A 41,117-nucleotide genomic window follows, 5' to 3' on the forward strand; every position below is an offset into this window, starting at 1 on the left:
GGCGAAATTGGTAGACGCACTGGATTTAGGTTCCAGCGCCGCGAGGTGTGAGAGTTCGAGTCTCTCCGTCCCCACCAATCGATATTCGGGTATCTGAATATTTGATTGAAGTAGAGGATTGGTGTAATGGTAGCATGACGGTCTCCAAAACCGTTCGTCAAGGTTCGAATCCTTGATCCTCTGCCAAAGTTTGAAAGAAATCCAACACTAAGTTGGTACCCTGATGGGGACGTGGCGAAATTGGTAGACGCACTGGATTTAGGTTCCAGCGCCGCGAGGTGTGAGAGTTCGAGTCTCTCCGTCCCCACCATCATATTAAAGCAAGGCTAATGCCTTGCTTTTTTATTGCTCAAGATTTCTCAAAAAAGAAAAGCCCATCGAAATGGGCTGAATAAATGGAGAATAGTGCTACTGAATCAGTGGAGAAATTAATTTATTTTTCTACTCCTAAATAGAAGCAATCAGGCTTTCAAGTGGTCTTCAAATTCCTCACCTAGTTGTAATGCCAAGGCATTGCCTGCCAGATCACAGGTGACCAAGCCATATTCTTTCTTAAAGCTGAAACTGAAACCACGATCATCTGCCAGCGTACGTACCGAATATCCCAATTTTTCTAACCATAGTCGAAATGCAATCAAATTTTTAGCTTTAACCACTTTTTTCACGAGATCACTCCTTCATCATTGTTAAATGTTAAATAAGGGTGAAAAATAATGTTTTAAAGGGCATTTAACCTTATTTAAATTAATTTAAATGAATTTGTATATATAGTGAACATTGTGTGAGTAAGAAAAAATCAATTTAAGCTTTAAGTAAATGATTTTTATAATATTGAAGATGTTGTAACTAAATATTAAGTTTTTAAATAAGATAGAAATATATAATTAATTTTATAATTCAATGGTTTATATCTTAGATGATCTGTTTTTTAAATTTTTCCTATAAGGTCAAAATAAAAAATTAGCCATAAAATGAAAATATTTCTTCTCATTAATTCAATCCATTCAAAAATACTGGTTGATGATTTTCTGCCCTTTAGTCCGGTTTTACATGTTTTATACTGGCATAAATATAATTCTTAGGCTGAGTTCCCGCACCATGACTGAAGTAACCATTGAACAGTATGTAAAACAGCAAATTGAATTGATGCAGCAGCAAGGAATTGATCCGGTTGCTGTAATGTTGGGACATGAAGACTGGTTGAATTTTAGTGTTCAGTCGAAAGTGGCCTATACGCCTTTTGGGAGTGCCCGTCGTTATCAACCTGCTTTAGGTGGTTTGCTGCTGGTACGTATTGATGAAATGCAGGCGGTGCGTGTGGTTAATCAAGAGGAACTGGATACCTATGCACAAAGCAACCAGATTCTTTAATTTTACTTATTGGTACATAAGCTCTCAGTTCCGGTAAATAGAACTCAAGCACTAAGTTTCTGCTCTCGCATAGCATCATTAGGGGCGACATAACCAATGTTACTCTTAAAATTTGGCGACTTTATTGGTATGTCATTATGTAAAGGGGGATATTTTTATTTTGGAGCAACCATATATTTCTACTAGTGGCTTATAAATTTAATTTAAGAGAATCACCAGTACATTGAATGAAATAATTTATTTTCATTTTTAACAAGTCGCCAACAGCATAGAGGATTTTAATAACTTAAATTTAGTAAACGATGTAATTAACTACATCCTTTGCAAGATTGTGAGAACTCATATGGAAATTTCACATTTAGATCATTTGGTTTTGACTGTTGCCGATATAGGTAAAGCGTGTAATTTTTATAGTCAGGTTCTTAATTTTGAGGTTGTTTCTTTCGGAAATGATCGCAAAGCATTAAAGTTTGGACAGCAAAAAATAAACTTACATCAGGCTGGAAATGAATTTGAGCCTAAAGCGAGGCATCCCACAAAAGGATCTGCTGACTTATGCTTTATCGCGAAAACCCCATTAGCTATGGTTATTGTGCATTTAAATGATCTTAATATTCATATTGAAGAGGGGCCGGTTCAACGTACAGGTGCTATTGGAAATATCATGTCTATATATATTAGAGATCCTGATGATAATTTAATAGAAATAGCTAACTACCTTGACTAGTTTTTATTTAAGAATACTAAAATGAATATAATACACCTGATATAAATCCAAACATTTGAAGCTATGATTTGAATGTTCATTCATTTTTAAATTTTTATCCGCTTATTGATATTACTGCAATATTTTTAAGTGACTTGCTGATATATTTGAGGTTTGTTGATCTCTAAAAAATCTTCGGGTTTACCCAAGTCTTTGAAATCAAATTTACGATACAAGCCATGAGCATCAGCCGTTGCTAAAAGAATGCGTCTTAAATTCTCTGAGCCACTTTTATCTAAAAGAGTCTTTATGATTACTTTAGAGTAGCCTTTACCACGAAATTCAGGTTTAACATAAATATCCGCAAGATAAGCAAATGTTGCATAGTCTGTAATGGAACGACCAAAGCCGATGAGCTGATCTTCCGCTAATAATCCAACCACTAAAGAGTTTTTAATTGCTTTTTGAACGACTTCTTTTGGAATATCTTTAGACCAATAGGTGGTTTTTAAGAAATGATGAACTTTATCTAGATCAATCTCATTTTTATTATCTGTTATTCTAATATTTTCCATAACCGGACATTCCATTTCGCTACCTTCCTTTGATTTTATAAATATAGTTAAACTTATTATTTCTATAGGATTATTTCTAGGACAAGTATTTTATATCCCCGGGGTAATCATAAGAAAGAAAATGGCTCAGTAATCTCTTTTTAGGTAAATGTCCAATAGATTCCACCTTATATAAAAGTGATACGAGCCCTTCAAGCACACATTATGCAGTGCCAATGATTAAATAGTATTGATCTAAAGATTAATTTTTAACTTTGGATTGAATTTAAAATTCATCCTTTAAGGTTCTTAAATGCTGAAATTCCTTCACGCTCTCTGCACGAAGAAAAGGATTGGTTTGCAATTCAATTTCAATACTGCTTGGTAGCGTACACTGGCCTAGCATACGTAAACGCTCGATCTGCTCGAAGCGTTCCAGAATTTCAGGATTATCTGGTTCGACGTGTTTGGCAAACTGTGCATTCGACAAGGTGTATTCATGAGTGCAATACACCTGCGTGCGCGGCGGCAAGGCAGCCAGACGAGACAGTGAATGATACATCTGTTCAAACGTTCCTTCAAAAACCCGGCCACAACCCATAGCAAATAAAGTATCGCCGCAGAACAGTACATCAATTGCATCAATAAAATAGACAATATGGCCGAGTGTATGCCCAGGTACAGCAATCACCTGAATATCTATTCCATGAAAATTAAACTGTTCTTCATGCTCAAGTGGATGGGTGATAAACGGAATTTTGCTTAGTTCTGCCCGTGGGCCATACACAGGCAGATTTTTCCCCTGGATTAACCCCGGCACACCGCCAATATGGTCTTTATGCCAGTGCGTCAGCCAGATTTGACTTATGATCAAATCGTGCTCGGCACAATAGGCGTGTACCAAGTCTGCTTCAGTTGGGTCAATCACGGCCACCTGATGTGACACGGTATGTTCAAGTAACCAGATATAATTTTGCAGTGAATTCTGGACATCAATACAGTGAATTTTAAAAGGCATCATAGCGCATCACATCAAATCAAAATTAGGAATAAAGTAGCATAATTTCAGGTATTCTGGAGTTGCTAGATAGTATCTGTTAAACCAGAATGACTTCCATGTATGCTGAATAGAAAGATATAGAAAAATCAAGATTCAGGAGCATCAATGCTCACCGCATTACCAATAGTATAAAAATGCCCACCGGCTACATGATGAATACTTTTCCATTCTTCATCCACTTCATGATAATGCCAGTGGCCGTCGCGGAAGACCCGATCATCGGCATAGGCTGCAATCACCTTGCCAATAAACAGGTCATGCATTTGCTGGTTATGCGGCTCGGGAATCAGTTCGCAAAGTATCCAGGCCGCACAGCCTTGTACTACAGGAATATCTGCATCAGGAAAATGAAATAGTTCTACTCCGGATTGTGCCAGTTTGTCCGGCACATCATACAGGCTCTGTGTGCCCAGATAATAGACCATATTCAGCTGTTTCAGTGTCGGAATTTGCAGAGCAAAATAACCTGAATTTTCAATAATATTTCGGGTTTTGGTGCTTTTGTCCAGCACCACGGTCACTTTGGCAGGACTGAATTCCAGTGCACATGCCCAGGCCGCTGCCATGACATCTGTATCCTGCTGGTCTTGAGCAGATACCAGTACAGTAGGGCCATGGGTAATCAGACGATAAGCTTTTTCTAAGGGAACACTTTGAAGATGGGAGTTTGTCATGCAGCACCATTTGCTCTATTTATTTAATAGGCTAGATTAATGAGATCATTAACATATTCAAGTTTATTCTTGCAAAAAAGCTTTTAAACTAGAGATCGTGAATTCAGGAATTCAAAAAATGAAAATGTACCAAGTCGATGCGTTTACTACAGAATTGTTTAAAGGCAATCCAGCCGCCGTGATTGTACTGGAGGATTGGCTCGAAGATGAGCTGATGCAAAATATCGCACTGGAAAATAATCTGTCTGAAACAGCTTTTGTTAAAGTGATGGATAACGAGAATTATGCCATTCGCTGGTTTACCCCAACCAGGGAAGTGGATTTTTGTGGTCATGCGACATTGGCCAGCAGTTTTGTATTATTCAATCAGTTTGGTACAGGGAAAAAGATTCATTTTCATGTGAAAGATTTAGGCATTTTTGTGGTCAGTCAGGATGCAGATGGCAAGATCAGAATGAATTTTCCAATCCGTCGTGCAGAGCCAGTTGCTGAATATCCTGAAGCTTTAAGACATGCTTTGAGCAAACCGTTTAAACAGGTTTATCTGAATGCACAGGGCTATATTGTTGAATATGGATCGGTACAGGATGTGCTGGAGGAAACGCCTGATTTTGAACTGCTTAAACAGTTGAATGGTAAGCGTACAGCCATTACTGCTCAAAATACCTGTTTAGATGTCGCAATTACTTCACAAGATACGCAATACGACTGTATTTCACGTTATTTTGCACCGAGTAATGGCATCAATGAAGATCCGGTAACCGGTTCGATTCACACCGGAATTGCCCCGCTGTGGGCCGAAAAACTGGGTAAAAATGAACTGGTCGCCTATCAGGCATCAGCACGTGGTGGCGTACTGTATTGTGCCTTGCAAGATCAGGAGCGTATTGAAATTTCAGGTTATGGAAAATTATATATGCAGGCAGAAATTTATATTTAATGACATAGATATACATGTCGTCAGGTGAGGCGGCATGTTATTTTGATGGTTCGGCTTGGAATAGGCTATTTGGTAAAAGAATCATTTCCCAAGATGAGCATGAATAAAAATTTACCTTTATAATTTGGATGAATAATGTTGCTACGTTATAAAAATTTAAGTCTGGCTATCATATTGTCTGGCTGTAGTGTGCTGAGTTTTGCACAACCTGTGTTAGTGAAAAGTGAACAAAATGTTGAAGAATATCGACTAGATAACGGACTACGTATTATTCTGGCTCCGAATGATAAAGAAAATAAGATTTTTATGAATACGGTCTATCTGACCGGTTCCCTGAACGATCCTCAAGGTAAGGGCGGACTGGCCCATCTGCTGGAACATTTGGCCTTTAAAGGTACAGAAAATGTCAAAGGGGATGAGTTCCAGCGCCGACTGGATCAATACACCTTGATGACCAATGCCAGTACCGACTATTACTCGACCAAATATACCAATGTGATCCGTCCTGAAAAAACAGCATTAAGTGAAGTCATTTTTCTGGAAGCCGAACGCATGGACAAGCTGGTGCTTCAGGAAAAATATGTACCGACTGAAATTGATATTGTAAAACGTGAGCGTGAAATCCGGCTGGACCAGCCATTTTCGGTATTGATCGATCAGGTATTTAAATCGGCCTATGGTAATCAGTATTTAGGCCGTTTGCCGATTGGTGATCTGAATGAACTGCAATCTATCAATATGCAGGAATTAAACCGTTTTTACCGTCAATGGTATGCACCGAATAATGCCTTTATGGTGATTTCGGGCAAGTTTGACAAGGCAGAGGTATTAAAACAGCTGGATACGCATTTCAGTCCGATTCAGTCCCGAAATGTACCGGCGCAAGTGAAAGTGCCGGCGCTTAAACCCGAGCAGATCAAACAGCGTGAATTTACCGTGCGAAAAGGTAGTGATCTGGCAAGGTTTAATATTTATTTAAACCAATCAGAAGAAAACATTAAAACGGCTTTGGCTGTTTCGCCAACGCTCTATACTTTGCAGCCAAGTGGGCATCTCTATCAGAGTATGGTGGAAACTGGGAAGTCAACAGCGGTGCAATCCAGTACCTGGCTTGATAAAGACTTCAATCTGGTGTTTATGGGGGCAATCTATGCCCCGAATCATCAGCCACAGGATATTGAACAGGGGCTGATTCAGGGAGTAGAAAAGAACCAGCCTTTTACTCAGGCAGAACTGGATCGGGCTAAAAATCTGACCCGGAATCAGGCAGATAATATTAAAAGTAGTGCGACTGCTTTGGGTTCACGTTTAAGTGATTATGCTGTGACGTATTCGGGTGACTGGAGCAAGTATTTTAAAGATCTGAATGCAATTCAAAGCCTGAGTGTGAATCAGGTCAATCAGGACTTTAAGAACTTCTTTAAACCTGAATACCGTATTTCTGGCAATATCTTACCTACACCGGAAGATCAGAAGAAAGCACAAGAACTTGCACAAACAGAAGCACCGGCAAAAACCCTGGATCAGCAGGTGCAAGCAGAAGAGCCACTGAAAGATGTCAGTGTCTATCAGGCTGAAGTAAAAAAATATATACAGCAGTCCAAACAGTATTTGCATAGTAAAGACAAACAGATTCAGCGTGGCAAGTTAAAAAATGGCATTAAATATGCGCTGTTTCCGACCACTACACGCGATGATAAAGTCTATGCCACAATTTCTCTAGATTTTGGTACTGCACAAAGCCTGATGAATAAAGGCGAGATTCTGGATCTGACGGCTTACTTATTGTTACGCGCATCAAAAGACCAGAGTCTGCAGCAGATTGCCGATAAAATTATTGAGGTAGGTGGTTCTGCGACTGCCAGTGCATCCAGTAATGGCCTGACCTTGCAAATCAGCGCTAAAAAAGAAAAGTTTGAAGAGTTTTTCCAGTATGTGGTTGATGTGCTGAAAACCCCTACATTTGAGCAAAGCCAGTTTGACTTGATCAAGGGGCAAATTTTATCCAGCCTAGATCGTCCTTATACCGAACCAGATACGGTGTCGAGCTTGACGATGGCCCGAACGATCGAGATCTATCAGCCTGGCGATCTGCGTTTCCATTTCGAGCCGGAACTGGCCAAAAAACAGTATCAGAAAGCGACTCGCGAACAGGTTGTGGCACTGTATCAGCAGTTTTTAAAAACCCAGCATGCGCAAATTGCGGTTACAGGCGAATTTAATCCGAAATCGATGCAAAATGTACTGAAAAACAGTTTTTCAGACTGGAAAGCTACACAGCCTTATGAGCGTCTGAAATCGGAATATCGAAGCTATCCAGCCCAGAAAATTCATGCTTTGTCCGAGCAGCGTGAATTCGGGAGTTATGAGGCATTCATGAGCATGCCGGTCGGCGCAGATCATGCCGATGCACCTGCATTACAGGTACTTCGTTATATTCTGGGTGATTCACAGTTATCGTCACGACTGGCACAAGAGCTACGTGAGAAAAATGCACTAGTCTATGGTTTTAGTGCGGATGTGCAACTCGATGAATGGGCAGATGTGGGCGCCATGATGATTAGTGCCAATTATACGGCTGGAAAATCCGCACAGGTTTCCCAAGCAGTGCATAAGGTACTCAATGAACTGCTGACACGTGGCGTGACTGAACAGGAAGTCGAAGCGGCAAAAGCCAGTATCTTAAAACAGCGTTTAACTGCACTTGAAGATGATCGTCGTATTCATACTATGCTTATCCCACAGCTGGAAAAAGACCGTAATCTGGTTTACCGGGAAAAACGTGATCAGGCGATTGCTAAACTGAATAAAGCTGATATTGATGCCATGATTAAAAAATACATCAAGCCGGACCAGCTGGTTGAAGTGATGGCCGATCAATATGGGAAGGAAGTTAAAAAATCATAGTGTTAATCAAAAAATCCCCTCAAGTGAGGGGATTTTTTATTTATTTGAGCTTTATGTTCTAGATTGCTCTATGGCTAAAAACAATCCCTTCAGTTATGCTTGCAAGGATAGATAGGGGCAGACTCCAATCAGATGCAATAAGAAGAAAAATCAATATTCCACCACCAATCAAAGCTGAACAGAAAGCAATATCTCGATCAAAAGAATGATGGATCACCATTTGATAATAATAAGACGTTATCCAGCTTGAAATAATATTGAGTAAAATACAAAGTCCTTTGCCTGAAGGCGTATTTAGACTGGGATCTGTTATCCAACTTAACATGTCCTCATTCACTCAAAGTCGATAAAAACGTTTAGCATTTTCATAAAAGATCGGCTTTAACGCGTTTTCATCATAGTCCTGAACAATATCGCTAAAGGCATCAATAATGTTGGTGAGTGAGCTGCTGACACTGTCCATTGGGAAGTTGGATGCAAACATCACGCGCCCAGACCCAAAGCAGTATAAAGCATGCTGGATCAGGGGTGCGGCACATTCGACTAATTCCTGTTTAGTTGCCAGCCGTTTTTGCGTGTGAAAATCATGTCCCAAGACTGGCATAAACAGACCAGACATTTTGGTCGATACATTTTTGCATTCGGCCAGTTCTGCCAACTGATATTTCCAGTCTGCAAATATCTGGGTGTGATCTTGTTTGGTCTTACCTGTAGCTTTGCCCACCTTGCCAAATAAACCTGCGGGCGTACCAAGATGATCTAGCACGATGGGCGTTTCAGGAAAGGCTTTGGCTAGCGCAGTAACATCTGAAATCTGGGTAGAGTACACCCAGGCATCAAAGCTTAAATCTTGCGTGGCCAGTTCTTCAAAGCCCTTCAGGAAATCTGTGTTGCGATATAGATGCGGTTCATCGGTCCAGGCATGAATCCCTTTATCTGGATGTACCGCAGCCATTTTACGGATGCCGCGAAATTTGGGAGAAGTTTCGCGATGCAATTCAATTAACTGTTTGAAATTTTTCTGCCGTGGATCTGCCGTGGCGACGATTCCACCTAACCGGATATTATACTGATCAAAAGGAAGTCCAGCGATGAAACGGGTTTCATCCACCACGCCTGTGCCTTTATGGTCATGCCAGCTGGCTTCAACATGCACAACTTGCTCTACTTCATAATGTCCTGCATCTCTCTTGTAATTTGCAGGCAGGTAGGGTGCAGTCAGGTGCTGGGTCAGGCCAATGGTCTCAATGACATCTTTGGGTTTTAACAGTCGAACCATCTTGTCCAGCAATCTAGGATGTTTGTCAAACAGCTTGACCGCGAGTGCTGCTGCATGTGGGGTGTTGTACGGATCCCATTGGTGAATATGTGGGTCAATGATCGGGAAGGGAAGTTGCTGCATGCTATACCTTGTTTTAGTTTATTTATTATTCAACTTATATAGGACAAAAATCATTTCAAAGTCAATATGATAAATTACAGTAAATAAAAAAAGCCCCGCAGGGCTTTTCATATTTTAATCAATGATCGTGCTTGTGATCATGGTTATGCTTGTTGGCATGAAACTCTTCATTGTGACGGAAACGCAAATAGTTTTCGAACTGTTCACAGTATTCATCATAGTTATCTTCCAGCATCATTTGAAATTGCTGCAAGATATAAGACATGACCTGATCTTTGGCATCACGCATCTCGTTGCCATCTTTAAAATTATTTGCTGCCACCCAGGTATTGAAACGGGCAGTACCAAATAACATCGCTGCACTGACTTGACCGCGCTTATCGCTTGGTTTTTCCTGTGAGCCTTTTTCTACGCGACAAAACTCGTTGGCTTGTTGAATAAATTCATCAGCACGTTCAAAGAATGCCGCATTTAACGCTTCTTCTTCGGTTACATCGGTTGCTTCAATCTTTTGAACCATGAATTTGTTCCTAACACTAAAATCTCAATCGCTAATTATAGGCAAAGCCTTGCAGAAACTAAACCTTTGCCTTAATCTAAAAAATAGCCTAAGCATATAAAAGTGAATGCCATGCAGGATGCGATTGCGGTACAAAGTTTAAAAAGTGATATTGCCTTATTGCGCCAGAATATCTGGCCACCGGCAAATCTGGCCAATGTTGAAGGCTTGCCGATTTATTATGGCAGCCAGTCACAGGTAGATGAATACTATAGTCAGTGGCTCGGTCTGATTGAAAGGGCACAGGATCTGTTTCAGCCTTTTATGGAAGATGAAATCTTGGATGCGATCCATTTGCCGAGCCATTTAAACCTGCCGCTATTTTACTTTCATGTTGACCGGATCCGGATCAATAAAACCCGTGCCAAAGAATCCAAAACTTTTCGTGGGGTCACCAGCCTGATCGAAAAATGCGGCCAGTTCGAACCCGAGCAGGTTACTGCCATGCGGCAGTGGCTGGATAGTGACGATACCGCAGCATTAGTGGCACACCGTGAATTTGTTGATCTGCGCACTTATGTATTTCAGCATGGTCAAAGTGAATATACGCGCACCCGTTTTTACGTCAATGGGATTGTACTGAGTGTCGAGCCACATTTTGAGCTGATCGATGCACGCGATAAGCCACGCAAGCAGCGTAGTGACAGTTATAACGATCCTCTGGCAGACAACCATATCTGGAAAGTATTCGGCAAATATCGGTAGAGCAGTGACCGAGCCCGTCTTACCAGAAGGGCTTGGTATTTTCGGCAAACTGCTGTAAACGTTCTGCTGCTTCGCTCGACAAACGCTGTTGCTCCGCGCTTATCCAGCCCAGCACAAACCAGGCCTTGCCCTGTTGTTTGACGTAAGGTCTGAATAGCTCTTGGGCTACAAATACGTCATTATAATGCCCCAGACTTTCCTGTAAGGGCTTTAAGGCTTTCAAATAAGCTTTCACCTCTTTTTCGGGAAATAAGCTTTGCAGGAATTCTACATTATAGCGTAAGCGCTTGACCCGTTTGCGTGTCCGATGCCGGGATTCAATATCCAGTTCCTGATAGTTCTTGGCATCCTCACAGATTTGCTGATGCAGCTTGCTCAGACCTTTACGTAATATCTTATGAGAAGACCGGGTCTTGTCCTGCATTTCCTCCAGGCTAAAACAGAGCAGTTGCAGCATTAATGTTACGGTAGCAGGACTTCTGAACAACGCACTAATATCAGGCGGTTTTTGTGAGTGTGGCGGCAATTTCAATAGGGGGGAACCTGCTTTTTCCAGTTGTGGAATCAGACTTTCTGTCAGAGCATCTCGATCTCGGGTAGAACCGAGCTGCTGGAAAATATCCCGCAGCTGTTCCTGCCATTCAGGCTGCACATGCTCGGTCACGGACTGGAAAATTTTAAATGCGCTGCGCAAACGCCGAATCGCGACACGTGCCTGATGCACATGATCACTATTATAAGTCTCGGCTGCAATTGCAGTAGCATTGGGGAAAAGATGAGCCAGGCAATTGGCAACAATCTTTTGCAAAATCGTGCTGATTTGGTCTTTCTGTTCAAGCACTAAGGGAAGTTGATACTGAACCGGAAGATTCTCTTCCTCCTGTAACAAGGTATAGCCGCGTTCCGATTTGCTCCGGGTATCTAGCCATAAAGCATAACGTTGTACCCAAGGCTGAATGAAATCAATTAATTCACTCAATTGACCAGATTTAAGCTCAAATTCAACCTCATAAATATCAATGGTTTGATTATTGTGGCGAATTTCACCGACATCAAAAGCAATTTCAATCTGGCTGTCCAGATGGCTTTCTGTGAGTACATATCGCGCGACATCTGTTTCAAATTGCAGAATGAGGGGCGTCTCCAAATCACCAAGCGCCTGTTTTAGGATTTTTTTGGCCGGTTTATGTTTGCGGTATAACTGAAAGTCACAATGTTCAGGAGGGCTTTTTAACTCATGTTCAAGTTCAAAACGTTCAAAGTGGTGTTCAGTCGCTGCTTTCAGTGTCTGAATCCATTGCTGGTCTTCCAGACGTTGTCGGAGTGCAATCTGATGTTGTTGTAATTGCTGTGTCTCAGTGTCAAAGTATCTGGCACACAAGCGATGCCGAGTCGGCTGAAGTTTCTGAATGTCCTGCTCAAATTGTACCCGGGACTGGGGTGGGATCTGAAATTTGAGTTCTATTTCTGCCATCGGGTTATTCCTCCGCGATGTTGGGTTTACAGATTAATATAGCCCAAAGATTAGCAAGGTTGTGATGTGCTTCTGCAACAAAAAAAGCACACTACAGAAGGTGTGCTTAAGCTATTTCTCGTGAAATTTATTTCAATATAATTATTTTAAAAATTTACGGCTCACCAGGAACTGTTCGGTCGCTTCAAGCAGTTTCTGGGCATAAACCTCCTGTTTGGCAGTCAACCACCCCAGAACAAACCAGTCACTCGCTTCCAGCTCAGTTTGCTGAATATAGACCGCCGAAGATGCCAAGGTTTGATATTCATCGGCTGCCAGTTGTGCATCATTCAGTGCTTTGCTGTATTTTTGCAAATTTTTGACGTCATAGATTGTGGTTAAAATCGGAAAGCTGAATTTAAGCTCCTGAATCCGGCCAGCCAATTGATCCAGACTATCAAAATCCGTGATGTCCGTCTGGTTCATCTGTTCCTGTAAAGCCTTATATTGCTGTTGCAAGGTGGTTTGTGCCGCAGTTTTTAAATCCGGAGAAGCATGCTCATTTTCACTTAAACTGAACATCAGCAATTCCAGATAATGATGCACATTCTGGGTGGACTTGACCAGATTGCCCAGTTTCTCCTGAGCATAAAGAATATCTTTAGTCAGGTTTTCTGTGGTAGTGGGATTTTGCAGGAAGCCCGCCAGGCTATTTTGCATATGCTGTAAATGTTGCAGGTGCTCAAATTGCTGCTTAAAAGCCGCCAGCTGATGTGCCCATTTGTCGGAAAGCTGAGGATGCCAGTCTTTGAACAGCAGCAGGGTCAGATGCAGCTGATCCAGTGCCAGTTGTGCCTGATCAATATGTTCCTGCTCTGCAATCTGATCCGCGATTGCCGCAATATTTGGTAATAAATGCTGCATCTGCTGTGCAATCAGACTGCACATGGTTTTACTGGCACTGTCTTTTTTACTGATCTGGAATTCTTTGCTGAGAGTCGCAGGACTAACCCGCTGTGAAGCAGCCAATAAATTACCTATTTCGGCCTTGCTGCGGACATCGAGCCAGAGCTGGTATTTCTTGACCCATTCAAAACTAAAAGCCAGCAGATGCTGAATGGAACCATTCTTTAGCTCGAACTCGACTTCATGTACCTGTTGCTCGGCATGCTGTGTGCGAATCTGTCCAATATCCAGACTAACTTCAACCTGCGTGTCTTCATATTCAATCACCCTTAAAGTACGGGAAATGTCAGTTTCGAACTGTAGCTGCAGATCATCAAACTGGTCGCCAAGCGCATTGCTGAGAATTGCCCAAGCTTCGGGATATTCATTGTAAATATCTAGATTCAATTCTGGAGGTGTAGCGAGTTCTCCTAAGTTATGATTATGTTCAAAACGCTCGATATGGCTTTTGCCGACCGCTTTCAACGTTTGCACCCAATATGTGCCTTCCAGACGTTGACGCAGTGCTACTCCGTGCCGGGCCAGTTGGCGGTCAGCAGTATCATAATATTTCGCTTGAAGCTGGATCTGTTGAGACTTTTTCGGATCAAGTGCCTTGAGCAGCGCAGTGCGTCGTGCCGCAGGAATCTGGAACTTGAGTTCAACTTCAACCATGAGAATCATCCTATCTGTTCAGTATAAGCATGCACTGAATCTTCACTTGAATAAGGTTATGAAAAGGCGGACAGCAGCCGTACTTATAGTTTTGATGTGCGCGTAGCAGATTGTAACCAAAATCAAAATACATGTAAGACTTGACCTGAACATAAAAATTTTGAACAGAAGTTTTAAGATTCATTTTTATTGGTTCGTATGGGCCTCAAATAATAGTGATCAGGGTGTCCCGAGGACATTCGAAAAGCAGAGAAGTACAGATTTAAAAAACTGTTATTTGGCTAAAATATACGCTAAGGTAAAACAAAAACGTCAGGATGATGAGCAATGAATGTACAAGTACAACCAGAAAGAAATAACGTGGTCGCGGTTCAGCCACAGATGCCAATTACAAATTATCATGAATTTTATCGCTTCTATTTGACCGAGCATCGACATATTGTCAGTCGCCGTCTGCATGTGGCAGGCAGTAGCATTGGACTATACTGTTTTGCCAAAGCCATTCGCCAAGGCAAGCCTAGATATTTTGCCTATGGGCTGCTGTCTGGTTATGCCTGTGCCTGGGTTGGTCATTTTATTTTTGAGCGCAATAAACCGGCCAGTTTTAAACAACCGCTATATAGTTTTATCTCGGACTGGAGGATGTTTGCAGATGTTCTACGTGGCAATATCAGTCTGCTTGACCAAAAACACGATAAGATTTCCAGTTGAGCGAGACATACGTTCATCGGAATGTGTGCGTTTAAAGCATGAAATTTCGATAAAAGACTTGCAAGTCTAGATTTATTATTCTAATAATTGTGTTATTGCTGATACAGCTTTTTGATCAAACGTTATATTTTAATGAATACATCAGTTTTCCAAGCCTGGAGCGACCTTCTCCAGGCTTTTTTTATATTTCTTTAATAATAATTAAATTACAAATACTTAATTAAAATTTTGCCTCAATGGTTGTAGACGAAAACGTGTGGACTTGAACCGAAAGTAAAAGAACCCATCTGGCTTTGAAACATCTCTTTTTTATAAATCAATACTTAAAAATGCAAGGTAGCGAATGTGAGTAACACAGTTAATTATTTTTTGCTTATTTTTATTTCTAAGCTTTTTAAGCTAATTTCTGCCGATCGGGCTATCTCTGAAGATATAGGGACATTTGAAATTTAACGGATCAAGTGTTCTAAATACCTGTAAATTTGTTGCTGTTCAGGCTTGAAAATAGCAGGACTGCGGAAATCAAACCCAGTTATGCCTATAATAGAGCCATCCTAGCAAGTGGCGAGCAAGATGCGCGGTTTATATTTAATTACCAATGATGATCCCTTAGAGCTTTTGTTGGCAAAGTTAGAAGGTGCCATGGCCAATGGTGGTGTTGCGGTCTTGCAATATCGTCGTAAAAAAGTGGCGAAAGAAGATCAAATTTACGAAATCGAGTATATGAAAGCCATGTGTGCTGAATATGGTGTACCTTTCGTGATTAATGATGATCTTGAAATGGCGGTTAAATACGGCGTGGGTGTGCATTTGGGCCAGGATGATGGTTCTATTGTCGATGCTGTAGCACGTTTGCCTAAAGGCGTGTTGATTGGCCGTAGTTGTAATAACTCACTTGAGCTGGCTGAACAGGCCATTGCTGATGGTGCAAATTATGTGGCATTCGGCGCAATCTATGCTACTGACAGTAAGCCAGAAGCCGGTAATATTGGTCTGGAAACCTTAAAACTGGCCAAAGAGAAATTAAATGTACCTTTATGTGCCATCGGCGGTTTAACGGTTGAAAATTCTAAAGAAGTCATTGAGTCAGGTGCGGATTATTGCGCGGTGATTAGTGATATATTGGGACTACCTATGAATGCCATTCCTGAACGTTTAGATGAATGGTCTGCGCTTTTTCAAGCTACAGCATAAAATTTTTTGATTGATTTAATTTTGAGTCGAGTGCCTTCATGAGCTTATCTCCAAAGCAAGAACAACTGTTCAAACAAGCCAATAAACACATCCCGGGTGGTGTCAATTCACCTGTACGTGCATTTAATGGAGTCGGTGGTACACCGGTCTTTATCGAAAAAGCCCAAGGTGCGTATCTCTATGATGTAGATGGCAAGCGTTATGTGGACTATGTAGGTTCATGGGGGCCGATGATTCTCGGCCATGCGCATCCGGCGATTATTAAAGCGGTTCAGGATGCTGCAGTAGACGGTTTGAGTTTTGGTGCGCCCACAGTTCATGAAACCACACTGGCAGACATTATCTGCGAGATCATGCCATCGATTGAGCTGGTTCGCATGACCAACTCAGGTACAGAAGCGACCATGACTGCGATCCGTCTGGCGCGTGGCTATACTGGCCGTGACAAGATTGTAAAATTTGAAGGCTGTTATCACGGTCACTCCGATTCATTATTGGTAAAAGCCGGTTCAGGCTTGTTGACCAGTGGAGAAGGGGAAGCGACGTCTGCAGGTGTTCCGGCGGATTTTGCCAAACACACCTTAACCCTTCCATATAATGACATCGCCACTTTAAAAGAATGCTTTGCCAAATTTGGTTCAGAAATTGCTGGCGTGATTGTTGAGCCAGTCGCAGGCAACATGAACCTGGTGAAACCAATTGATGGTTTCCTGCAAGCGATTCGTGATGTCTGTGATGAACATGGTTCAGTGTTTATTATTGATGAAGTGATGACAGGTTTCCGTGTTGGGCTGGGTGGTGCGCAAGCATATTACGGCGTAACTCCGGATTTAACCACATTGGGTAAAATTATTGGTGCAGGTCTGCCAGTGGGCGCTTTCGGTGGTAAGCGTGAAGTGATGGAATGTATTGCACCACTGGGTAAAGTATACCAAGCAGGTACGTTGTCGGGTAATCCGCTGGCGATGCGTGCCGGGATTGAGATGTTTAAACATCTGCGTGAACCAGGTTTCTACGAGAAACTGTCTGCTCAACTTGAGAAGCTGCTGGTTGGCTTGCAAGCTGCTGCGGATGACGCAGGCATTCCATTCAAGACACAACAGGTTGGTGGAATGTTTGGTCTGTACTTTACCGACCAGGAAGACATCACCAGCTTTGATTCGATGTTGAAATGTGATGTCGATGCTTTCCGTAAATTCTTCCATGGTATGCTCGATCGTGGCGTAAACCTTGCACCTTCAGCATTTGAAGCCGGCTTTATGTCAGCAGCACATTCTGATGAAGATATCGAATTTACCATTCAGGCCGCAAAAGAAACTTTTGCTGAGATGAAAGGATAAATTTTAATTTTTTAAATCCTCCCTAACCCTCCTTTTAAAAAGGAGGGAACCTCAACTGAATAAATAAAGTTCCCCTCTTTACTAAAGAGGGGTTAGGGGAGATTACATTTAAAATTCGAGACTATTTTTCATGAAAACCAAACATTATTTGACTTTAAGTGATGCGGAATTTTTATTAGATGCAGCGCACCAATATGCGATGCAGAATAGCTTTAATGTCAGCATTACTGTAGTGGATGAAACCGGTAATTTGCTGGTAATGAAGCGTATGGATGGCGCAGCACCAATGACTGCAAATCTGGCGATTGAAAAAGCCAAATGCTCTGCCATGAGTCGCCGTCCATCCAAGCTGTTTGAAGATATTATCAAAGGCGGACAGATGGGTTTTCTGACCATGGAGACTTTCTCGGGGATGCTAGAAGGCGGTGAACCAATTCTGTACCAAGGGCAGTTGGTCGGTGCGATGGGCGTGTCAGGTGTAAAGTCATTTCAGGATGCAGAAATTGCGCAGGTAGCGATTGAGAGGTTTTTGGTGAAGTTTTCCTAATTTTTAATAAACCTTTACCAGTTAAATAAAATAAATTAATTTTGATTGGTATATAGATAAGAATGGAACGCAAAAAAAGATATTAAAAAACCTAAGTCGGTAGGCTTGGGTTTTTAATATAAATTAAGGGTTTGACTTACATTGGATGAAAAAATAGAGTTTTGTATTTCTTGTATGATGTTTTTTAGAAAATTTTAAAATAGATTGTTAAATAATCATTTAATTCCAGTCAGGATAAAAGTATTCAAATAAAGAACCTTTTATTATTTTACCAATCTTTAGTCACTTCTTCCGGATAACCTCGTTTAAAATGATGTCTCCATGGATAAGCTGTCGATCCATCTTCTAGTTTTATGCGTGATGTTGAACCCAGATTCTTCGCTGGACTGCCAACATAAATTGAATCTTTTTCAGTGATACCTTTTACACAACTGTGAGCACCTATTAAGCAACCTTCAGATATTATGGCACCTGGTAAAATAACACTCATCGTGCATATAGATACAAAGTCTTCAACAGTTACTCCCATCTGTATCTCACTTGGTGGGTAGGGATCATTTGTTAAAACCACGTAGGGGAAGATCCAGACAAAATTTCCAATTTTACTATGTTGTCCAATATGCACATTGCTATGAAAACGGACATAATCACCAATTTCACAATGTCCCTGTAAATCACACAAAGTTCCTATTTGCAGGTTCTTACCAGCTAAAACTTTTTCTCTGACAGTTACTCTGTGACCTGTTATGAGTCCATCACCAAATACAGACCCTTCATAAAATATACTATGGGATCTAATGTGTGAATTTTTACCTAAGACTAGTTTTTGACCTTCTGATAAGTGATTATCCACTCCTAATTCACAAAAGGCACCGATAAAAGAATCATCACCAATTTCAACATTGTCATAAATTATAGTATTGGCACCTATCGTAATGTTCTTACCCAAAATAGCTTTCTCTGAAATAATGGCTGTTGGATGTATTGAATTATTCATAATTAATAAAATCTCAACTAATAAGCAGCACATATTAAAAAACTAAATTTGCGAATTGAGTAATTAACAAAAATGATCGCTATAATTCTTATATTTCATACTCAATATTTTCTAGTTTTTGACTTCCTTTAAAATAGTAGGTATTTAAGGGTAAATAATCATCTACTTTTACATATCTACAAAACTCTATTTTCATTTAATAGAAAAAAATTTTATGCGAAATTAATTTAAAAAAAAGGAATACTAATAACCATGAGATTATTACCACACAGTCTATGCTTTCTGCCTGTGCGCTTGCCAATAATGCCATCAAAACCAGCCGGTTATTCGAGTAAGAGACTTATCGGCTTAAGCAGTATGCGGGTTAGGGTAGATTGTTTAACTTAAATAACTCACCTGTAATAAAAATCAGGAGAGTGCACTTTAGAATTTCTAGAAACTATTTTGGCTTTAACTTTATTTTTGGTAAATTTAAACCGTAATACAATGAAAATAAACGGATTAAAGTGCAGGTAATTATAGCAATCCAAATACTATAAGTAGATGAAATAACACCACTTGAACCTAAAACTTCAATTGCAGCACCTATCATCGCAGCACTTGCATAGATTTCTTTCGTAAATATAATCGGTGTACGTCTGCATAAAATATCCCGCAGGCATCCTCCACCCACCGCACTTATGCAGCCCATGATAATTGAAAGTTGTACGCTACCGGTATGAGCATAAGTCTTATTTGCCCCAAAGGCTGCAAAAAATCCCAATCCCAAGGCATCAAATAATAAAGACGCTTTATCTAAAGAATAAACTATATTTTGAAATAAAATACTGAGTAGGAATGCCAGAAATATTGCAATGAAATATTCTTCATTAATGAGGCCTGAGGGAGGTGTGGCGGAAAGGCATAAATCTCGAAGAACGCCTCCACCAATTGCAGTAATAGCAGTTAAAGAGAATATCCCAAAAATATCATATTTTTTTTGTATACCTAGCATTGCTCCACTTAAGGCAAAAACAAAAGTTCCAGCTAAATCAATATAGTGAAGTAAAATATCCATAGGCTTTAAGATTTACTATATGTCGGTAATTGACGGTTTTTTTATGTGGCTAGCGTTTTTAGAATATTTTTGATCTTATAGTGTTAATCAGAAATTTATTAATTTATATAATTTAGGCTAGCATACAGCAATGTTGTACGAAGCTAAATAGAAGTTCTCTCATGCTATACCCAATGCCCAAAAAAATCCAACTTGCGCCATCTCAAGCCAAATGGCAGCTATCATCGACACAATCGGTGCTGGTACTGGTGGGACTGCAAAATATAAGGATGATGTCAGGCATAGAGAGCAGTGATCTTATGGCTAACCTGATCCAGACCAGCAATAAAGCCAAAGCACTGGACATTCCTGTTGTCGATCTCTATGGCGATGACCTGATACAGGGCATGCAGCAACTCGGCGAATATGCCTCAACTCATTCGCAGCTGATTTTTGCCGGGCAAGTGACGCCGATGCTGAAACAGATATTACCGCATCTGCAAAGCGTGACTGAGCAAATATGTATTATCGATGATGCCATGTTGATGTCCAGTCAGGAGCAGCATATCCAGTGGATCGAGAATATCTCGGCACAAGGCTTGCATCACATGAACAGCTATAGCCTGACGCGATTATGGAACTTGAGTGCGCCGTCAGAATATATATTGTCCAGCAAAGGCATCATGCTAGCAGTGGCTGAACAGCTAGATATGGATGCACTGGATATTGATCCCCATGTCGACCTCAGACAGTATGGACTGGATTCGGTTGCAGTGGTCAGTCTGGTTGGTATATGGCGTGCCAATGGTGCAAATATCCGTTATGAAGATGTACTACAGTATCCATCTTTGCATGCGTTGGTAGGCTTCATTCTACAATCCTCCGCTTGATGGACTATGATTGAGCATTTTTATGCGCTAAATCGGAAATTTCATCACCATTTACACAAATGCGCATTGTAATTATTGGCTAAGCTTTCTATCATTGCCGCCTTGTTTTTCGCGATCAGCCTGGGATTGAACTTTGAGTAATTTTCTAACCGAACATCTGATACATCGTGATGACGATTTCATGGTCATCCACAAACCTGCAGGTTTACTCACAGTTCCCGGTAAAACAGAAGATTTACAAGATTGCCTGATCAATCGTCTGATCAAACTAGAACCTAAAACTTTACTGATCCATCGGCTGGACCGCGACACTTCCGGTATTTTAATCTTTGGTCTGAGCAAGTGGGGACAAAAAACCATTTCCCGCCAGTTTCAGGAACGCCAGACCGATAAAACCTATCAGGCAGTCGTGGCAGGTACATTAGCAGGCGAAGGTACTGTTGAGGTGCCCGTGGTGTATGATCCAAGCCGTCCACCTTTACATATCGCAGATCCCGCACATCATAAACCGGCCATCACACATTGGCAGGCAGTTGAACATTTTGAAATTCAGGGGCAACCCGTGACCCGGGTGAAACTGACGCCAGTTACCGGTCGTTCGCATCAGTTACGTGTGCATATGCAATATCTCGGACATCCGATTATTGGCGATACTTTATATGCATCACCTGAACATCAACAGCTTAGCTCACGTCTATGTTTACATGCTGAACGTTTGAGTTTTTATCATCCTCAAACAGAGCAGCTGGTCGAATTTTATTGTCCGGCGCCATTCTAGGAAATACTTATTTATTCGACGTGAATTATGCTCACTTTTTAGTGAGCTTTATGTCAAAATACATTGCTTGAAGGTGTGGAATTTTGCTCCAATGACGTTCCGTGATTGAGCCTAATATTCATAATCTTGTACTTAAGATAAAGGTGGAAAAATTGCAGCAATTTGCTATTGGTCAACGTTGGTTATCAGATACTGAAACAGAACTCGGTTTAGGCGTTCTTATTGATGTTGATGAGCGGTCGGTCAGCATTTTATTCCCAAAAAGCGATGAAACCCGCGTCTATGCACGCAGCAATGCCCCCTTATCTCGTATCATATTTAATGTGAATGATGAATTACAGGATCAGGAAGGTGTTACCTGGACTGTTGAATCAGTAGAAGACCGTAACGGCGTGGTGCGTTATCAGGTAGTACGCACTCTTGAAGATGGCACAGAAGAACGTAAGGCACTGAATGAAACCCGTCTTGGTGCGACTATCCAGCTGTCTAGGCCTTTAGATCGTTTATTGGCCAGTCAGATTGATTATAAAGAATGGTATGACCTGCGTATTGAAGCGCTGCTGATGCAGGCCAATATGCAAAGCAGTCCACTGCGTGGTTTGGTCGGTTCGCGTGTCGGCCTGATTCCGCACCAACTCTATATTGCCCATGAAGTCGGTCAGCGTTTTGCACCCCGTGTATTGCTGGCCGATGAAGTCGGCTTGGGTAAAACCATTGAGGCAGGTCTGATTATCCACCAGCAGCTTAAAACAGGCCGGTCTGAACGTATCCTGATCTTGGTGCCAGATTCACTGCAGTACCAGTGGATGATTGAGATGCGCCGTCGTTTCAATCTTGAATTCTCGCTGTTTGATTTGACCCGTACTGCTTCGATTAAAGAACATGATCCTGATCTGAATCCATTCCTGACCGAACAAAAGATTATTGCTTCTGTCGATTTGATGGTTGACCATGAAGATCTTCGGGAGCAGGCACTTGAAGCCGGTTTTGATTTGCTGGTAGTTGATGAAGCGCATCATTTGATGTGGAGTGAAGAAGAAGGCGGCAACGACCGTTATGATCTGGTCGAAGAGCTGGCTGAACATACGCCAGGTGTATTGTTATTGACAGCGACACCTGAACAGCTTGGTGTGGAAAGTCACTTTGCGCGCCTGCGTTTGCTCGATCCGCAACGTTTTAACTCGCTGGATCGTTTCCTGGATGAAGAAGCACAATATCAGCATACGGCTAAAATTGCAGAAGTGTTAATGTCGGACATGCCGCTAGAGGCTGAGCATTTTGCTGCGATTGAGACCTTATTAGGACATCCGATTGAGGATCTTCCCGAGCAGCGTTTCCGTGCGATTCATGAGCTATTAGATCGTCATGGTACAGGCCGTATTCTGTTCCGTAATACGCGTGAAGCAATTCAAGGCTTCCCGGGACGTGACTGTCAGCCCGCACCATTGCCGGCACCAGAACACTGGTCAAAAGACGGCAAACTACGTGAGCAAATGTGGCCTGAAGAAGCCCAGCTGGATGGCTCGTGGATGGAAACTGATCCACGCGTGATGTGGTTGATGGAAAAGCTGCGTACAGATCTGAAACACAAGAAAGTATTACTGATTGCCCGAAGCGGTCCAGTGGTTGAAGCGCTGGAAAATGTGTTGCGTTTACATGCAGGTATTCGTACTGCGATGTTCCATGAAGGCATGAGTCTGCTGGAACGTGACCAAGCGGCGGCTTATTTCGCTGAAGATTCGTATGGCGCACAGATTCTCCTGTGTTCGGAAATTGGTTCAGAAGGGCGTAACTTCCAGTTTGCTTCTGATCTGATTCTGTTTGACCTGCCCGCGAATCCGGATGTGCTGGAACAGCGTATTGGCCGTCTGGACCGTATTGGCCAGGAAAACCGTATCCAGATTCATGTGCCTTATCTGGTGGGCACTGCGCAAGAGCGTATGTTCCGCTGGTATAACGAAGCCTTGAATATTTTCAGCAATATTTCACCAACTGCACAAACTCTGCAAGAAAACTTTATTGTTGCCTTGAAAGACTGTCTGCTTGCAGATAAAGATCAGGAATTTGAAGACCTGCTGGAAGAGGTCAGCGTGCAGCGTGAAGCTTTGGAAGCAGAATTGCAGCAAGGCCGTGACCGTTTACTAGAGTACAATTCATGCCGTCCAGTGGTAGCACAGGAAATTGTCAACGCGCTTGAAGATTATGATGATAATACCACTTTGCCAATGTTCATGAAGCGCTTCATGGCATCGACCAATATCGACTTTGATGAACAAAGCAATGGTACCGTGATCATCAAGCCTACCGATCAGATGCAGGTTCAAGGTTTGACTCTGGACGAGGAAGGCATGACAGCCACCTTCTATCGTGATCAGGCACAAATCCGTGAAGATGCGCAATACCTGACACTGGAACATCCATTTACTGAAAGCGTGATGGAAATGATCAATACCCAAGGCTTTGGTAGTACCAATGTAGCAGTACTAAAATCTGCGGCGTTGCCACAAGGTTCGGTATTGCTAGAAGTCTGGTTCAAGGTCGATGTGGTTGCACCGAAAGCATTGAACTTGCCATCTAGCCTGCCGCAACAGTTAATCCGTGTCTTGCTCAGTGAAAAAGGTCAGGATCTCTCCCAGAAGATTGCACCAGAAATCCTGAAGCCTTATCTACATCATTTGGATGGCAATAGCTGTCGTCAGGTGGTGAAAGCACGTCGTGATGTGATTGAAGCGCGTTATCAGCAGGCACTTGAACTGGCACGCAGTGCTTTGCCAGGCTTCAAGCAGCAAGCCAAAGAAGTGTATGGCAATAAATGGCAATATGAAATTGATCGCCTGACCTATCTGAAACAGTTCAACCCAAGTATCCGTGAAGATGAAATTGCACGTTTACAGAAATTGCAGAAAGAAGGTTTAAGCTTACTGGATGGTCTATCGGTTACGCCTGAAGCCATTCAGGTGATGGTTGTGGTTAAGCCTTAAGCTTTAAATCATTAAAAAATGCAGCTTTCGGGCTGCTTTTTTTATGGGCAAAATCCAGTTTTATTATTCTTTGTCGGAGAATGCTGGCCTGTTATTTTTCTCCTGTTTAAAATTGGCCCACTAAATAAGAACTAAAAAGCATGTCAAAAGCACTGATTACACTGGGCACAAAGACCAGTCATGGCGGCATGGTGACTGAATGTGAACCCTCTTTTTTGATTCATGGTGTTGCCGTACATTTAAATGGCATGAAGCATTATTGTCCCAAATGTCTAACTACCGTTAGCGCGATCGCTAGTGAATTGTCTGTTACTGTTCAAGGACGAGCCGTTGTCATTGCAGGAGATAAGGCCAGTTGCGGGGCGATTTTTCTACCCATGCAGCATTTGACTGTATCGCAGAAATAAGTCTGTTATTTTTCTAGAGATAGCGAGAAGTGACTTTGAGGTCATGCGTTGAGCATTTTTGTACTGCCAAATTAATACGCAGCGCATTAAGCTTGGCCTACGATTTCAGGATGAATACGCACTGCGTTTAAAAAATAATGAAGCAAGCCCTACATTTTACTCATGCCAATGGTATCCCTGCGGCAACTTACCAGAAGTTTCTGGATTATTTTCAGCAAGACTATGAAGTCAAAGCGATTCCATTTATCGGCATGAATCCGCAATATCCGATTACGCGAGACTGGCGTTATCTGGTCGATGAAGTCATTGCAGATATCGAGCAGCAGTTTTCTCAGCAACAGGTGATTGGTCTAGGGCATTCCTTTGGTGGTCTGGTAACCCTGATGGCAGCGTATCGACGTCCAGAACTGTTTTCCAAACTGGTCATCATGGATCCACCGTTTGTGATTGGAAAAAACAGCGCCATATTTGAACTGATTAAAAAGCTGAATCTGAAAAGTATCGATCGTTATACACCCGCAGGAATTACACTAAAACGCAAGGATCATTGGCCATCGAAACAGGTCGCGATTGAAGCTTTGCGATCTAACCGTCTGTTTAAAAATTTCGATGAGCAGTGTTTTGCTGATTATATCGAGAGCGGTATTCAGCCAGAATCTGAACGCGGTGGGGTGACGTTAACCATTCCCAAACAGGTAGAAGCTGAAATTTTCCGGACTGTACCCGCATGGTGGTGGAGAACGCCACGCCGAGCGCCTGAAGTGCCGATGCATCTGATTACTGCCGAGCAGAGCCAGTTTTATCAGCAGGGTTTGCCACAAGGGATGCACAAGATTTACCAGATTGATTATTCAGTGGTCGAAGGTGGACATATGTTCCCTCTTGAGCATCCAGAAGCTACTGCAAAGGTAGTCAAAGCCCAACTTGCACTTTTATGATCGGCACAAAAAAAGAGACATTGATTACGTCTCTTTTATATCCTTTTACGCCATGAAAAATTAACGTAACTGAGAGTCTTCCAGATGGCGTGCACCTTCAAGAATCATCCGAATCATGATCATAGTCTGTTCGGCAATTTCTTTGCGGTCTTCAGCGGGTATATCAATCACATTGGCACCCATGTTGAACACCAGCTGTGTAATCGCTTTGGCGGCAATGTCAGCATGTAGCAGCTTTTTATTATTCAGACGTTCCAGACGGATCAGGTCATCTTGCAGTTCTTGCTGGAAATAATTCAATTGACGCTCTACCGCCTGTTTATAAGACTTGGAGCCGGTATAACCTTCACGCAATAACAGGCTTAGATTGCCTTCATCGGCATCGAGCTGGGCAATAAAAATTTCTACAGAACTACGGATGATGCTGTTCTGGCGGGAAGCTTGCAGCCGTGCCTCATTCAAAATCTGACGCAATACAATCCCCGCACGATCTATCAGCTCAATGGCCAGTTCATCAATATCTTTAAAATGACGATAGAAACTGTTTGGGGCAATACCGGCTTCACGTGCTACTTCACGTAAACTTAAAGAAGCGATGCTTTTTTGTGGTCCAATCAGATTCAAGGCAGCCTGAAACAGCTCTTCCTTGGTAATGGTAGCCTTGCGACCGACACTCCGTACGATAATCGGCTCATCAATGCTTTTCGATTGTAGTAAAGATGCATCACTGCTTATTTTCATTGAAGGCTCGTTCATCGATAGGTTCATGCATGACATTTTATTATAACCGAGCTAGTCAAGCTTGTGAAATGATTAGAAACAATACGATTGTATATACAAATATATATACATGTGTATAATAATTAAAAACCCAAGGTGATGTCACAAACAATGCATGTACTGCAAAAACTTAAAATGCCATTGAATGCACTGTCTGATAGTGTAATCGATCAGCATGCAATTAATTTCTGGATTCAGAAACTCAATCCTGTGTGGTCGTTGAATCAGCCATTAGGCAAGATCGTGCATATAGAAAATGCAGCACAGGATATGCTGAGTCTGAAAATTCAGGTGAATCGCTTATTTAAGTTTGGTGAAGCAGGGCAGCATCATCCGGTCTATGTGGTGGTAAACGGCATCCGTTATGAACGTAGCTATAGTTTGACCCGTGTAGATGCGCAACATGTTTTATTGACCGTGAAAAAAGTCAATGCCGGTAAAGTCAGTACCTGGTTGGCAGAACAGGCACAAGTGGGTGATGTGATCGAATTTGGTCAGCCTTATGGTGACATGACCTTGCCTGCGCAGACGAGTCCATTGATCTTACTTGCTGCAGGGAGTGGTATTACTCCAATGCTCAGTATGCTGGAAAGTTTGAGCAAAAAAGGTGAACTATCTGCACCGGTCACTCTCTGGTACTGGGTTAAAAAAGATCAAGATGCCGCATTCAAAGTACGGTTTGAAGAACTTGCTCAGAAACATGCAAATTTCTCATTTCATGTGTATGCCACTCAAGAACAGCCAGCTGCTGCGCGTCTGGATGAAACCTATCTGACCGATCTGCAAAATCTGGAAAATAGCATCGTATATTGCTGTGGTCCTTCAGGTTTTGTATCTAAAGCAGAACAGCTTTTTACTCAGGCAAAACAGTTTAAAGGTGAAGCCTTCAGTATGAGTTTGGCGGATCTATCGGATACCGGCTTTATTAATGTCACCCTGACCCAGTCGAAAAAAACGGTCAGCATTCCAAAAGGCCAGTCCATTCTGGTGAGCCTGGAACAGCAAAATATTAAACCGACCCATGGTTGTCGTATGGGCATTTGTAATAAATGTGCCTGCAATAAAGTAGAGGGTTCGACCAAGAATCTGGTCAACGGTTCGCAAAATACCGAGCCCGGCAACCTGCTCAAAATTTGTATTAACTCAGCGCAGACTGACCTTGTCATCGACTTATAAGCGAGTTTTATCCTATGAATATGCCAGTAAAATTACAGTATTTTAAAAATCCTAAAAACCGTGAATTAACCCAGTTTGAACTTGATGAACTTGCACGTGAACTCGATGCGATTAAGCAAGAAGTGCTAGATGACCTGGGTGAAAAAGACGCCAAATATATTCGCCGTGTCTATTCAACCATTCGTTATTCGTCGATTGCCGGTCGCGCCTTGTTATTTGCAGGCTGGTTCCCGCCAGCATGGCTATTGGGTACAGGTCTCTTGGGCTTTGCCAAAATTATGGAAAATATGGAACTGGGTCATAATGTCATGCATGGTCAGTATGACTGGATGAATGATCCTAAACTCAATGGTCAGACCTATGAATGGGATATCGTAGGGACTTCAGACAACTGGCGTCAAACCCATAACTTTAAGCATCATACCTATACCAATATTAAGGGTATGGATGATGATATCGGTTATGGCCTATTACGCCTGTTCCCCGAACAGCGCTGGAAACCGGGCTATTTATTGCAACCGATTTATGCAGTGCCATTCTGTTTATTGTTCCAGTGGGGCGTTGCAATTCAGAATCTTGAATTGGGTAAATACTTCAAAGGCCGTAAAAGCAAAGAGCAGACCAAAGAAGAATGGCGTCCAATGCAGAATAAAATCGGTAAGCAGTTGTTTAAAGATTATGTATTCTTCCCACTCATCGCGGGTCCTGCGGCTTTACCGGTTTTAACCGGCAATATGGTGGCCAATGGTCTGCGTAATATCTGGACCTTTAGTATTATTTTCTGTGGCCACTTTACCAAAGATGTAGAAGTATTCCCGAAATCAGTACTGCAAAATGAAAGTCGTGGTCATTGGTATATGCGCCAGATTCGTGGTTCATCCAACCTGACCGGTTCTGAGGCTTTCCATATTTTAACCGGCCATTTAAGTCATCAGATTGAACATCATCTGTATCCTGATGTGCCTGCACGTCGCTATCGCCAAATGGCACCGAAAGTTCAGGCTGTTTGTGAAAAATATGGTTTGAACTATAACAATGCCAGCTTGGTAAAACAGTACGGCAGTGTGATCAAACGTATTGTGAAATATGCATTTCCGTTTAAGAAATAATTTTTCTTAAAGCTAAAAAACCACTTCAAATGAAGTGGTTTTTTATTTAGGAGGTGAATACTTCAGGAAGTCAAAGTCCTAATTGCAAAGCTATTTAAGATGATTTCAAGGCATAAAGTAAAAAGTTAATATGCCATTTATAGCGTTGTCTAAAGGCGTTTAGTTGGTTAACCCTATAGAATGGAAAGACTAATATGGCATCGAATGAGCTGAAATATTAATTTTTGGAAGCTGTTGATCTTGACCCTCAAAATAGCTTTGCTGCGCCAGACTGAGCATTTCTATATCTTCCTTGCTATTCCCATAAGCATAAATTTCAGCATAATTATCCAGATTATATTTTTCTAGAATTCTAATTTTCTTTTGTGTATTACTACAGTCAGGAGTTTGATAAAACCCTGTCAATTTCCCGGCTTTGATTTCAACTTCGCTACAGATTAAATCGATATTTAAATAACTGCACACCGGTTTAAGATACAAATCTAATGAGGCGGATACCAGCACGACTTCATGTCCTAATTGTTGATGCTGTTTAAGTTGCTTTAATAATTTCGGATTTAACTTGAATATTAGTTGTTGCGCATAATCCTGAGCTAATTGCAGAATTTCCCCTGCATCACTGTTTTTAAACATGCTGGCATACAATTTGGGTCGCATGCGATGTGCCGGATAGAAATTTAAATAATAGGCCTGAATCCATGGCAAAATTTGCATGCCGCGTTTCACAATATGCCGTTTTCTTAAGGCATGGAAAATGAACCCGGTAAAGCTATCATGCAGATACAGGGTTCCATCAAAATCAAATAAGGCTAGAGTTTTAGATTCTTGATTTTGCGCATGCATGTTTGATATCGACCATCGACGCGGGTAGCAAACCAGTTAGTATTATAATCACGACTTAATTTTGGTCCGGAAATGACCACTTCAGGCATAATGGCATAGATTGGATCTTTACCTGTCTTTTCCTGATAGAGCTTGCTAACGCCACGATAGGTCATGGTGTCTTCAAAATCTTTCTCTTTTTCCTTTTTTAAATCGGCACGGATTTGACGTTCAGTAATAATAAAATTATTTTTGGCAAAGACACTGATCAACTCGCGCTCGGACTGGCTCTTTTGTGAGCGGGTTGCTCCATCTTTCGTATATAGCAATAAATCGCCATCCAGATCGAGTTCGGCTTCAGTTAAATCATTTAACATGCTCTGAAAAGCTGCATTTCGACTGGAATACATGCCCGAGTTATAGTCCGCAAAACGGTAAATCGGCTTGTCATAATCCGCCGGATACATCATCAGGCGATGAATCCCATAATACAGACCGCCATATTGACTGTAGAGATCGGTACGCAGCTCTGCAATATTGCCGCCTTGGCGTTTATGCTCTTTGGCATAGCTGATATGCACTTGCATTGAACCCAATGTAGTAATCGGATTCATTTTCTCAGCAATATTCTGCCCGACCAGTTTGGCAGCACCAGTGAGTGCGCTGACATGATAATGCTTCGACATATAGTCAAATATTTCACGATATAGCTCATCCAGTTCCCGTTCAGTTTTGACCCGGCGCATCTGACTCAGGAAGTTGTCTTCAGGACTTGGATGATTTTTAAGAACTTCCTGAAAATATCCAGCAACTGTTCCACCAAATGCATCACCAAGTTTGTCTTTGAATTTTTCATCAAGACGGCCTTGAACTTCCTTAACCGCTTTTTCACCCAAACCCGGAACAGTAGGATCTGCAACAAAGTTGGATTCCTGATCAACTACTGCCACAATGGTGCAGACATTTTCCTTGGTCTGAGGAATGCCAAGCTGTTCAGTAATATCGTAAATATCTTGCGCCCAAGATTCACGTTGATTGACACGGCTTGGAATAGCTTTACGAATATGTTCAACTTCAAGTGTTGGTTTATCATCTTTTGACCACCATGAACCGTTGCCACAGCCAGCAAGACTTAAAGAAAGTGCGAGCACAGACAATGACTGAAGAGAAAAACAAGAGGTAAAAGTTTTATTCATGGTGCGGTAAATTAACTGAAAAGATGAGTGAATAAGACAGATGCAGTATACTATGCTCACCAAAAAAGTGATGAATTTATATGTATATTGGTCCTTATCAACTGTCAAACAATTTGATTGTCGCTCCCATGGCAGGTGTAACCGACCGCCCGTTTAGAACCTTGTGCAAATATTTTGGCGCAGGTCATGCAGTGAGTGAAATGATGACGTCCGACAAAACTTTGCGAATGAGTAAAAAAAGCTTATATCGTGCCAATTTTGATGGAGAACTGGCACCGATTTCGGCGCAGATTGCTGGTTCAGACCCGCATGATCTGGCTGAAGCGGCACGTTATCAGGTGGCCAATGGCGCACAAATTGTTGATATTAATATGGGCTGTCCAGCCAAAAAGGTCTGTAACCGACTTGCTGGTTCAGCTTTGTTGCAGGATGAAGATTTGGTTGCGCGTATTTTAGATGCAGTTGTTGCTGCAGTTGACGTGCCGGTAACCTTAAAAACCCGTCTTGGTTATTTGAATGGACAGGAAAATATTATGCGGGTCGCGAAACGCGCGGAAGAAGCGGGAATTGCCGCATTGGCTTTGCATGGCCGTACCCGTGAAGACATGTATTTGAATACCGCGCGTTACACACTTATTAAAGATGTAAAGGAAATGTTGAATATTCCTGTGATTGCTAACGGTGATATCGACAGTCCTGAAAAAGCCCAATATGTGCTGGATTATACCGGTGCAGATGCAATTATGATTGGACGTGCAGCACAAGGCCGGCCCTGGATTTTTCGTGAAATTGCACATTATCTAAAAACTGGTCAACATCTGGATGCACCGAGTATTGCAGAAGTCAAAGAAGTTTTATTGGGACATCTGACAGAATTATACGAGTTCTATGGCGAATATTCCGGCTGCCGAATTTCTCGTAAACATATTGCCTGGTACACCAAAGGACTGCGATCTAGTAACGAGTTTCGTCAAAGCATGTATCAGGTAGAAAATACCGCTGACCAGTATCGTGTGGTAGAAGATTATTTTAATACCCTGCTAGAACATGGCCTTACAATGAATGATGTACAGGTTGAAGCGGTGAATTTACTGCAGACCCAATAAAGTCAGGACAACTGACCGATTTAGGTAATATTTTTTGTGTTAAATACCAACCTTTTTTATCTTGAGCAGACAAATTTTAGCACTCTGTTTACACTTGAGTGCATCTAATACATACCAGTACATTTTGTTCACTTAAACTGGACAGGATTTGGACATTGCTTACTCAGGCTTCCTCTAAGATAGATTCATCCATATATAACCCAGATGTGAACTTTCTGGCTTGTAGTCATGATTGAGGGAGATCTATATATATGACAAATACCAATCGTCCAGTTACAGAATTTAGTCATAAAACGTCAACGGAATTGCCACAAGAACGTAGTGAAGGTCTGAATGTCAATCCTGCTGACACTAATGCACGCCCGGATTTGAATACCCCCGTAAAAGATAATCCTCATGTTCCTGACATGAATGAAGGTAAGGATAATCTGGCTGCGACCAGCGCTGGTACTTTAGGTGGTGCTGCTGTGGGAGCAGTTGCAGGTCTGGTAGGTGGTCCTCCAGGTGCAGTGGTAGGTGGTATTATCGGTGGAATTGTAGGCGGAATTGCAGGTAATGATATCGCTACGCCAGATCATCAAAAACAGACCGATAACTATCAGCATCCTGAAAATCACCCAGAGGCCGATAACTATCGACATCCGGATCATCTGATTGCAGAAGATAAATACTGGAGAGATGAGTATCAAAACCGCCCGTATTTCAGTGAAATGCGGACAACTTATATCGATCTGGATTATGATCGCGACTATCGCGATGCCTACCGGGTCGGTTATGAAAACCGCTCAATGTATGATCGTGATACAGATTTTGATCGTGCCGAACCTGAACTGCGTACCAAGTGGGAACAGTTAAAAGGTGAGTCCCGCCTCAATTGGGAAGAAGCGAAATTCGCGGTTAAAGATGCCTGGCATCGTGTTACACGCTAGTAATCTGGCTGAATTAAAAAACCTCTCTATATAGAGAGGTTTTTTTATGATTTCAATGATTAAGGGTGCGACATTTCCAGTACGAGCTGGTTAATCAGATCGGAGGCTTCCATTTCACGAATCTGCGCTACATTTGAACCCGCCCAGAATGCACCATAACCTTGATCTCCATGTTTGGCAGCAGCAGCATTTAGCTGTTTAGCAAGATCATAAGTATATGGATAGGCTGGCACGTCCAAACGGTCTGGGGTATCGACTTCCATATGCCAGTGATTGATGATGCCGCGTGCAGGACGACCGGAAATGCTGGCACTGACTTGAGTGAGTGGCTTGGAAAGTAGAGCTTTACGATAGTCCTCATTGGCATTGGAAGATTTGCATTGTACAAATGCAGTTCCGAGTTGTACTGCCTCTGCACCGAAATCCAGCATCAGTCTGGCCTGTTGACCATCCATAATTCCGCCTGCAGCTACAACGGGCAAGGACGAATGCTGTCTAATCAGCTTGACCAGATTCGAGGTTTTAACTGAGGCATCAAATTTGGTTGAGAAAACTCCCCGGTGTCCGCCAGCCTCAATACCCTGTGCGACAATAATATCGATTCCCGCTGCTTCAATAGCCTTGGCTTCGGCAAAGTTGGTGGCAGATACCATAGTCAGAATTCCGACCTGTTTGAGGGCTTGAATCTGATGTGGATGCGGAATACCAAAATGAAAGCTGACCGCTCGCGGTCTGGTTTCCAGTATCAGATTCAGGAAGTCATCATTGTCTTTAAAACTCGGATAAATGCATTCCAAATGATCCGGTGCCTGAGCGCCATATTCGGCAAATTTATCTTTAAATTGTGCAATCCATGCCTGTGCTACAGCTTCATCTACAGACACACTGTCATGACAGAAAAAATTGACCTGAAAAGGGCAATCAGTCAGTTCCTGGGTCTTTAAAATCTGTTGTCGGGCAGCCTCGATACTGCTGGCTCCCAGACCCAGTGAACCCAAGCCGCCCTGATTGGACACTTCGGCAGCAAGCTCAGGTGTAGAGACACCTGCCATCGGTGCCAAGAAAATAGGATGTTTAATTCCAAGATTTTCTAATAAAGACATAGATTTGCTCCTTGTTATGCTTTTACTTTGCCTTTGAGCACCAAATTAAGCAAATCATATTGGTTATTTTATTTTGAAATACTGCAGCATGGGTTACGTGCCATTTACATTTGTTACGACACACTATGTCGCAATTGGGACGGGTTGTTTATAGGTCTGGAAAGTAAGACTTTATAATAGCTTTTTGGTCAAATATCCTCTGAGCCCATGTCTGATCGTATCCGTGAAAAACTGCGAATTTTAGCCGATGCTGCCAAGTATGATGTGTCGTGCTCATCCAGCGGTAGCAACCGTAAAAATAAAGACAAGGGTGTGGGCAATACAGGGAATGGCATCTGTCATAGCTATACCGAAGATGGCCGCTGTGTTTCCTTGCTGAAAATTCTGTTCTCTAATGTCTGTATTTTTGACTGTTCCTATTGTGTTTCGCGCCGTTCCAATGACGTTCAGCGTGCAGCATTTACCGTGCAGGAAGTCGTCGATCTGACCATGAACTTTTATCGGCGTAACTATATTGAGGGGCTGTTTCTCAGTTCGGGGATTTTTAAATCAGCCGATCACACCATGGAGCGGATGCTGCAAGTCGTCAAAAAACTTAGACTCGAAGAAAACTTTAATGGCTATATCCATCTGAAAACTATTCCGGGTGCATCACAGGAGATCATTACCGAAGCCGGGCTGTATGTCGACCGTATGAGTATTAATCTGGAAATGCCAACGGAAGCGGGACTGCAAAAATTTGCGCCTGAGAAAACCCATGCCGAAGTACAAAAAGACTTGGGCATTGTGCGTGACCGGTTGATCCAGCTCAAAGATGAACGCAAGCTGATCAAGTCCGTTCCAAAATTTGTACCTGCCGGACAAACTACACAAATGGTGGTGGGCGCACATAGTGAAACCGATCAGGACATTATTTTGATGGCTGACCGGCATTACAAGGAATTTAAGCTGAAGCGAGTGTATTTCTCTGGTTATATCCCGATTAATCCTGAAGAGAAAGCCTTACCTGCTATCGGCTCAGCACCGCCATTATTAAGAGAAAACCGCCTGTATCAATCCGACTGGCTGATGCGTTTTTACGGCTTTGCTGCTGATGAAATTGTCGATGATCAGCATCCGAATCTGGAACTGGAGATTGATCCCAAACTCAGTTGGGCCTTGCGTCATCCTGAAGCCTTTCCGGTCGATATTAACCGTGCCGACTATAAAATGATTCTGCGTGTACCCGGCATAGGCGTGCGTTCTGCCCAGAAAATTGTACAGGCCCGCCGTTTTGGACAGATCCATATTGACCAGCTAAAACGGATGGGCGTGGCTTATAACCGGGCGCAGCATTTTATCCGCTGTGCGGATACACCGAAATTCAGGAAAGATCAGCACGCCCATCAGATCCGCCAGCAAATTTTGATGTCAGGGCAATCCAAGTATCAGCAGCAACTTTCACCTCAATTAGGATTGGGTTTTTAGTGGCAAGTTACTGTTTTGATGGCAGCATGACTGGTCTGCTCAGTTGTGTATTTCGTGCTTTCGAGTTTAAAGAATTTAATGTGATAGTGACGGCCAATCCTCAAGCACAAACAGGTTTATTTGATGAATTTATCCATGTGGCCTCTAATGATCAACATGGGCAGCGGGTGTGGCAGGGATTAAAGCAGAAAGTATCTTCCAGCAGTTTGCGTGCTTTTTACTATACCTTTCTGTCAGAGCAGGAAGCAGCGTTTCAGAGTCTTTTTGATTTTGCAGTTTATGTCTTTCAAAACCAGCGTCCAGTCGATAAAGATTATGGTCATGCTGCGGTAATCGGCATGTCGCAATGGGCCAAGCAAGTGGGTCGGGAAAAGCATCGCATGGAGGCTTTTGTACGCTTTAAAAAAGCCAAAGATGGCTTGTTTCTGAGTCTGGTCAGACCGGACTTTAATGTCTTGCCGATTATTTCCCGACATTTTCAGGAGCGTTATCAGGATCAAAGCTGGCTGATTTATGATGAGCAGCGTAATTACGGTATTTATTATGATTTAAAGCAGATGCATCAGGTCGAGATGAACGCGGAAATAATCGATCCACAAATCCGGATTGGTCATAGTCAGTCATTCAGTATTGAACTGGATGATCAAGAGCTGCTATATGATCAGCTCTGGAAAGATTATTTCAATAGTGTGAATATTCAGGCGCGCAAGAACATGAAATTGCATATTCAATATGTGCCAAAGCGTTACTGGCGTTATATGAATGAGAAATTACTTTAAACAGTACATCAGGCTGTTTTCAGGCATAATAAGCATTGGTATATTTAAATTGAGTGTATAAACATGAAGGTATGGCTAACGTCATTAGCGCTGCTCACTGGATTAACTGCATGTTCGGAACAACCACAAAAACCGGTCGTAGATCCAGTCAAATATCAGGTTCAGACCGCACAAGAACTGCAGCAACGTTTTGATGCCCTCAATGTCCAGTTAGCCCAGGATTTTCAGAAATTTAAGAAAGTCGAAAGTATTGCTTTCGCGCACCAGTTTCCTTTAGATGTCAATAATCTGCAAAGCTTGAACCAGCATCTCGTTAGCAGTACCGCATTAAAACCCAGTAAAATCGCCTATTGCGATATGATGAATAGTTATTTTGCCGATATGTACCGCTTGGGACATTACAATCTGGAATTGGTCGATGACATTAAATTGCCCAATGCCAAGAATGAAAATTTAAAAGCCAATTTCTCCGACGCCGATCATTTTTATACCTTTATTCTGGACCGTTATACGACTTATCGTCAGGTTCAGCAGACCATGGGTTATGGCTGTAATTTAAAAGCTGCGCTGTAAATCCTGAAGACAAAAAAAGCCCATCATCAAGATGGGCTTTTGATTTTAAGCATTAACAACCGGTCAGTTTTTCAGGCTGCGGTTTTTCATCCGGGAAGAAGATTGGACGAAGTTTTACCCCAATGCCATTGCCGATAAAGGCAAACACCAGCCACAACCAGCCATGCAGACTACCAGACGCAATCCCACTGAAATATGCGCCAATATTACAGCCATAAGCTAATCGTGCGCCGTAGCCCAGCATTATGCCACCTACAACAGCGGCAATCAGTGAATGTTTTGGAATATTGAAATTCGGCGCAAATTTACCTGCCAGACTTGCTGCCAGCAAAGCACCCAGCATGATACCGAAGTTCATCATGGAGGTAATGTCATACCAGAGTGAGTTGGCCAGCGCTTTTGCATTACCCGCCTGTTGCCAATAATCCCAGGATGCAACGTCTATACCTACAAGACTTGCACCTTTGGCACCCCACACAGCCAGTGCAGAGGTCACGCCCCAAGGACGACCTGCTAATGCCAGAGTCGCAAAGTTGAGTAAGGTCAGGATAATACCACCCCAAATCAGAGGCCATGGACCACGGATAAAGCGCTTCCAGCCTTGGTGTTTACTACTGGGCTCAATTTCGAGACTACCGTGACGTTTCTTTTCGAAATAAACTGTTGCTGCAGCAATAATGGCAAAAATGATAAAGCTCAACAGTAATCCAGGGATCACCCCTAAACTTTCTACTAGAGAAATCGGTTCAAGATGCGGAAGGGCAAACCACCAGTCAAGATGCGAGGTCGCAATCACTGACCCAATACAGAAAAACAAGAGCGTCACCAGCATGCGTGCGCTACCACCACCTACGGTATACAGGGTACCGGATGCACAGCCGCCACCAAGTTGCATGCCGATACCGAAAATAAAGGCACCAATCATGACTGACATGGAAACGGGGTTAACATTGCCTTTAACTGGGTTACCAAATAACTCACCCGCACCTAAGGCGGGGAAGAACAGCAAGACGGCCAGAGCGAGCATAATCATCTGCGCGCGTAAACCACGACCGCGACGTTCCTTGATAAACACACGCCAGCTTGAGGTAAAACCAAAAGATGCATGGTACAGGGTCATGCCCAGTGCACCACCAATCAAGAATAACAGGGCTTGATTTAAGCCAACGATTTGATAGGCACCGATTGTACCTATGATAAGCAAGATAAAAGCTGCCCAAACCGAAATATTCGACCTTTGGGAAGCAGCAACAATGACTGACATGGGAGTGAAAATCTTAAAAATAATAAATAAAGGCTGGTATTCTACTGAATTTCAGCTTTAATGCAGCTTGTTTTAGGGCATTAATCATTATTAAGTCATTCTAATTGTTGATAAGATTTATCAGCTTATCTGATCTTATTGGGCGGTTTAGATAAAGTGCAGATTTTATCTGGTAATAAACCCACTTTAAATTTATAGATATTAATGACCAAAACTATCATGCATAAAAAAGCCTGCAATTTGCAGGCTTTTCAATATCAAGCTGAACGCTAAAATCAGTTTTCGGCTTTTTCCCGGACGTCTTGAGCACCATCTTCAACTGCCGCAGCGGTAGAAGCAGTTGCTTTTCGTGCTGCTTCAGCAGTGGCATCCGCGGCGCGGGAAGCTGCAGCAGCTGCATCATCGGCAGCTTTAGCAGTTTCTTCTGCTGCCTTATCCAGAGCCTGTTCAGTTTTGACTTCAGCTTCACGTGTATCATTTTTAATATCATGCCCGGCTTGATCTGCTGCATTTTCTAGATGTTCACCTGTGGTGGCACCTGTTTCAGGCGCTTTTTCTTTATTACAGCCTACCAGGGCAACAGTTGTAACTAAACCTAAAGCAATAAGTAGTTTTTTCATCGGGTAATATCCTTTTGTTGTTGTAGAGCTGGAGTTTAATCTATCAACTATTTATTTGAATTTATGCTAGAAAATAGATCAAAAATTGTTTGTCAAATGTAACTTTTATAGATTTGAGAAAGGTTAGGAGCTACTTGAGGTTTTGATGATAAGTAAGTCGAAGTTTCATTGAATCGATATTAAAGCATAAAAAAAGCCCGCATAAAGCGGGCTTTTCTCAGGAATAAATTACAGGCCGGCAGAGGCTTTAAGCGCTTCCACTTTGTCTGTTTTTTCCCAGGTAAAGGCTGTATCCGAACCTTCACGACCAAAGTGACCATAAGCAGCAGTTTGCTTGTACATAGGCTGGATCAGGTCAAGCATACGGGTAATACCATATGGGCGTAGGTCGAAGTGTTCACGCACCAATGCAATAATCAATTCTTCAGATACTTTTGCAGTATTGAAAGTATTGATTGAAATTGAAGTTGGCTCGGCAACACCGATCGCATATGACACCTGAATTTCACACTTGTCAGCCAGACCAGCAGCCACAATGTTTTTCGCAACATAACGACCTGCATAAGCAGCAGAGCGGTCAACTTTAGATGGGTCTTTACCGGAGAAAGCACCACCACCATGACGCGCCATACCGCCGTAGGTGTCTACGATAATTTTACGGCCAGTCAAACCACAGTCACCCACAGGACCACCGATCACGAACATACCGGTCGGGTTGATATGGAATTTGGTGTCGGCATGGAACATGTCAGCAGGAATGATTTTTTTCACGATTTCTTCAATCACAGCTTCTTTCAGGTTCGCTTGAGTGATTTCAGGATCATGTTGAGTCGAAAGGACTACGGCATCTAAACGTACTGGCACACCATTTTCATAAGCAAAAGTTACCTGACTTTTGGCATCTGGGCGTAACCATGGCAACGTACCATCACGACGTAATTCAGCCTGTTTTTCCATAAGACGATGTGCATATGAAATCGGGGCAGGCATCAGTACATCAGTTTCACGGCTTGCATAACCGAACATCAGTCCTTGGTCACCGGCACCCTGATCTTCAGGTTTTTGGCGGTCGACACCCTGAGCAATTTCAGGTGACTGTTTGCCAATCATGTTGATTACAGCACAGGTTGAGCCATCAAAACCCAGATCAGAATGGTGATAACCAATTCCGTTCACGGTATGACGTACAATTGCCTCAAAATCAACATTTGCCGTAGTGGTGATTTCACCGGCAAGTACAACCGCACCTGTTTTTACAAGCGTTTCACAAGCAACCCGTGCATATGGGTCTTCTTTTAAGATTGCATCCAAAATAGCGTCACTGATTTGGTCAGCCATTTTATCTGGATGGCCTTCGCTTACAGATTCCGAAGTAAATACAGCGTACTCGCGCATAGTCCTATCACAGTTAATTTTAAAGACCCGATATGTTACATCGAGTTGCGCTCTAGGACTAGCTTAACGCAACAAAATTGGACGAAATTGTTTCAAAATATTGTGTTTTTAATTGATTAATAGAATTAAAAAAATTGATATGCCTATTAAATCAGCATTATTCGTGAGAGAACATACATTAATAATATTTAACACCCCAAACTGACAAAAAATTAAATTATTAGATTTCAAATTGAATTTAAAAAAATAAACGTGCAAAGAATATAAAGCTAAAAATTCAAACCTTGTTTTAAGCAAGTGATCATTACATCAATAAAGCAAAGCAAGCGGGTATGCCGTGCGACTAGCTGTCTTGTGGGTGTCCGGGTATATCTTCATATTAGCCTCAGTCTTCAATATTTGTCACTTAGGAATAGCTACATCTTTTTGTATGGACTGTTGGAGCAAGACTACACGGAGATCAGAGATGATGTATCAAAAGGCATTTACCCTGATTGAGGGGCTGATTGTAACGATAATTGTTGCGATTTTAGCCACGATGGCTTTTATGAGCTATCAAGGCTATATCGTACGTTCTCAATTGGCTGATGTGTTTCAGCAGGCTAGGGTATATCGAAGCCATTTTATTGCCTCGGATCAACAGTGTGATGCCGGACGGCAGATTGGTGGTGGTAGCCAATATATCGAAAAAGTGATCATTAACGCTGCCTGCCGGATTGAATTTAAGATGCGGCAACAAGGTGTAGATGCCGCGATTCGCGGGAAATCAATTGCCTTTGATGTTTATAGTGGGAAATGTTATTCAACCAATATTCAGCAGCGCTATTTGCCGAACGATTGTCAGGGTCAATAATCAAAGTCCATCCATATTAAAAATTTAGCCTAAGCTAATTAGATTTTTATATGGATTTATAAATATTTTATAATTAAAAATAAGAAAAATTACATTATATAGGACTTACGCACTATTATTTATAGATTTTCTGTGGCAGCAGATGATTCTTATCGAGAATAAATTCATCAATAAA

40 protein-coding genes and 2 tRNA genes are annotated in these 41,117 nt (G+C 42.2%); 24 read left to right on the plus strand and 18 right to left on the minus strand.

Annotated elements, in window-relative coordinates; translation table 11 throughout:
* Positions 1-112 precede the first annotated feature (112 nt).
* A tRNA-Trp gene (locus VXQ92_RS14290) sits at positions 113-186 on the plus strand.
* Positions 187-225: 39 nt separating this feature from the next.
* Positions 226-310 (plus strand) — tRNA-Leu (locus VXQ92_RS14295).
* A gap of 151 nt (positions 311-461) precedes the next feature.
* Here the strand turns inward: VXQ92_RS14295 and VXQ92_RS14300 are convergent.
* Complete coding sequence (locus VXQ92_RS14300) at positions 462-665, minus strand: hypothetical protein (RefSeq protein WP_004280022.1); 204 nt, start codon at positions 663-665, stop codon at positions 462-464.
* Between the two features lie 433 nt (positions 666-1,098).
* Between VXQ92_RS14300 and VXQ92_RS14305 the strand changes: the two genes are divergently transcribed.
* Both VXQ92_RS14305 and VXQ92_RS14310 read left to right on the plus strand, forming a co-directional pair.
* A complete protein-coding gene (locus VXQ92_RS14305; RefSeq protein ID WP_416682235.1) occupies positions 1,099-1,371 on the plus strand; it encodes a hypothetical protein in 273 nt (90 codons plus the stop codon).
* Between the two features lie 343 nt (positions 1,372-1,714).
* Positions 1,715-2,098, plus strand: coding sequence for a VOC family protein (locus VXQ92_RS14310; protein WP_416682236.1), 384 nt, complete (start codon positions 1,715-1,717; stop codon positions 2,096-2,098).
* A 125-nt stretch (positions 2,099-2,223) separates the two neighbouring features.
* Here VXQ92_RS14310 and VXQ92_RS14315 read toward each other — a convergent pair whose 3' ends face one another.
* The 3 genes from VXQ92_RS14315 to VXQ92_RS14325 all read right to left on the minus strand — a co-directional run bounded on the left by VXQ92_RS14315 (position 2,224) and on the right by VXQ92_RS14325 (position 4,365).
* Complete coding sequence (locus VXQ92_RS14315) at positions 2,224-2,652, minus strand: GNAT family N-acetyltransferase (RefSeq protein ID WP_416682238.1); 429 nt, start codon at positions 2,650-2,652, stop codon at positions 2,224-2,226.
* A gap of 265 nt (positions 2,653-2,917) precedes the next feature.
* A complete protein-coding gene (gene gloB / locus VXQ92_RS14320) occupies positions 2,918-3,652 on the minus strand; it encodes a hydroxyacylglutathione hydrolase (RefSeq protein ID WP_416682240.1) in 735 nt (244 codons plus the stop codon).
* Positions 3,653-3,777: 125 nt separating this feature from the next.
* On the minus strand, positions 3,778-4,365 hold the full coding sequence (locus VXQ92_RS14325; RefSeq protein ID WP_416682242.1) for a flavin reductase family protein: 588 nt from the start codon (positions 4,363-4,365) through the stop codon (positions 3,778-3,780).
* Between the two features lie 118 nt (positions 4,366-4,483).
* Here VXQ92_RS14325 and VXQ92_RS14330 point away from each other — a divergent pair, with 118 nt between their 5' ends.
* Complete coding sequence (locus tag VXQ92_RS14330; RefSeq protein ID WP_416682243.1) at positions 4,484-5,305, plus strand: PhzF family phenazine biosynthesis protein; 822 nt, start codon at positions 4,484-4,486, stop codon at positions 5,303-5,305.
* A 135-nt stretch (positions 5,306-5,440) separates the two neighbouring features.
* A complete protein-coding gene (locus VXQ92_RS14335; RefSeq protein ID WP_416682245.1) occupies positions 5,441-8,212 on the plus strand; it encodes a M16 family metallopeptidase in 2,772 nt (923 codons plus the stop codon).
* A 58-nt stretch (positions 8,213-8,270) separates the two neighbouring features.
* Here the strand turns inward: VXQ92_RS14335 and VXQ92_RS14340 are convergent, their stop codons facing one another.
* The 3 genes from VXQ92_RS14340 to VXQ92_RS14350 form a co-directional block, all read right to left on the minus strand.
* Entirely contained in the window at positions 8,271-8,537 is a 267-nt protein-coding gene (locus VXQ92_RS14340; RefSeq protein ID WP_416682247.1) for a hypothetical protein, read from the minus strand.
* Positions 8,538-8,549: 12 nt separating this feature from the next.
* Complete coding sequence (locus VXQ92_RS14345; RefSeq protein ID WP_416682248.1) at positions 8,550-9,614, minus strand: amidohydrolase family protein; 1,065 nt, start codon at positions 9,612-9,614, stop codon at positions 8,550-8,552.
* 118 nt (positions 9,615-9,732) lie between these two features.
* A complete protein-coding gene (locus VXQ92_RS14350; RefSeq protein WP_004280011.1) occupies positions 9,733-10,134 on the minus strand; it encodes a DUF3144 domain-containing protein in 402 nt (133 codons plus the stop codon).
* Positions 10,135-10,245: 111 nt separating this feature from the next.
* Here VXQ92_RS14350 and VXQ92_RS14355 point away from each other — a divergent pair, with 111 nt between their 5' ends.
* Positions 10,246-10,878: a hypothetical protein gene (locus VXQ92_RS14355; RefSeq protein WP_064102159.1), complete on the plus strand. Its 633-nt coding sequence runs from the start codon at positions 10,246-10,248 to the stop codon at positions 10,876-10,878.
* 19 nt (positions 10,879-10,897) lie between these two features.
* Here VXQ92_RS14355 and VXQ92_RS14360 read toward each other — a convergent pair whose 3' ends face one another.
* Both VXQ92_RS14360 and VXQ92_RS14365 read right to left on the minus strand, forming a co-directional pair.
* On the minus strand, positions 10,898-12,352 hold the full coding sequence (locus VXQ92_RS14360; protein WP_416682250.1) for a CHAD domain-containing protein: 1,455 nt from the start codon (positions 12,350-12,352) through the stop codon (positions 10,898-10,900).
* Between the two features lie 141 nt (positions 12,353-12,493).
* Positions 12,494-13,951, minus strand: a complete 1,458-nt coding sequence (locus VXQ92_RS14365; RefSeq protein WP_416682251.1) for a CYTH domain-containing protein — start codon at positions 13,949-13,951, stop codon at positions 12,494-12,496.
* A gap of 327 nt (positions 13,952-14,278) precedes the next feature.
* Here VXQ92_RS14365 and VXQ92_RS14370 point away from each other — a divergent pair, with 327 nt between their 5' ends.
* The 4 genes from VXQ92_RS14370 to VXQ92_RS14385 all read left to right on the plus strand — a co-directional run bounded on the left by VXQ92_RS14370 (position 14,279) and on the right by VXQ92_RS14385 (position 17,743).
* Positions 14,279-14,662 (plus strand): Mpo1-like protein, encoded by a 384-nt coding sequence (locus VXQ92_RS14370; RefSeq protein ID WP_416682252.1) that lies wholly within the window; start codon positions 14,279-14,281, stop codon positions 14,660-14,662.
* A 573-nt stretch (positions 14,663-15,235) separates the two neighbouring features.
* Positions 15,236-15,856 (plus strand): thiamine phosphate synthase, encoded by a 621-nt coding sequence (gene thiE / locus VXQ92_RS14375; RefSeq protein ID WP_064095883.1) that lies wholly within the window; start codon positions 15,236-15,238, stop codon positions 15,854-15,856.
* A 38-nt stretch (positions 15,857-15,894) separates the two neighbouring features.
* Positions 15,895-17,196, plus strand: coding sequence for a glutamate-1-semialdehyde 2,1-aminomutase (gene hemL / locus VXQ92_RS14380; RefSeq protein ID WP_416682254.1), 1,302 nt, complete (start codon positions 15,895-15,897; stop codon positions 17,194-17,196).
* 130 nt (positions 17,197-17,326) lie between these two features.
* Positions 17,327-17,743, plus strand: coding sequence for a GlcG/HbpS family heme-binding protein (locus tag VXQ92_RS14385; RefSeq protein WP_144724420.1), 417 nt, complete (start codon positions 17,327-17,329; stop codon positions 17,741-17,743).
* Positions 17,744-18,011: 268 nt separating this feature from the next.
* Here VXQ92_RS14385 and VXQ92_RS14390 read toward each other — a convergent pair whose 3' ends face one another.
* Together VXQ92_RS14390 and VXQ92_RS14395 are read right to left on the minus strand one after the other, a co-directional pair.
* Positions 18,012-18,740, minus strand: coding sequence for an N-acetyltransferase (locus VXQ92_RS14390; protein WP_416682256.1), 729 nt, complete (start codon positions 18,738-18,740; stop codon positions 18,012-18,014).
* 439 nt (positions 18,741-19,179) lie between these two features.
* The gene (locus VXQ92_RS14395) at positions 19,180-19,797 is read right to left on the minus strand and encodes a trimeric intracellular cation channel family protein (RefSeq protein ID WP_416682258.1); all 618 of its coding nucleotides are present in this window, start codon (positions 19,795-19,797) and stop codon (positions 19,180-19,182) included.
* Between the two features lie 161 nt (positions 19,798-19,958).
* Here VXQ92_RS14395 and VXQ92_RS14400 point away from each other — a divergent pair, with 161 nt between their 5' ends.
* The 5 genes from VXQ92_RS14400 to VXQ92_RS14420 all read left to right on the plus strand — a co-directional run bounded on the left by VXQ92_RS14400 (position 19,959) and on the right by VXQ92_RS14420 (position 25,770).
* On the plus strand, positions 19,959-20,666 hold the full coding sequence (locus tag VXQ92_RS14400; protein ID WP_416682260.1) for a phosphopantetheine-binding protein: 708 nt from the start codon (positions 19,959-19,961) through the stop codon (positions 20,664-20,666).
* Between the two features lie 133 nt (positions 20,667-20,799).
* Positions 20,800-21,444, plus strand: a complete 645-nt coding sequence (locus tag VXQ92_RS14405; RefSeq protein WP_416682261.1) for an RluA family pseudouridine synthase — start codon at positions 20,800-20,802, stop codon at positions 21,442-21,444.
* Between the two features lie 143 nt (positions 21,445-21,587).
* Positions 21,588-24,425, plus strand: coding sequence for an RNA polymerase-associated protein RapA (rapA, locus tag VXQ92_RS14410; RefSeq protein WP_416682263.1), 2,838 nt, complete (start codon positions 21,588-21,590; stop codon positions 24,423-24,425).
* A 140-nt stretch (positions 24,426-24,565) separates the two neighbouring features.
* Complete coding sequence (locus VXQ92_RS14415) at positions 24,566-24,832, plus strand: PAAR domain-containing protein (protein WP_064101962.1); 267 nt, start codon at positions 24,566-24,568, stop codon at positions 24,830-24,832.
* A 137-nt stretch (positions 24,833-24,969) separates the two neighbouring features.
* A complete protein-coding gene (locus tag VXQ92_RS14420; protein WP_416682265.1) occupies positions 24,970-25,770 on the plus strand; it encodes an alpha/beta fold hydrolase in 801 nt (266 codons plus the stop codon).
* A 60-nt stretch (positions 25,771-25,830) separates the two neighbouring features.
* Here VXQ92_RS14420 and fabR read toward each other — a convergent pair whose 3' ends face one another.
* Positions 25,831-26,511, minus strand: coding sequence for an HTH-type transcriptional repressor FabR (gene fabR / locus VXQ92_RS14425; protein ID WP_144723920.1), 681 nt, complete (start codon positions 26,509-26,511; stop codon positions 25,831-25,833).
* A gap of 150 nt (positions 26,512-26,661) precedes the next feature.
* Between fabR and VXQ92_RS14430 the strand changes: the two genes are divergently transcribed.
* Both VXQ92_RS14430 and VXQ92_RS14435 read left to right on the plus strand, forming a co-directional pair.
* On the plus strand, positions 26,662-27,726 hold the full coding sequence (locus VXQ92_RS14430; protein WP_416682279.1) for a flavin reductase family protein: 1,065 nt from the start codon (positions 26,662-26,664) through the stop codon (positions 27,724-27,726).
* 14 nt (positions 27,727-27,740) lie between these two features.
* Positions 27,741-28,835: a fatty acid desaturase family protein gene (locus tag VXQ92_RS14435; RefSeq protein ID WP_004279989.1), complete on the plus strand. Its 1,095-nt coding sequence runs from the start codon at positions 27,741-27,743 to the stop codon at positions 28,833-28,835.
* 189 nt (positions 28,836-29,024) lie between these two features.
* On the opposite strand, the gene VXQ92_RS14440 is transcribed toward VXQ92_RS14435, so the two are convergent.
* Positions 29,025-29,678, minus strand: a complete 654-nt coding sequence (locus tag VXQ92_RS14440) for an HAD-IB family hydrolase (RefSeq protein WP_144723921.1) — start codon at positions 29,676-29,678, stop codon at positions 29,025-29,027.
* Positions 29,645-30,853: a DUF1615 family protein gene (locus VXQ92_RS14445; RefSeq protein WP_416682267.1), complete on the minus strand. Its 1,209-nt coding sequence runs from the start codon at positions 30,851-30,853 to the stop codon at positions 29,645-29,647. Before VXQ92_RS14445 ends, VXQ92_RS14440 begins: the two co-directional genes overlap by 34 nt.
* Before the next feature lie 80 nt (positions 30,854-30,933).
* On the opposite strand from VXQ92_RS14445, the gene dusB reads away from it, so the two are divergent.
* On the plus strand, positions 30,934-31,959 hold the full coding sequence (gene dusB / locus VXQ92_RS14450; protein WP_416682269.1) for a tRNA dihydrouridine synthase DusB: 1,026 nt from the start codon (positions 30,934-30,936) through the stop codon (positions 31,957-31,959).
* Between the two features lie 251 nt (positions 31,960-32,210).
* On the plus strand, positions 32,211-32,888 hold the full coding sequence (locus VXQ92_RS14455) for a hypothetical protein (protein ID WP_416682271.1): 678 nt from the start codon (positions 32,211-32,213) through the stop codon (positions 32,886-32,888).
* A gap of 59 nt (positions 32,889-32,947) precedes the next feature.
* Here VXQ92_RS14455 and VXQ92_RS14460 read toward each other — a convergent pair whose 3' ends face one another.
* Positions 32,948-33,991 carry an NAD(P)H-dependent flavin oxidoreductase gene (locus tag VXQ92_RS14460; RefSeq protein WP_416682273.1) on the minus strand — a complete coding sequence of 348 codons (1,044 nt, stop codon included), beginning with the start codon at positions 33,989-33,991 and terminating at the stop codon, positions 32,948-32,950.
* A 207-nt stretch (positions 33,992-34,198) separates the two neighbouring features.
* Here VXQ92_RS14460 and VXQ92_RS14465 point away from each other — a divergent pair, with 207 nt between their 5' ends.
* The 3 genes from VXQ92_RS14465 (at position 34,199) to VXQ92_RS14475 (ending at position 36,810) form a co-directional block, all read left to right on the plus strand.
* The gene (locus VXQ92_RS14465) at positions 34,199-35,458 is read left to right on the plus strand and encodes a putative DNA modification/repair radical SAM protein (RefSeq protein WP_416682274.1); all 1,260 of its coding nucleotides are present in this window, start codon (positions 34,199-34,201) and stop codon (positions 35,456-35,458) included.
* Entirely contained in the window at positions 35,458-36,237 is a 780-nt protein-coding gene (locus VXQ92_RS14470) for a TIGR03915 family putative DNA repair protein (RefSeq protein ID WP_416682276.1), read from the plus strand. The genes VXQ92_RS14465 and VXQ92_RS14470 overlap by 1 nt, the downstream gene beginning before the upstream one ends.
* 63 nt (positions 36,238-36,300) lie before the next feature.
* Entirely contained in the window at positions 36,301-36,810 is a 510-nt protein-coding gene (locus VXQ92_RS14475; protein ID WP_064102008.1) for a hypothetical protein, read from the plus strand.
* 52 nt (positions 36,811-36,862) lie between these two features.
* Here the strand turns inward: VXQ92_RS14475 and VXQ92_RS14480 are convergent, their stop codons facing one another.
* The 3 genes from VXQ92_RS14480 to metK form a co-directional block, all read right to left on the minus strand.
* A complete protein-coding gene (locus tag VXQ92_RS14480) occupies positions 36,863-38,074 on the minus strand; it encodes a YeeE/YedE family protein (RefSeq protein ID WP_064095953.1) in 1,212 nt (403 codons plus the stop codon).
* A 275-nt stretch (positions 38,075-38,349) separates the two neighbouring features.
* Positions 38,350-38,694, minus strand: a complete 345-nt coding sequence (locus tag VXQ92_RS14485; RefSeq protein WP_416682277.1) for a hypothetical protein — start codon at positions 38,692-38,694, stop codon at positions 38,350-38,352.
* Between the two features lie 228 nt (positions 38,695-38,922).
* Complete coding sequence (gene metK / locus VXQ92_RS14490) at positions 38,923-40,089, minus strand: methionine adenosyltransferase (RefSeq protein ID WP_005246700.1); 1,167 nt, start codon at positions 40,087-40,089, stop codon at positions 38,923-38,925.
* Between the two features lie 469 nt (positions 40,090-40,558).
* Here metK and VXQ92_RS14495 point away from each other — a divergent pair, with 469 nt between their 5' ends.
* Complete coding sequence (locus VXQ92_RS14495) at positions 40,559-40,942, plus strand: prepilin-type N-terminal cleavage/methylation domain-containing protein (protein WP_416682280.1); 384 nt, start codon at positions 40,559-40,561, stop codon at positions 40,940-40,942.
* Positions 40,943-41,117: the final 175 nt, after the last annotated feature.

The sequence above is a fragment of the Acinetobacter sp. 228 genome (genome assembly GCF_048147885.1).

Coding starts and splice junctions, on each gene's coding strand:
- VXQ92_RS14360 (WP_416682250.1), bottom strand. CDS start 12,352: ATGGCAGAAATAGAACTCAAATTTCAGATCCCACCCCAGTCCCGGGTA.
- VXQ92_RS14355 (WP_064102159.1), top strand. CDS start 10,246: ATGCAGGATGCGATTGCGGTACAAAGTTTAAAAAGTGATATTGCCTTA.
- VXQ92_RS14315 (WP_416682238.1), bottom strand. CDS start 2,652: ATGGAAAATATTAGAATAACAGATAATAAAAATGAGATTGATCTAGAT.
- VXQ92_RS14460 (WP_416682273.1), bottom strand. CDS start 33,991: ATGTCTTTATTAGAAAATCTTGGAATTAAACATCCTATTTTCTTGGCA.
- VXQ92_RS14475 (WP_064102008.1), top strand. CDS start 36,301: ATGAAGGTATGGCTAACGTCATTAGCGCTGCTCACTGGATTAACTGCA.
- VXQ92_RS14305 (WP_416682235.1), top strand. CDS start 1,099: ATGACTGAAGTAACCATTGAACAGTATGTAAAACAGCAAATTGAATTG.
- VXQ92_RS14395 (WP_416682258.1), bottom strand. CDS start 19,797: ATGGATATTTTACTTCACTATATTGATTTAGCTGGAACTTTTGTTTTT.
- VXQ92_RS14495 (WP_416682280.1), top strand. CDS start 40,559: ATGTATCAAAAGGCATTTACCCTGATTGAGGGGCTGATTGTAACGATA.
- VXQ92_RS14465 (WP_416682274.1), top strand. CDS start 34,199: ATGTCTGATCGTATCCGTGAAAAACTGCGAATTTTAGCCGATGCTGCC.
- VXQ92_RS14345 (WP_416682248.1), bottom strand. CDS start 9,614: ATGCAGCAACTTCCCTTCCCGATCATTGACCCACATATTCACCAATGG.
- VXQ92_RS14440 (WP_144723921.1), bottom strand. CDS start 29,678: ATGCATGCGCAAAATCAAGAATCTAAAACTCTAGCCTTATTTGATTTT.
- VXQ92_RS14435 (WP_004279989.1), top strand. CDS start 27,741: ATGAATATGCCAGTAAAATTACAGTATTTTAAAAATCCTAAAAACCGT.
- VXQ92_RS14485 (WP_416682277.1), bottom strand. CDS start 38,694: ATGAAAAAACTACTTATTGCTTTAGGTTTAGTTACAACTGTTGCCCTG.
- hemL (WP_416682254.1), top strand. CDS start 15,895: ATGAGCTTATCTCCAAAGCAAGAACAACTGTTCAAACAAGCCAATAAA.
- VXQ92_RS14420 (WP_416682265.1), top strand. CDS start 24,970: ATGAAGCAAGCCCTACATTTTACTCATGCCAATGGTATCCCTGCGGCA.
- VXQ92_RS14350 (WP_004280011.1), bottom strand. CDS start 10,134: ATGGTTCAAAAGATTGAAGCAACCGATGTAACCGAAGAAGAAGCGTTA.
- VXQ92_RS14415 (WP_064101962.1), top strand. CDS start 24,566: ATGTCAAAAGCACTGATTACACTGGGCACAAAGACCAGTCATGGCGGC.
- VXQ92_RS14430 (WP_416682279.1), top strand. CDS start 26,662: ATGCATGTACTGCAAAAACTTAAAATGCCATTGAATGCACTGTCTGAT.
- VXQ92_RS14365 (WP_416682251.1), bottom strand. CDS start 13,951: ATGGTTGAAGTTGAACTCAAGTTCCAGATTCCTGCGGCACGACGCACT.
- VXQ92_RS14390 (WP_416682256.1), bottom strand. CDS start 18,740: ATGAATAATTCAATACATCCAACAGCCATTATTTCAGAGAAAGCTATT.
- VXQ92_RS14455 (WP_416682271.1), top strand. CDS start 32,211: ATGACAAATACCAATCGTCCAGTTACAGAATTTAGTCATAAAACGTCA.
- VXQ92_RS14400 (WP_416682260.1), top strand. CDS start 19,959: ATGCTATACCCAATGCCCAAAAAAATCCAACTTGCGCCATCTCAAGCC.
- VXQ92_RS14330 (WP_416682243.1), top strand. CDS start 4,484: ATGAAAATGTACCAAGTCGATGCGTTTACTACAGAATTGTTTAAAGGC.
- VXQ92_RS14335 (WP_416682245.1), top strand. CDS start 5,441: ATGTTGCTACGTTATAAAAATTTAAGTCTGGCTATCATATTGTCTGGC.
- VXQ92_RS14445 (WP_416682267.1), bottom strand. CDS start 30,853: ATGAATAAAACTTTTACCTCTTGTTTTTCTCTTCAGTCATTGTCTGTG.
- VXQ92_RS14385 (WP_144724420.1), top strand. CDS start 17,327: ATGAAAACCAAACATTATTTGACTTTAAGTGATGCGGAATTTTTATTA.
- metK (WP_005246700.1), bottom strand. CDS start 40,089: ATGCGCGAGTACGCTGTATTTACTTCGGAATCTGTAAGCGAAGGCCAT.
- gloB (WP_416682240.1), bottom strand. CDS start 3,652: ATGATGCCTTTTAAAATTCACTGTATTGATGTCCAGAATTCACTGCAA.
- VXQ92_RS14480 (WP_064095953.1), bottom strand. CDS start 38,074: ATGTCAGTCATTGTTGCTGCTTCCCAAAGGTCGAATATTTCGGTTTGG.
- VXQ92_RS14340 (WP_416682247.1), bottom strand. CDS start 8,537: ATGTTAAGTTGGATAACAGATCCCAGTCTAAATACGCCTTCAGGCAAA.
- dusB (WP_416682269.1), top strand. CDS start 30,934: ATGTATATTGGTCCTTATCAACTGTCAAACAATTTGATTGTCGCTCCC.
- thiE (WP_064095883.1), top strand. CDS start 15,236: ATGCGCGGTTTATATTTAATTACCAATGATGATCCCTTAGAGCTTTTG.
- fabR (WP_144723920.1), bottom strand. CDS start 26,511: ATGAAAATAAGCAGTGATGCATCTTTACTACAATCGAAAAGCATTGAT.
- VXQ92_RS14370 (WP_416682252.1), top strand. CDS start 14,279: ATGAATGTACAAGTACAACCAGAAAGAAATAACGTGGTCGCGGTTCAG.
- VXQ92_RS14310 (WP_416682236.1), top strand. CDS start 1,715: ATGGAAATTTCACATTTAGATCATTTGGTTTTGACTGTTGCCGATATA.
- VXQ92_RS14325 (WP_416682242.1), bottom strand. CDS start 4,365: ATGACAAACTCCCATCTTCAAAGTGTTCCCTTAGAAAAAGCTTATCGT.